Genomic DNA, 57,671 nt, shown 5'->3' with positions numbered 1-57,671 from the left:
TTGACCGCGATGAACCCCGCGCTTCACACCGGCCCCCGATCCCAGTTTTTTCATTGCAAGTTAGCAGTTCACGGTTAGAGTGACCGCATCGGGTGCGGGGGCCATGCATGCGCAATGTGAAAGCCGCGATCCATCTGTTTGCGTTCGCCGCGATGGCGTGCGCGGGCATGGTGCGCGCGGAACCGGCCGGCGAACGGCTTTTCGGCGGCGATGTCTTGCGCTGCGCATCGAATAACGAAGAAACCGTGCACTGTCCGGCCGACACGCGCGGCGGCGTGCGCTTGATCCGGCGTACCTCGGGCAAGCCCTGCGTGGAAGGCACCACCTGGGGCGCCGATCGCGGCGGCGTGTGGGTATCGCAAGGCTGTTCGGCCGACTTCGTGCTCGGCAAGGGCGGCAGCGGCGCCGGCAGCACCCGCGGCGCGCGGGTGATCAAGTGTGAGTCTCGCGGCGGGCGCTGGAACCATTGCCCGGCCCAGACCGAAGCCGGTGTCGCACTGGCCCAGCAATTGTCCAAACAACCTTGCCTGCGCAATCAAAGTTGGGGCACCGACGCCAGCGGCGTATGGGTCGCCAGCGGTTGCCGCGGCGAATTCCGCCTGCTCGGCGCCGAGCCGGAACCCGAAGCGGCCGCGCCGGCCACGGTGCTGCGCTGCGAATCGCGGGACCGCCGCGCGCGCCGTTGCGACGGCGAAACCGGCGCTGGCGTGCGCATGGTCAAGCAGCTGTCGAAGTCGGAATGCGTCGAAGGCCGCAATTGGGGTTTCGACGCGCACGGCGTGTGGGTGGAAGACGGTTGCCGGGCCGAATTCGAACTCGATTTCCGCCGCAGCGGCGGTTGATGCACTGCGCAAAAGTCGCGCTACCTTGCGCATGGATGGCGGCGCATAGGCCGAAGGTCATGCGACCAACGGCGGAGATTCGGCGCAAAACAAGGCGCAAAATTAGTGAGTCATGAATGTTTCGGGGCTGTTTCTGTCTGGGCCATCGAAGTACGGGAAATCTTGAGCTGGCGTTAAGCCCGCTCAGCTAGAGTCCTCGGCAAATCGACAACGACAAGGAGCACCTACATGTCCGCACGCATGCTTTCCGGGATGGGGCTGGTAATCGGCCTCGGCCTGTCCGCCGGCGCCGCCCAGGCCGCGCCGCAGTACGACGACTACGGCAACGGCGGCAATGTGATCCGTTGCGAATCCGACAGCGGCCGTCAGCGCCGTTGCGATGCCGACACGCGCGGTGGCGTGCGCATGTCGCGCCAGCTGTCCAAGTCTTCCTGCATCCAGGGCCGCAGCTGGGGTTACGACCGCGGCAGCGTGTGGGTGTCGGAAGGTTGCCGCGCCGAATTCGAACTGGGCCGCGGCGGCGGCGGTTGGAACGGCGGCAACAACGGCAGCGGCGATGTGGTGCGTTGCGAATCCGACAGCGGCCGTTATCGCACCTGTCCCATCAACGGCAATCGCGCGCGCCTGCAGCGTCAGCTGTCCAGCACCTCGTGCATCGAGGGCCAGAGCTGGGGCTCGCGTCAGGGCGAGGTGTGGGTGAACAAGGGTTGCCGCGGCGAATTCGTCGCCGGACGAGGCGGTGGCTGGGGCGGTGGCGGCGGCTGGAACGGCGGCGGCAACGGCGGTTGGAACGGCGGCGGCGGTCAGGAGATCAGCTGCGAGTCGAACAACAACCGGCAGAACCGCTGCAACATGAGCGTGCGCCGCGACGTGCGCCTGCTGCGCCAGAACTCGGGCTCGCCGTGCATCGAAGGCCAGACCTGGGGCTGGGATCGCGCCGGCGTGTGGGTGTCCGGCGGTTGCCGCGGGCGCTTCCAGGTCGATTGATCGCGTTTAGCTTGTACCGCGCTTGATTCGCGCAACGCCCCGGTCGCAGGATCGGGGCGTTGTCGTTTGCGCGGCAGGGGTTTGCTTGGGGTTGCTTCGCTTCGGAGCGAAGAGCATCGGGCCTGAAGGCCCTCCCACAAAAACCGTCCCACAACAGCTGCCGCGGTCGATTTCGGGACCGACCCATGCATCCGTTAAACTTGGGGCATGAACGACGCCATCGATTTCGACCGTTATGACCGCATTCGCCCGATCCGCTGGACCGGCGAGGCCCTGGAATTGCTCGACCAGCGCAAGCTGCCGTTCGCGGTGGACTACGTGCGCTGCGACGACAGCGACGCGGTCGCCGCCGCGATCCACGCGCTGACCGTGCGCGGCGCGCCGGCGATCGGCATCGCCGCGGCCTGGGGCGTGGTCCTGGCGGCGCGCGATATCGACGCCGCCGACGGCGCGCAGGCGTTGGCCGCAGTCGAATCGGCCATGCAGCGCCTCAACGCCGCCCGCCCGACCGCGGTCAATCTGGCCTGGGCGCTGGCGCGCATGCGCCGGGTGTTGGCCGCGGCCGGCGCCGACTGGCGCGAGGTCCTGAACCGCGAGGCGCAGGCCATCGCCGACGAGGACCTGGCCGCCAACCGTCGCATGGGCGCGCTGGGCGCGGCTTTGATCGTGCCGGGCAGTGGCGTGCTGACCCATTGCAATACCGGCTCGCTGGCCACCGCCGGCTTCGGCACCGCGTTGGGCGTGATCCGCGCCGGCGTCGCCCAGGGCCGCATCGCGCAGGTGTTCGCGGGCGAGACCCGGCCGTGGCTGCAGGGCGCGCGCCTGACGGTGTGGGAGCTCGAACAGGACGGCATCGCGCCGACCCTGATCGCCGACTCGGCCGCCGCCCATCTGATGAAGACCGGCAAGGTCGGCTGGGTGATCGTCGGCGCCGACCGCATCTGCGCCAACGGCGACACCGCGAACAAGATCGGCACCTATCAACTGGCGATTTCCGCGCGCCACCACGGCGTCAAGTTCATGGTCGCCGCGCCGTCGTCGACCGTGGACATGGCCACCGCGTCCGGCGATCTGATCGAGATCGAGGAACGCGACCCCGGCGAGCTGTTCTCGGTCGGCGGCGCCCGCACCGCGGCCGAGCGGGTCGGGGCCTGGAACCCGGTCTTCGACGTCACCCCGCACGAGCTGATCGACGCCATCGTGACCGAGCGCGGGGTGATCGAGCGGCCGGACGCGGTGGCGATGAAGGCGGCGTTCGGGGGGTGAGGCGAGGGTGCGGTGGGGTTGCGGCTTCGGCTTCGGTGAGGCGAGTTCGCTGGAACCTTCAAGGGCTTCAATCCCGCGAGATCTTCAAGGCCCTGACTCTGCGAAACCTACACGATCGTCATTCCCGCGAACGCGGGAATCCAGGGCTTTTCGTGCGAGAACGTTTGAAGTCGCTGGATGTTCGGCTCCGCCGAAGTAAAGCGGAGCCCGCGTTCGCGGGAATGACGTGCTGGAAGGGTGGCGCTGAAGTCTCTGGATTCCCGCCTTCGCGGGAATGACGGCCGTGGGGAATAGCGCTGCAAGCCCCCTCCGCAGCCATCGCAAAACCCCGGCGCGCCACCCCGGCAACCCAGCCCCGCCAGCGATGCTGCAGCGCAGCTGAAAATTCCCGCCAAGTGCTTGTTTCTGCGTGGGAATCGGGGCCCTGTGAAAGCGCGTTTCGTGATATGATTTCACGTCTCTTTGATGCCGCCCCGAGCGAGCTGCAGGACAGGCCCGCCGAGGGACTGTTTCCGGTGGTTTTACCGGCGTTCCGCACGGAATGCCTGCTCCGTTCGCCCGGGTCGTTCGAACCACCGCACGCAACGGAACCCTGATGGCCGAACTCGCCAAGGAAATCATCCAGGTCAATCTCGAAGACGAGATGCGCCGCAGCTATCTCGATTACGCCATGAGCGTGATCGTCGGCCGCGCGCTTCCCGACGTACGAGACGGACTCAAGCCGGTGCATCGCCGCGTCCTGTACGCGATGAGCGAGCTCGGCGCCCACAGCAACAAGCCTCACTTCAAGTCGGCGCGTATCGTCGGCGACGTGATCGGTAAGTACCATCCGCACGGCGATCAGTCGGTCTACGACACGCTGGTGCGCATGGCCCAGCCGTTCTCGCTGCGCTATCTGCTGGTCGACGGCCAAGGCAACTTCGGTTCGGTCGACGGCGACTCCGCCGCGGCGATGCGTTACACCGAATCGCGCATGGCCAAGCTCACCCATGAGCTGATGGCCGACATCGACAAGGAAACCGTCGATTTCCAGCCCAACTACGACGAAAAGGAACTCGAACCCACGGTCATGCCGACCCGGGTTCCGAACCTGCTCATCAACGGCTCGGCCGGTATCGCCGTGGGCATGGCGACCAACATCCCGCCGCACAACCTGTCGGAAGTGATCAACGCGACCATCGCGCTGATCAACGCGCCGGAACTGGACGTCGATGCGCTGATGGAATACATCCCCGGTCCGGACTTCCCGACCGCGGGCATCATCAACGGCACCGCCGGCATCATCAACGCCTACCGCACCGGCCGCGGCCGCGTGCGCATGCGCGCGCGCGCCGAGATCGAGGTCAACGAGGACACCGGCCGCGAAGCGATCGCGGTCACCGAGATCCCGTACCAGGTCAACAAGGCGCGGTTGATCGAGAAGATCGCCGAGCTGGTCAAGGAAAAGAAGCTCGAAGGCATCAGCGAGCTGCGCGATGAGTCCGACAAGGACGGCATGCGCATCTTCATCGAGGTCAAGCGCGGCGAATCGGCCGAAGTGGTGCTCAACAACCTCTATCAGCAGACGCAGATGGAATCGGTGTTCGGCATCAACATGGTGGCGCTGGTCGACGGCCGGCCGCAGTTGCTGAACCTCAAGCAGATCCTGGAAGCCTTCATCCGTCACCGCCGCGAAGTGGTGACCCGCCGCACCATCTTCGAACTGCGCAAGGCGCGCCAGCGCGCGCACATCCTGGAAGGCCTGACGGTCGCGCTCGCCAACATCGACGAGATGATCGAGCTGATCAAGACCTCGGCCAACCCCAACGAAGCGCGCGAGCGCATGTTGGAGAAAACCTGGGAACCGGGCCTGGTCGGCGCGCTGCTCGGCGCGGCCGGGGCCGAGGCTTCGCGTCCGGAAGACCTGGCGGCCGAGTTCGGCCTGCACGACGGCCGTTATCAGCTGACCGAGGTCCAGGCCACGCAGATCCTGGAAATGCGCCTGCACCGCCTAACCGGGTTGGAGCAGGAAAAGCTCACGGAAGAGTACAAGCTGCTGCTGGAAGCCATTCGCGGTTTGATCGAGATCCTCGAGAACCCGGAAGTGCTGCTGGAAGTGATCCGCACCGAACTGCTCAACCTGAAGGAAGAGTTCGGCGATGCGCGCCGCAGCGAAATCCGCGCCAGCGAGGAAGATCTCGACATCCTCGACCTGATCGCGCCGGAAGACGTGGTGGTGACCTTGTCGCATTCGGGTTACGCCAAGCGTCAGCCGGTCAGCGCCTATCGCGCGCAAAAGCGCGGCGGCAAGGGCCGCAACGCCGCCGCGACCAAGGACGAGGATTTCATCGACAAGCTGTGGCTGGTCAACACCCACGACACGCTGCTGACCTTCACCAGCACCGGCCGGGTGTTCTGGCTGCCGGTGCACCAGTTGCCGGAGGCCGGGCCGAACGCGCGCGGCCGTCCGATCATCAACTGGCTGGCGCTGGAAGCCGGCGAGCAGGTGCAGGCGGTGCTGCCGGTGCGCGAGTACGACGACAGCCACTTCGTGTTCTTCGCCACCCGCAACGGCATGGTCAAGAAGACGCCGCTGACCGAGTTCGCGTTCCGTCTGGCGCGCGGCAAGATCGCGATCAATCTCGACGACGGCGATGCGCTGGTCGACGTGGCGCTGACCAACGGCCAGCGCGAGGTCATGCTGTTCGCGAGCAACGGCAAGGCCGTGCGCTTCGCCGAGAGCGGACGCGAGGACGAAGCCGAGGTGGCCGAGGAATCGGCCGACGCGGATGCGTCCGACGAAGGCGTCGAGGCGGAGGCCGCGGGCGAAGGCGAGGGCGCGGACAAGTCCAGGCGCGGCAAGGGCGGCGTGCGTTCGACCGGCCGCAACAGCCGCGGCGTGCGCGGCATCAAGCTGGCGCCGGGCGAACTGGTGGTCAGCATGATCGTGATCGACGGCGATGGCGACATCCTCACCGCCAGCCAGCGCGGTTACGGCAAGCGCACTCCGGTCGATGAATACCCGTGCAAGGGCCGCGGCACCCAGGGCGTGATCGCGCTCAAGACCACCGAGCGCAACGGCGCGTTGGTCGGCGCGATCCAGCTCAGCGATCACCACGAAGTGCTGCTGATTTCCGACGGCGGCACCCTGGTGCGCACGCGCGCGGCGGAAATCTCCCAGGTCGGCCGCAACACCCAGGGCGTGACCCTGATGCGTCTGGCCGACGACGAGACGCTGCAGACCATCGAGCGCGTCGACGCCTCGCTGGATGAAGTCGAGGAAGGCGCCGAGGGCGAATTGCCGGCGACGCCGGTCGCCGCGGCTCCGGCCGAGGCGCAGGACCCTGCGTCGCCGGAATCCTGAGCAGTACGCTGAAGCAATCAGCAAAACGCCGCCTTCGGGCGGCGTTTTGTTTTTGGGCGATGCGGATCGCGGTGCGATCGGGATCAGCGATGCATGCCGGCGTGCGCCGCCGCTGCGCCATGCAAGGCCGAACGCCTGCGCACCGGCCGATGCTGCACTGCGTCGTAAACCCGGATCGTTTTCGCATACTCCAACGGTGGAGCGATCCCGCGCGCCGCCGCGATTGCGACTCGCGCTGGGCGGGTGGTAGCGTGCCCCGACTTTCGCCACGGGACCGCACCATGAACAAGCTCACGCTCTGCGCCATGACCTCGCTCGTCCTGTTCGCGGGCGCCGCCGCCGCCGCGCCGGTGACCTACAAGATCGATCCGTCCCACACTTATCCCAGCTTCGAAGCCGATCACATGGGCCTGTCCACCTGGCGCGGGAAGTTCAACAAGTCCGAAGGCTCGATCACCCTCGACAAGAAGGCCGGCAGCGGCACCGTCGATGTCACCGTCGATACCACCAGCCTGGATTTCGGCCTGGATGCGATGAACGAACACGCCAACAAGGAAGAACTGTTCAACACGGCCAAGTTCCCGAAGGCGACCTACAAGGGCAAGCTCGCTGGTTTCAAGGACGGCGTGCCGGGCAAGGTCGAAGGCGAACTGACGCTGCTCGGCGTGACCAAGCCGCTGACGCTGACGATCAACAAGTTCAAGTGCATGCCGCATCCGATGTTCAAGCGCGAAGTCTGCGGCGCCGACGCCCGCGGCACCTTCCAGCGCGATCAGTTCGGCATGGGCGCGGGCAAGGATTGGGGCTTCGACATGGCGGTGGAGCTGCGTATCCAGGTCGAGGCGATCGCGGCCGAATAAGCCCGGCGAATCGATTGCTCGCTCACGACACGCCGCCTTCGGGCGGCGTGTTGCGTTGTGCGCGCCCGCGAATCGATGCGCCGCCGGCTTGGCCGGACATGACAAACCACACTGTGGCGGCCGCGCACGAGTGGGGATATTGGACCGGCCCTATTTCGAACGCTGATCGCTCCGCCGCGGAGGCGATGCGCGATTTTCGCCCGCGACGATGCGTCGCGGCACCGCGCCCGCGCTCGATCCGCCGGCGCCGCCATCCGCCATCACGCGCGATACCAGGACTTGCCGATGACCACATCCGAACCCGTTTCCCCGTCCGCGCGCAGCGTCCACGACAACCGCTGGGTCGCGCTGGCGGTGCTGTGCATGGGCGCGTTGATGATCGTGCTCGACACCACCATCGTGAACGTGGCGCTGCCGTCGATCCGCACCGATCTGAAATTCACCGAGACCTCGCTGGCCTGGGTGGTCAACGCTTATCTGCTGACGTTCGGCGGTTTCCTGCTGTTGGGCGGGCGCCTGGGCGATCTGTTCGGACACCGGCGCGTGTTCCTGATCGGCATCGCGATCTTCACCCTGGCCTCGCTGGCCTGCGGCATGGCCGGCAGTCAGGTGTTCCTGGTCGCCGCGCGCGGCGTGCAGGGATTGGGCGGCGCCGTCGTCACCGCGGTGGCGTTGTCGCTGATCATGAATCTGTTTACCGAGCCGGCCGATCGCGCCAAAGCCATGGGCGTGTACAGCTTCGTCTGCGCCGGCGGCGGCAGCGTTGGCGTGCTGCTCGGCGGCCTGCTGACCGACGTGCTGAACTGGCACTGGATCTTCCTGGTCAACATTCCGCTCGGCGCGATCGTGCTCGCCGCCACCTTGAAGCTGCTGCCGGCCGCGCCCGGACAGGGCGAAGGGCATCTGGACGTGGCCGGTTCGGTGACCGTGACCGCCTCGTTGATGCTGGCGGTGTACGCCATCGTCAACGGCAACGAAGCCGGTTGGACCTCGCTGCGCACGCTGGGGCTGCTGGGCGCCGCGGCGGCGTTGCTGGCCGCGTTCTTGTGGATCGAATCGCGCGTGCGCGCGCCGCTGATGCCGTTGAGCCTGTTCCGCCTGCGCAATGTCGCGGTCGCCAACGTGGTCGGCGTGCTGTGGGCGGCGGCGATGTTCGCGTGGTTCTTCCTCTCGGCGTTGTACATGCAACTGGTGCTGCACTACACGCCGATGCAGGTGGGGCTGGCGTTTCTGCCGGCGAACCTGATCATGGCGGCGTTTTCGCTGGGCTTGTCGGCGAAGCTGGTGATGCGTTTCGGCGTCCGCTGGCCCCTGGCCTTCGGACTGGCGTTGGCGACCGTCGGCCTGCTGCTGTTCGCGCGCGCGCCGGTGAACGGCGAATTCCTGCGCGACGTGCTGCCGGGCATGCTGCTGCTCGGCCTGGGCGCCGGCATCGCCTTCAATCCGATGCTGCTGGCGGCGATGAGCGATGTCGCGCCGTCGGAATCGGGTCTGGCCTCGGGCATGGTCAACACCGCTTTCATGATGGGCGGCGCGCTCGGACTGGCGATTCTGGCCAGCCTGGCGGCCTCGCGCACCAGCGGCGCGCTCGCCGCCGGCGGCGAGCCGCTCGCGGCGCTGGCCAGCGGCTATCACATCGCGTTTCTGGTCGGCGCGGTATTCGGTTTCAGCGCGGCCTTGCTCGGCGGTTCGTTGTTGCGCGCGCCGGCGCGGGACACGGCGCACGAGGCCGCGCCCGCGCTGCACTGATCGCGCGGGCTTGTCCAACACAGGGGTCACTGTTCTATCGGAGGATGTATGAGCTACGTGGATGGTTTCGTACTGGCGGTGCCGAAGAAGGATCTCGCCGCGTATCGCGCGTTGGCGCGCAAGGCCGGAAAGATCTGGATGGAACATGGCGCCCTGGCGTATATGGAGACGGTCGAGGACGACGTCAAACCCGGCAAGACCACTTCGTTTCCGCAAGCGGTGAAGCTCAAGCCGGGGGAAGTCGTGGTGTTCTCGTGGATCGTGTACAAGACGCGGGTGCAGCGCGACAAGATCAACAAGCGGGTCCTCAACGATCCGCGGTTGGCGGATATGGATCCCAAGAAGACGCCGTTCGACCTCAAGCGGATGATCTACGGCGGGTTCAAGCCGATCGTGAGTTTCTGAGCGAACGCGCTGTTCCCTCCCCGTGCCGTTCCCTCCCATTCTGTTCCCTTCCGTGCAGTTCCCCCCTTTGAAAAAGGGGGGCAAGGGGGGATTTGCTTTTGGCGCTTTACCGGGAAAGCAACAGCAACAGCAAATCCCCCCTAACCCCCCTTTTTCAAAGGGGAGAACTGCAGCGCGTTGTCGTGCAGAGCATCGGGTGAAAAAAAGAAAACCCCGGCCGAAGCCGGGGTTTCCAAGGCGATCATGCGGGTCGCCGATGGATCAGAACGTGATGCTCCAGGTATCGATGCGGCCAACGTCGGCATTGGCGTTATCGTTCACGCGCAGCTTCCAGGTACCGTTGAGCGGTTCGCTGGAGAGGTTGAAGGTGAAGGTCCCGCTAAGGTTGTCGGCGCTGCCGCCGGCACGGTTGCTGATGTTGTACAGCGAGCCATCCGGCGCCACCAGGTCGACCTTCAGGTCGCCGCGGTAGGTGTGGATGATGTTGACCGACACTTGCGCATTGGTCGGGGCGTTGCCGGTACGGCCGGACACGGTGATCGGGCTGTCGACGGTGGAGTTGTCGTTGATCGCGAAATCGGTGTCGTTGGTGTACTTCGTGCCCGGACCCGGGCCCGGGCCGGTGGGACAGGTGACGCCCACGACCGAGAACGCGGCGGTGACGTCGGCCTTGGCGAAGCCCAGATCGGTCGCGGCGGTTTCCACGCCGCAAGCGCCGTTGTTGAAGTCGGTGCTCGGGGTCCAATAGTCCTTGTTCGCCTTGGCGAAGACCTTGAACGCCTTGACCGTGTCCCAGCCCGCCTTGGTGGCCAAGGTGTAGAAGGCCTTGTTGTAGACGCCCGAGGAGTAGTGGACGTCCATGCCCGAGGTGTAGTTGCTGGCGTGACCGATCGAACGGCCGTCCTGCGGCGGGTTGGCCATGTAGCGCAGCGCGCCGCTGGCCTTGAAGATCTGCGCACCGACGAGGAAGTCGTTGGTGTTGTTCATGAAGTACTCGGCCGCTTCGCCGGCGATGTCCGAATAGGCTTCGTTGATGCCGCCGGACTGGCCGGAATACACCAGGCCCGACTGCTGCTCGGTGAAGCCGTGCGAGACTTCGTGCGCCGACACGTCCAGGCTCACCAGCGGATAGAAGCGCGTCGCGCCGTCGCCGAAGGTCATGGCCGAGCCGTCCCAGAACGCGTTTTCGTAGCTGTTGCTGTAGTGCACGCGCATCGACAGCTGGAACGTCAGCGGCGCAGTGCCGACGTAGCTGTTGTACATGTCGAACACGACCTTGCCGAAGTAGTGCGCGTCGTTGAGCGGCGAGAACGCGCCGTTGATCGCCTTCACGGTGTTGCGCGGGCAGGTGTAGGAGAACGCCGTCGTGCCGCTGGTGCCGTGGTTGAGGTTCACCGTCTTGACGTTGGCGTTGTTCATCGTGCACGTGCTGCCGCTTTGGGTGACGTCGTTGAACCCGAAGTTGGTGCCGTATTCGTACTGGCCGGTCTTGGTGTTGCCGCCGGGGCCGGTGCCGACCAGAGCGTGCGCCAGGCCTTCCCACTGCTTGAGCACCTTGCCGCTGTTCGCATCGAGGATCACGAACGGACGGGTCGGCTCGCCGCCCTTGGGCGCGTCGGCGAAGTAGTTGACGACATAGGCCATGTGCGCGCGGCCGTTATCGTCGATGTAGATCATCTGCTTGCTGCTTTCGTTGCGCACCTGCAGCGCGCCCAGGCGCTTGCCGAGCGCGGCGCTCTTGGCCAGATCCAGCGCCTGCGCGCTGCTCAGCTTCGGCGCGGCGGCCGGCAGTTCGGCGGCCAGGCCGGCGACCGAGCGGCCGAACAGCGTGCGCACGTTGCCCTGGGCATCTTCGCTGACGACCACGTGCTCGCCGAACACCGGCACGCCGCGGAAGCTTTGCTGGTAGCGATAGTTGCGGGTGCCGTCGGCGTCCTGGCTGCTCTTGATCTGGGTCAGCGAGGAGTCGGCGTCGAGCGAGATCAGTTCTGCGTGGCGCACGTTGGCTTTGGCGGCGGCGCCGGACTTGGCGACGGCGGCCTTGTACTGCTGATTGAGCTTGGCGATGTCCTGGCCGTGCAGATCGACGCGCTGAGCGGCGCCGGCGGCACCGGAGGCGAGGACGAGCGACAAGGCGAAAGACAGGGCAGTCGGCGATACGTTGCGATTCACTGGAATTACCCCTAAACGAGTGTGGATGTTGGCCGCGTTCACGGCCGGCTCTCATTGCTCGTGCATCCGCTCCCCCGTAGCTCGCACGCGCGGCTTCCGGCGATCCGTGCCCGAGGCGGTGCGTGTCGTCGAACTTCGATGCGGATACCGCGCTGACGCGTAGCGCGGCGGAGGGACGCTATGGACGAGCCGAAAAAGCCGTCAACGGCGGGTACGGAGGTCACAAACCGAGTGCGACCTGTGCGTGTGCGTCCGCAACATGATTTCTTCTGAAAGCGTTCTGCCGCCTCACTCGCGGCGATTCGCGCCCGGAAGAGGAGGTTAAAAACCGCCGTAATAATATTTCACTTATGTTGCTGCACTGCAGCAGGATATTGCGAGCCCTGGGTAGGGTGCGGCCGCCTTCGTGCGTTGGATTAATGTGACTGCAGTCGTCGAAGTGCCATAAATCGCCGGGCGAGGCGCATATCGGCCGCGACGTGCGTTTTTGTCGAACTGCGCAATTCACCACCGGATCGATTATGTCCACCGGCTGACGTGACCTTTGCACGCATGGTTCTGCGGGCTGCTTTGCACTATTCGATTATTATGTTTATTCATAAGCCTAAATCGTTTTTCGAAAACCGGAACGGCGCCGCATATCGGCCCAGGTCATCAAAGCGCTCTATGGCGAACTCCTTGCGTCCGGCCCGCCACGACTGCGGGCTGGGGCGATTGCGGCGATGCCGTGTGCGGCCGATCCCGCCGACGGGGTTCGGGGGCTGAGAAGTGTCGCGAGATCGCACGGTGTCAGGGCACACCACTGGCGAACATTTTTGCGGCTCACGGGAACTTTTCTGGCGGGACATGGATAGTCGCGGGAGGCTGGCGCGCCAACGGATTCAGAGCCGCCCGAAGAACGTCGCGTCCCTGACCACTGGATCGACCTTGCACTGAATGGCTCTACGCGTCTTGCCACCTGCGCCTCGCAGGCGCTGTTCGTGATGCTGATGATGTCGAATACCGGCTGCGTGGACGCTGCACCGTTCATCCGGACGTAGGCGATCGATCGATACAGCATCCTGGTTCCCGGACACCTCCAAGGCGCAGCAGTTGATCCTGGCCGCCGACGCCGGCCAGGTCGATGAGTGCAGCGGCTGACCAAGGGCGCAGCCCCGACAAGATTTTCAGCCGGGAAGCGAAGCGCCCGTTGAGACCAACAAGGCTGGCGTTGGATACGCGATGACGCAGAGCCAAATCGTGCGGTGAAGTGACGGCGTATGCGTTCAATCGTGGGGATGCGTACAGGTATTGCGTATTACGCGCGGGCACTGGATATCCACTCTTCATCCGCCGCATTCGTGTCGGCGATTTTTCGCGGAAATTTCGTGTCGGCAAAGCATCGTTCGCGCCTTGCGTTCAAAGAATTTATCGCAAAATCTGTGCAAAAAATCATGATGAATACATGCGCCGCAAGCGAAACTTTTAGTTGCCGTTGTTTTTCGCGAATTTTTGTTCTCTCATGAGCTGCGTCGTTCGCAGCCAAGTCACCTCGTCATTCATCGTCGCCGACACGCGATCTGAAACCATGTCGCGAGTTGGCCGATGGCTCCCCCGCGTCCCGGAGAATTCAATGTCGTTGTTCAATATCCGCTTTCATCTGCTTGCCGCCATGGCGGTCGTGTTCGCGTTCGCTCCAAACGTTTTCGCCGAAACGAAGGCGACCGCGCCTACGGCCAAGGCCGATCCGCGCGGCGTCGAAGCGCCCAGTCCTCCTGTCACCACCGAAGCGGCAAAACGAGCCGTTCTCGACCAGCTGACCGATCGCGGCTCAGCCATGTTCCGCAATATTGAAATGAGCCCTCGATTGACCAAGGAAGGCCGTCCCTACGCCGTTTGCGGCGAGGTCAACATGAAGAATCGAGACGGCGCGTATGTCGGTTACACGAAGTTTTACGTTCCCGACGACCTGGAGCCTCTGATTGCAAGCAAGGGCGACCCGGGCATCGGCGCTTTCAAAGAGGCGCTGTGGCAGACCGTATGCGCGCGCGAGGAGAGTAAGAAATAGTCGCGGCCGTTCACGACCGCAAGCGGCATCGCGCACAGACTGCAGCGGCGTATGCATTGTACTGCGCACATCGGCACGGAATATCCGCAGCTTCGCGGTGAGCGGCGACACAGTTGCATCGAACGCTTAGAATCGCTTGCAACCCCACGTCGTACTGTCCAAGGATCGGGAGAATGAGCTTGCACGCAATCCCGCTGTCTCGATTCGCCGCTTACGCCATGCGCGCGCTGCTCGTTCTTGCACTGTTGGTCGGCACGGGCTGTCTCGACGCTCCGCCGTCCAACCGGGCGCTGGCGATCGATGCGGCGTCCTGGTTCCCCGACAACCCCAAGGCGCAGCAGTTGATCCTGGCCGCCGATGCCGGCCGGGTCGATGAAGTGCGGCGATTGATGAAGGACGAAGGCGTCAATCCCGACAAGATTTTTAGCCGGGAAGCGAAGTACCCGCTGATCGCGTTCTTGGTCATGTACAAGTACCCGAAGCCGTTGCAGGTGTTACTGGAGAACGGGGCCGATCCGAATGCGAGACATGCTTTGAAAACGCACGATCGCGGTATTCGCACTCAGGACAATGCCATGGTATGGGCAGCAAAGGCCGACGACACTATCTATCTCAAGCTTCTGCTTGATCATGGCGGCGACCCTAATACGCGGAACGCAAACAATGAAACCTTGCTTGTACAGGCCTTTCTTTGGGGCAAGCAGTGGCAGAACGTGAAGCTGCTAGTTGAGCGCGGCGCGGACGTGAACGCAAAGACCCGGAACCAACCATTCATCAGTGAATATGCGGGAGGAGGTGGCTTCGAGCCCACTTACTGGCTGCTACAGCATGGCGCCAATCCCGACAACGATGATGAAGACCCTGCCTATAAGACGACGATTAACGCGATCTTCTGGTACCCCAGCAAACCAGGTTACGTCGAATGGCAGCGCAAGTGCCAGCAATGGTTGCTCGAACGCGGCTATAAGCGCACACCGATGCCGTCGCATATCAAAGACATGCGCAAATCTTTCGGCTATCCGACCGAAGAAAAAGACATTCCTTTGCTGTAACCAACATTCCCAAACGACAAGGAGTCACCATGTTCCCCACCGCCGATGAACTCAAGGCTCGCCAAGACTTGCTGCGCCAAATGCGAGGTAGTGGCGATCCGACCGCCATCGCTCGTGCCAATGAGCTGCAACGTACCTATCACGACGACAATATGGCGGTGTTGGCCAAGGACACTTACTGGTCCGCGATGGGCGAGCATGCACCGGACGAAGGTAAGAAATCGCCTCCCGGTTGGATTCGCGCAAGCGAAAACCTCGATAAACTGCGGGAGGCGGCTCCGAAGCTCGCAGCGTTGAGCGATGAGCAATTACGTGACTACCTGAAGCCAGTGAACTCCGGCTTCCGCGCCGAGATTTACCTCCCAATCCAGGAAGTCCTGGGTCCGGGCTACAAACCGGTCATCGTCCCCAAGGGATCGGCTGGTGAAGTCGTCGGGGCAGACGGTGAACTCCATGCTACCGGTGCCGAAGACTTCGTCGCCAACAACTTCCCCCAGTCCATCGGTTTGAAGACCGATTACTATGACCGCACGATGCAGTTAGCGCTGTTCATGGAAAACAACGGCCTGATCGCCGAATACGCCGGCCACTCCCTCGGCGGCGGCATGTCCTCAGCCATGTCGGCGATCACCGGCCGCCCGGCGACCACATTCAATGCTGCGGGACTGCACCCGCAAACGGCCTTGCGCTTCGCCGCCGAAAAACCTGGCGTGCAGGTCCACGACACCGACCGCACCGTCACCTCCTACCAGATCCACGGCGAACTGCTCAACGAAGGCATCCAGCACAACATCGACCGTCTCGACGCGCTGCACCGCAAGCAACTGGCCGGCGTGCTCGGGGAAACCTGCGGGCTGCTGCACAAAGCCCCGGAAGGCCAGCAACTGCTGAGCGCGAAACTCAACGTCATGATGCCGGAGCATGCCCGCCCGGCCGTGCGCGAATTCGTGAAGCAGCTCGCCGAGGGCGACACCCGCCAGATGCTGCGCGACCTGCCGCTCGCCGCGGGTAAGGTCGTACCGCTGGATGATGTAAAAACCTGGGACGGCGCGGGCCGCCTGATCGATCGCGAGCAGCGTTTGACGCTGACCGAAATCTCCAACTTCGCCAAGCCGGTGCTGGAAACCGCGTACCTGACCTTGCAGGGAGCGCACATGGGCCACTCGGTGGGCCAGGTCGCGGCGGCGTCCGGACGGATCACCGCCCAGGGCATGGACGACGCCGGCGATGTAGTGCGTGGCGCGACGGTGAAGGCGGCCGATTTCGCCGACGTGGTTTCCGGCGTTTCGCACGCGACGGCGCAGGCCGGGGTGCGTGTGGGAGGCGAGACCACGGCGCAAGCGCGGCTGGCCGCGGGCCGCGCGGAGGCGGCGATCGACACGGTGCAGGGCGAAGTGCAGTTGCGTGGGGCGCAGGCGGGCGCGGGCGTGTTGCGCGGGATCAGCAGCCTGGATGTCTTGCCCGATGGTGTGCAACGTTGGGCGCACGACAAGGCCGACGACATCGAGCGCGGCGGGGTCGAGGCGCATGCGCGCAATCGCGGCGAGGCCGCGCAGGCGCGCGCCGGTGCGACGGCCGATGCGGCTTCGATCCGGGCGGCGACGTCGGCGCGGGTGGTCGAACTGGAGCGCGTGCAGGCCGTGGTCGAGGACACGCAGCGCACGGTGATCGCAGGCTCCGGTATCGCCTCGGATCGGGCCCTGGACGCGGGCGGTCGTACCCTGGATGCGGTGTCCGCGCGCATGCCCGCGGTCGGCGCCGGTGCCGGCGCGGCCGCCGGCGCCGCGGCCGGGCTCGCGGGCAATGCCAATGTATTCGACCTCACGCAGACCACGCGCTTCGCGCGGGGTGTGACGACGCAGGCGGGCGAGAGCATCGAACGCCATCTGATGACCGAGGCGGTGTTGCCGAGCATGGCCGCGCGGGTGCAGGCGCAGGAGCGCGCGGCGCACGCCCAGTTCCCGCGACTGACCGCGCCCGCGCCGGAGCAGGCACCGGCGGCCGCCCGGCCGGCGCAGACCGGTCCGGACAGCCCCGAGCACCGCGACCATTCGACGCTGCTGCAGATTCGCGACGGCATGCGCAAGCTCGACGCGCAGATCGGCAAGCCCTACGACGAAGGCAGCGAGCGGATCAGCCGTGCGTTGCTGGCCGAATCCAAGAGCCCTGTGGGCCGCTATCCCGGCACGGACGTCTCGGTGGCGGCCAATGTGCTCAAGCAGGTGGACCATGTCGTGCCGGGGGGCGCGGGCAACATTTTCGCGGTCGAAGGCAAGCTCGACGATCCCGCCCACAAACGCGTGTTCGTGTCGTCGGAGCAGGCGCTCAACACGCCGGTCGAACAATCCGACCAGAAGCTCGCGGCCGCCAATCGAGCGATCGACCAGGAGTTGGAGCGCCAGCGCACGCAGCAGCAAACGCAAACCCAGGGCCCCGACGAGCCGGGCAAGAAGCGCTGAGCCTGGCTGCATGGAAGTCCCCGCAGCGACCGAGGATGCCGCCGCTCCCTGGCTGGTGTACGTGCTGGCCCATCAGCGCGATCGTTCCTACATCGTCGGCGTGGGCCGCGATCTCGAGCAGATCGGCTACGATGCCTTCGAGCACGGCTCGCGCATCATGAAATCCGCGAATCGATATTCTCGCGATCCGTTCCTGCTGATGTGGTACGAAATCGCGTCCGGCCGCGAGCAGGCGTTGGCGCGGGCCGCCCAGATACGTCGCTGGCCGCATGCCTGGCAGCGGCGTCTGGTGGAAACCGGCAATCCGCAGTGGCTGGAGCAATGGAAGCGGGAAATCGGCGTGTCGCCGCTGTTTTGGGCGCAGGTTCCTGAAATCTCGCCCAGAGCGTCCCTCCCGCGCATTCCGGATTCCGCCCGGTCGTGCCGGCGACTGAGATCGTTACATTATCTTTGTCCCGTCCCGCGCCCATGCGCCGATCCGGAGCCGCCGCCTCCGTCCTGTCCGGAGCCGCGGGCGCAGCAGTCGTTGCCGAGCAGCCGCCACGCCCCAAGTGCGCTCGCTCGCGACATATTCGTTTCCTCGGTCGTGTGCGCATTGCTGATCATGGTCTGCGCTGCATGTTATTCGCCGGCGGCTTGATCGATGGGCGCAGCGATGCATCCGGTCAGTCCACTTTGTGGCAGCTTGCGCCCGTTATCGGCGGAAGCCTTGTCGGCGGCGGGAGGTGTACGAACCGTCCGCGCCCTGTCGTCGGCCCGGGGCCGAGCAGGCGCCCGGCGCGATTAACCCGGCGTGGCGCAGGTTGGCCCCTTGGCGGCACCTGGGGCTGGGCGGTGGTGGCCTTGACTGGCTGGTCGAGCCTGGCGATGGCGGCCCTGTTCAGATCCAAGCCGCGCGATTACCGCTTGCATGCGCTCGTTCTATACTCAGTCGCAGTTTCCTGAGAGATACGCATGATGCGCGCTAAGCCCCTGGATGGACTCGCGGATAAAACCGCTCTCTCGAACCTCTGCGCGGCGCGCGCCGCGAGCCGGCCCGGCGCCTGGGCGCGCACCGCGGCGGCGCTGCTGATCGCGGCGACCGCGCTGGTCGCCGGCTGCAAGCGCGACACCACCGGCCAGTTGCCCACGGTCAGCGGCGAAGCGATCCAGGCCAAGCGCGAAGCGGTCAAGGGCTTCGCCCTGGTCGCCGCCTATCCGGACCAGAAGCGCGGCGACGAACTGGCGATCGCGCTGGAATTCAGCCAGCCGCTGGTCGGCACGCAAAGCTTCGACGACCTGCTCGCGGTGACCGACAAGAACGGCGCGGCGGTGCAGGGCGGCTGGGTGCTCGACGACGGCGGCAAGATCCTGCGCTTCCCGCACGTGGAAGCGAGCAAGGACTACACCGTCACGATCAAGGCCGGCCTGACCGCCGCCGCCGGCGACCGCATCGGCCAGCCGATCAGCAAGCAGGTCTACACCGGCCCGTTGGACCCGGTGGTCGGTTTCGCCTCGCAGGGCAGCGTGCTGCCGGCGCGCGACAGCCGCGGCCTGCCGGTGGTGTCGATCAACGTGCCGGAGGTCGATGTCGAATTCCTGCGGGTCAAGGAAAAGGAACTGCCGAAGTTCTTCTCCGAATACCAGCGCGGCGGCCGCAAAGGCAGTTGGGAACTGGAACGCGACTGGGACGACAAGAAGCCGCTGTCCAAGCTGGCCGAACCGGTCTACGTCAATCGCTTCGTGCTCGGCGGCAAGCCCAACGAGCGCGTGCTGACGTATCTGCCGCTGCAGGACATCAAGGAACTGCAGGAGCCGGGCCTGTACTTCGCGGTGATGAAGCGCGCCGGCCAGTTCAAGGACGAGTTCGAGACCGCGTTCTTCACCGTCAGCGACCTGGGCCTGCATGCGCGCGCCTACAAGGACAAGCTGTTCGTGCACGTGGCTTCGCTGGAGAAGGGCGGCGCGGTCGGCGGCGTGACCTTGAAAGTGATCGACGCGCAAGGCGAGCCGGTGCTCAAGGGCGAGACCGACGGCAACGGCAACGCCATGCTCGGCTACAAGCTCGACGCCGGGCACGTGCTGATCGCGAGCAAGGCCAGCGACGTGTCGATGCTGCCGTTCAACCAGCCGGCGCTGGACCTGTCCGAATTCGCCGTCGCCGGCCGCGAGCAGGCCTGGTTCGACGTGTTCGCCTGGTCCGGCCGCGATCTGTATCGCCCCGGCGAGACCGTGCGCCTGTCGGCGCTGCTGCGCGATCAGGACGGCAAGCCGATCGACGCCAAGGGCAAGGCCTTGCAGCCGGTGTTCCTGCGCTACGTGCAGCCCGACGGCAAGACCTTCCTGGAAACGCGCCTGCAGCCCGATGCGCAAGGCTATGTGCGCCATTCGCAGCTGATTCCCGCCGATGCCGCCACCGGCCGCTGGCGGGTCGAGTTCCGCACCGATCCGAGCAGCAAGGAAGCGGTGCAGGGCATGACCCTGCGCATCGAGGAATTCCTGCCCGAGCGGCTGAAGATGGACCTGAGCGCGCAGCCGGTGCTCAAGCCCGGTCAGCCGTTCAAGCTCGGCGTGGACGCCGCCTATCTGTACGGCGCGCCGGCCGCGGGCAATCGTTTCACCGCGAAGATGACCGTCGCGGTCGAGCAGCATCCGCTGGAACAACTGCCGGGTTACTTCTTCGGCGATCCGACGCTGACGTTGCCGAAAGAAGCCAAGGACGTGATCGATACGACCCTGGACGAGCAAGGCAAGCTGACTCAGGACATCGCTTTGCCGGATGAAGCCAAGCCGGTCAGCACCATCGCCGCCATCGTCACCGGCAGCGTGTACGAAACCGGCGGCCGCAGCGTCAACCGCAGCGTCAAGCGGGTGCTGTGGCCGGCCGATGCGCTGGTCGGCGTGCGGCCCTTGTTCGACGACAAGGACGGCACCGACAGCAACGGCAATGCCGGCTTCGAGATCACCCGCGTCGGCAGCGACGGCAAGACGCGCCCGGCCACCGGCCTGCGCGTGACCCTGGTGCGCGAGCATCGCGACTACCACTGGAACTACGCCGACGACGGCGGCTGGGATTACGACTTCACCCGCCGCTATCAGGACGTGGAGGTGCGCAACGTCGATGTCGGCGCGTCGGTGGCCAAGCTCAGCTTCCCGGTGGAGTGGGGCGAGTACCGCCTGGACGTGTTCGATCCGGCGACCAAGCTCACCACCCGCTATCCGTTCCGCGCCGGCTGGAGCTGGGACGACCAGAACCGCGGCCTGGACGCGCGTCCGGACAAGGTCAAGCTGGCGCTGGACAAGACCTCGTACAAGGCCGGCGACACGCTGGAAGTGGCGATCACGCCGCCGCACGAGGGCCCCGGGCTGCTGATGGTCGAAGCCGACCGCATGCTGTACGTGCAGGCGATCGAAGCCAAGGCCGGCGGCAAGTTCAAGATTCCGGTCACCGCCGATTGGGAGCGTCACGACATCTACGTGACCGCGCTGGTGTTCCGCGGCGGCAGCGCGCCGAGCAAGATCACCCCGGCGCGCGCGGTCGGCGTGGTGCACGTGCCGATGGACCGGCGCGATCGCAAGATCGCCGTCGGCCTCAGCGTGCCCAAGCTGATGAAGCCCGAGCAGGATCTGCCGGTGATCGTCAGCGCGCCGCAATTGGCGGGTAAGGACGCTTACGTCACCGTGTCCGCGGTCGATGTCGGCATCCTCAACATCACCCGCTTCCCGGTGCCGGACGCGGCCGCGCATTTCTTCGCCCAGCGCCGCCTGGGCGTGGATGCCTACGACGTCTACGGGCGGGTGATCGAAAGCTACGAAGGCGACACCGCCAAGATCCGTTTCGGCGGCGACATGGCGCTGGAGGCCTTGCCGCAGGCGCGGCGTCCGACCGCGCGCGTGCAGACCGTGGACCTGTTCGCAGGACCGGTGAAGCTCGACGCGCAGGGCATCGCCCGGATCAAGCTCGCCGTGCCCGACTTCAACGGCACCGTGCGGGTGTCGGCGCTGGTCTACTCCGGCGGCAGCTACGGCAACAAGGACGCCGAAACCGTGGTGCGCGCGCCGGTGCTGGCCGAAGCCAGCACGCCGCGCGTGCTGGCGCCGGGCGACAAGAGCAACGTCACCCTCGACGTGCAGAACTTCACCGGCAAGCCGGGCGAGTTCGCGGTCAAGGTCGAAGGCGTGGGCCCGCTCTCGCTCAGCGACGGCGAGCACAAGCTCAGCCTGGGCGTGGAAGCCAAGAAGACCCTGACCTTCCCGATCGTTGCGCGCGAGGGCTACACCACCGCGCAAGTGCGGGTGCGGGTGGACGGCAACGGCTACAAGGTCGATCGCCGCTACGATCTGCCGGTGCGTCCGGCCTGGCCGTCGGTGCTGCGTTCGCGCACCCGCGTGCTCGATGAGCTCGGCGCGGTCCAGCTCGGCACCGATTTCGCCGACGGCCTGATGCCCGACTCGGTCAACGCGCGCATGGTGGTCAGCGCGTTGCCGCCGATTCCCTTCGCCAGCGCCTTGCAGGGCGCGCTGGAATATCCCTACGGCTGCGCCGAGCAGACCACCAGCAAGGGCTATGCCGCGCTGGAACTGGACGAGGCCACGGCGAAGATGCTCGGGGTCAAGGGCATCGACGCCAAGCAGCGGCGCGCGCGCATGGAAGGCGCGTTCGGCCGATTGGCGGCGATGCAGATCGCCTCGGGCCATTTCTCGATGTGGGGCGACGGCGATACCGTCAACCCGGCGCTGACGCCGTACGTGGTCGAGTTCCTGCTCGATGCGCGCGACGGCGGCTTCGCCGTGCCCGAGGCGATGCTGCAAAAAGCGCTGAAGGTGCTCAACGAGGATCTGCTCTCGGGCAATGCCTCGTTCTACGGCTACGACCGGCGCGAACATCTGAAGTTCGCCTATCAGACCCACGCCGGTTACGTGCTGGCCCGCGTCAACCGCGCGCCGCTGGGAACGCTGCGCGCGTTGTACGACAACGATCGCAAGCAGAGCCTGACCGGCCTGCCGCTGGTGCATCTGGGCCTGGCGCTGTCGCTGCAGGGCGACAAGGCGCGCGGCGGCAAGGCGATCAAGGAAGGCTTCGCGCGCGATCCGGCCCAGCGCCCGCCGTATCTGGGCGATTACGGCAGCCGCCTGCGCGACGACGCGCTGATGATCGCGCTGGTGCACGAGCACAAGCTGTCGCAGCCCGAATACGACGCGCGCACGGTGTCGATGGGCCGCGACCTGGATGCGCGCCGCAACAGCGGCTGGCTGTATCTGAGCACGCAGGAACAGGTCGCGCTGGCGCGCCTGGGCAAGGCCTTGATGGCCGACCAGGGCAAGCAGATCTCCGGCCGCTGGACCGTGGCCGGCGCCTCCACCGACGCCGATCCGGCCAAGCTGATCGGTCGCGTGTTCGACTACGCCACGCTCGCCTCCGGCGTGAGCTTCGCGCCCAGCGGCCAGCCGCCGCTGTACGCCAGCTTCGAAGTCGCCGGCGTGCCGCGCACCGCGCCGGCCGCCGACGATTCGCAGATCGAGGTCGCGCGCAAGTACTACACCACGCAGGGCAAGGACTGGAGCGGCGGCAGTCTGGTCGAGGGCGAGGCGTTGATCGTGCAGGTGAAGATCAAGGCCCACAGCGCCATGCCCGACGCGCTGCTCACCGATCTCCTGCCGGCGGGACTGGAGATCGAAAACTTCAACCTCGGCGACGGCAAGCAATGGGCCGGCGTGGTCGTGGACGGGATCGAGGTGTCCGAGCGCTCCAGCGCCGCCGACGTCAAGCACGAGGAGTTCCGCGACGACCGCTACATCGCCGCGCTGAAGCTCGACGCCAACCAGACCGCGCGCGTGTTCTATCTGGTGCGCGCGGTGACGCCGGGTACTTACACGGTGCCGCCATCGCTGGTCGAGGACATGTACCGTCCCGAGCTGCGCGGCGTCGGCAAGGCCAGCCCGGCCAGCTTGTCGGTGCGTCAGCCGTGAGTCCGGCGCGCAGGGCGGGACGCTTCGCGCTTCCCGCCGCGTCGCTGGCGGCGTTGCTGGCGCTGGCCGGTTGCGGCGGCGATGACGGCAACGGCGGCGCGGCCGCCGGCGCGGACAAAAAGGCGGCGCCCGCTGACGCCGCCGCTGCCTCCGCCGATCCGGCAACGGACCCGGCCTTGAACTGGGGCGGCACCTCGCCGCACGACACTCCGCCGCTGGACCCGCTGATCGAGCAGGCCGACGCGATCGTGCGCAAGGCCGATCCCGGGTTCGACCACTTCGATGTCGATCATTTCGTCGGCGATCTCGATCGCGACGGCCGCAACGATGTGGTGATCGAGTACGGCATCGGCGAAGAAGGCGCGATGCGCCACGTCGCCAAGCGCGTGCGCGTGTTGCTGGCGCGCAAGGACGGCCTGCAATTGCAGCCGGACCAGACCGATGTATTCGCCGACTGCCCGCAAGTGCGCGGAATCCGCGACGGCCGCCTGTGGGTCGACGGCCTGGAGGCGTGCATGCTGCCGTTTCCGAGGACGCTGGGTTACTACGCCTTCGAATGGGACGGCAAGGCGCTGCGCCGGGTCGTCGAAGAAACGCCCGAACAGCGCGTGATCGCGCAGTTGCAGGCCATGCGCTTGGCCTTGCAAGCCGGCCGCGACAGCGAGGTCGCCGCGCATCTGCGTCCGGCCCCCGCGGCCGCGGACAAGAACGCCGCCGAGCCCGAAGCCGTGTTCGCCGATGCGCAGCGGCGCCGCGCCTTCATCGATACCGTCGGCATGCTCAGCCACGCGCAGCTGAGCCGGATCGACGAGCACCGGCGCTTCGCCTCGGTCGCCCCGCGCGGCGGCGCCGTGCCGGGCGAGCGCGCCTTGCAGATCGATCTGGCGCCCGACGGCGCCACGGCCGAAGTCGCGGGCGGCAGCTATGTGATCGACGCCACCGCCATGCTGCAATGGCCGCAGAGCGGCGGAGTGGGGTATCACATGAACTTCCGTTTGATCGAAGGCGAGCTGTACCTGGCCGATCACGAAGAGCACGACCTGGGCGAGTGAGCGCGGCCGCCGCGGCCGCGATGCCTACGCCGGCCGGCCGCGTACCCTGCGCGCAAGCGCTTCACCTTCGTTGCACTGACCTCATCGCCTGCCGCTCTTGTCCACATCGCCCGCCGCCATCGAATCCCCTCGCGCCGCCGCACGCGGCCGCGCGCGCCGATTCGCGCTGAAAACCCTGCTGGCGCTGTTGTCGCTGACGATCGCGGCGATGCTGCTGGACCTGGCGTTCCCGCTGCCCTTGCCGAAACCGCGCGATGCCGGCGCGGTGGTGGTCGCGCGCGACGGCACGCCGCTGCGCGCCTTCGCCGACCGCGACGGCGTGTGGCGTTATCCGGTCACCGCCGGGCAAGTCTCGCCGCTGTACCTGCAGGCGCTGTTGAACTACGAAGACCGCTGGTTCTGGAAGCATCCGGGCATCAACCCGGTGGCGATGCTGCGCGCGGCCGGGCAGTGGCTGCGCAGCGGGCGGGTGGTGTCGGGCGGATCGACCCTGACCATGCAGGTCGCACGCATCCTCGACGCCGAACCCGGCGAACATCGCCGCAGCCTGTGGGCCAAGAGCCGGCAGATGCTGCGTGCGCTGCAACTGGAAACGCATCTGTCGAAGGCGCAGATTCTCGCCCTGTATCTCAACCGCGCGCCGTTCGGCGGCACGGTGGAGGGCGTGGAAGCGGCGAGCTGGGCCTATCTGGGCAAGCCGTCCTCACGCCTGTCGCATGCCGAGGCCGCGTTGTTGACGGTGCTGCCGCAATCGCCGAGCCGGCTGCGCCCGGATCGCGAACCCGAGCGCGCGCGCATCGCCCGCGACAAGGTGCTTGCGCGCATGGCCGCGCTGGGCGTGTGGTCGCGCGCGCAGGTCAATGATGCGCGCGTGGAGCCGGTGGTGGCGCGTTCGCTGCAGCCGCCGCGCTACGCACCCTTGCTCGCGCAGCGGCTGCGTTTCGAAAACCCCGATGCGGCGCGGGTGGTGTCGACCATCGATCCGCAGCTGCAGCGCACCTTGGAAGACCGGCTCAGCGCGTATTTCTCCAGCTTGCCCGAGCGCACCTCGGCGGCGTTGCTGGTGGTCGACAACGCCAGCCTGGAAGCGCGCGCCTACGTCGGCTCGGTGACCTTCGGCGATGCGGCGCGGTTGGGTCACGTCGATATGGTCCAGGCCTGGCGCTCGCCCGGCTCGACCTTGAAGCCGTTCCTGTACGGGCTGGCGATCGACGATGGGCTGATCCATTCCGAAAGCCTGTTCGTCGATGCGCCGCAATCGTTTCACGGCTACCGGCCGGGCAATTTCGACGCCGCCTTCAACGGGCCGGTCGGCGCGGCCACGGCGCTGCGCTTGTCGCTCAACGTGCCGGCGGTGGATCTGCTCGACCGGGTCGGCCCGGCGCGGTTCTCCGCGCGTCTGGCCCACGCCGGCATCGACCTGCAATGGCCGCGCGGGGCGCAGCCCAATCTGGCGATGATTCTCGGCGGCACCGGCGCGCGCCTGGAGGATCTGGTCGGCGCGTATTCGGCGTTCAATCGCGGCGGCATCGCCGGGCGCGTGCGTTATCAACTGGGTTCGCAGAAAACAGAACGCCGGTTGCTGTCGCCGGGCGCGGCCTGGATCGTGCGCGAGATTCTGGAAGCCAACCCGCGCCCGGGCAGCGTCGAACAGACCTTCGATTCCGCCGCGCGCCCGCGCGTGGCCTGGAAGACCGGCACCAGTTACGGCTTCCGCGACGCCTGGGCGCTGGGCAGCACGCGGCGTTATACGGTCGGCGTGTGGGTCGGACGGCCCGACGGCACGCCGCTGCCCGGCCAATATGGCGCGGTCACCGCGTTGCCGCTGTTGTTCGAAGTGATCGACAGCCTGCCGCGTTTGCGCGGCGATTCCGTACCGCGGCCGCCGCCGGCCAACGTGCGGCAGATCGAAGTGTGCTGGCCGCTGGGCGTGGCGCCGGACCCGCAGGCGCCGCAGCTATGTCATCGCCGCTTGCAGGCGTGGACGCTGGACGGCTCGGTGCCGCCGACCTTGGCCGAGCGCGATGCGCGGCTATGGAATGCGGGAGTCGAGCGGTATGAGGTCGATGCGCGCAGCGGTTTGCGTCTGTCGGGCGAGTGCTTGGCGCCGCACGAGCGCAAGGCGCTTGAGCTGGCGCGTTGGCCTGCCTTGGCGTCGCCTTGGTTGGCCGCCGACACGCGCAAGGCCTCGCGATTGCCGCCGCTGTCGCCGGACTGCATCGACGACGGCCGCGACGCGGTCGAAGAACTGCGGATCGAGGGCATCGACGATCTGGCCACGCTCGCCCGCGCTCCGGGCAGCGCGACGCCGCTGCGCTTGTCGGTGCGCGCGCTCGGCAGCGATGCGCGCGTGCGCTGGTTGCTCGACGGGCGTTTGATCGGCGAATCGCAGGGCCGCTCGCGCCTGGATCACGATTTCGGCGAAGCCGGCGAACACAGCCTGACCGCGTTGGCCGATACCGGCGCGTGGTCGCGGGTTCGGTTCAAGGTCTTGCGTTAGGCGAACGGCGGCGGTGCCCGGACGCGCCGCATTGCCGGCGCTCAGCGCGAGCGGATCGCGACTGAACAACAGCGCCAGCAGGGCGATCAGCAGCACCGTCCAATGCACCAACACCGGCGCGCCGAAAAGGCGGGACAAGGTCAGCTCGCTGCGGCGATGGGCCATGGGAGTTCGCGAACCCGATACGCAGAAGGGTGAGCCGGCATGGTAGCGCAAGGTGTCCGATCCGGCCGCGCGTGGCCGTCGCTGCGGTGCGCGCCGGGCAGGGCGGCTGCATCCGCATCGGCGCGGTGGTATACATCGCGGGTAACGGCCGCCGGCATCGACGCGCGGCCTGCGGCAGTGAGACGCGAGGCAGCGGTTTTGCGGCGTCGACCAGATTTCCCACCGGATCGGTTCGTGACCGATCCTGGCAGGCACAGGAGTTGCAATGATTCAGGACACCCCCACCCAGGCGGCATTCGCCCATATCGATGCGCAGCGTCTGCCCGAGTTGCTGCGGGCCATGCCCAAGGCCGAGCTGCACATGCATATCGAAGGCTCGCTGGAGCCGGAACTGATCTTCGCCCTGGCCCGGCGCAACGGCGTCAGCGTGCCCTACGCCGATGTCGAGGCGCTGCGCGAGGCCTACGCCTTCACCAATCTGCAAAGTTTCCTCGACATCTACTACGCCGGCGCCAGCGTGCTGCTCACCGAGCAGGATTTCTACGACATGGCCTGGGCCTATCTGCAGCGCGCCGCGGCCGACAACGTCGTCCACACCGAGATGTTCTTCGACCCGCAGACGCATACCGCGCGCGGCGTGGCGATGGAGACGGTCATCGACGGTCTGCATCGCGCCTGCGTGGATGCGCGCGCCCGGTTGGGCGTGAGCGCGTTGCTGATCCTGTGTTTCCTGCGCCACCTGAGCGAGCGCGAAGCCTTCGAGACCCTGGAGCAGGCCTTGCCGCTGCGCGACAAGTTCATCGGCGTGGGCCTGGATTCGAGCGAACTGGGCCATCCGCCGGAGAAATTCGCGCAGGTGTTCGCGCGTTGCCGCGAACTGGGCCTGCGCCTGGTCGCGCACGCGGGCGAGGAGGGGCCGCCGGCGTATGTGTGGAGCGCGCTCGACGTGCTCAAGGTCGAACGCATCGATCACGGCGTGCAGAGCGTGAAAGACCCGGCGCTGATGAAGCGGCTCGCGCACGATCGCATCCCGCTCACCGTATGCCCGTTGTCGAATCTGAAACTGTGCGTGTTCGAGCAGCTCAGCCAGCACAATCTGGGCGCGCTGCTCGATGCCGGTCTGGTGGCGACGGTGAACTCGGACGATCCGGCGTACTTCGGCGGCTACGTCAACCAGAACTTTACGCAGACCTTCGCCGCCACCGGCCTGGGCGCGCACCACGCCTGGCAACTGGCGGCCAACAGCTTCGAAGGCAGCTTCATCGATGCTTCGGCCAAGCGCGCGTACCTGGATCGGCTCAATCAGCTGTTCGCGACGTTCTGAGCCGCCGCCGCGGCGTCAGCGCGCGGCGTGCGCGGCGATCACATCGCCGATGGAGTTCGCGCCCGGTGCAGCCCGGCCATAAGCGCGACGCCCAGGAACGGCCGCGCGGTGCGGCGCAGCACTGTTTCAGGATTTTTGCTCATCATTCCCGCGAACGCGGGCTCCGCGTTACTTCGGCGGAGCCGAATATCCAGAGACTTCAGCGCCATCCTTCCAGGTCGTCATTCCCGCGAACGCGGGAATCCAGCGACTTCAAGCGTTCTCGCACGAAGAGCCCTGGATTCCCGCGTTCGCGGGAATGACGAGCAAAAATGACTTCAAAGGTTCTCGCACGAAAGGCCCCCGCGGCGTAGTCGCTGGAAGCCACAGAGCGCGGACCCGCCGCGCTCGCGGCAGACGACGAGGCTTACTTGCCGGTCCAGCCGTCGAGCATGTCGGCCAGTTCGTCGGCGTGTTCTTCTTCCTGCGCCAGGATGTCTTCCATCATGCGCTTGGTGGTGGTGTCCTTGTCGCCGATGTAGTTGATGATCTCGCGATAGCTGTCGATGGCGATGCGCTCGGCGACCAGGTCTTCCTTCACCATGTCGCGCAGGTCGTGGCCTTCCACGTATTCGGCATGCGAGCGCTTGGACAACACGTCGGGATTGAGGTCGGGTTCGCCGCCCAGCTGGACGATGCGCTCGGCGATGCGGTCGGCATGCGCCTGTTCTTCGTTGGCGTGTTCGAGGAATTCGGATTTGACCGCGTCGGCCATCAGGCCGCTGGCCATGAAGTAGTGGCGCTTGTAGCGCAGCACGCAGACGATTTCGGTGGCCAGGGCCTCGTTGAGCAGCTTGATCACCGCCTGGCGGTCCGCGGCGTAGCTGTCGGTGATCGCGCCGTCCTCGATGTGCTTGCGCGCGCGTGCGCGGATCGCGCCGATGTCGCTGACGAACGGCGAGGACTTCGGGGCGGGCTTGCGGCTTTCGATCTTGGTGACGGGCTTGGCGGACATGACGTCTCCTGGCGGTCGGGGATTGGGGCGGGGAACCTCGGCGATACGAAGTGGGCGGGAACGCCGGCCGGGCGGGGCCCGGACGGCGTCGTCGTGGAAGCGGCGCGGATCAGATCTGCTGCAGCATGTACTCGGCCGAGGACACGCGGTATTCGCCGGGCTCCTCGACATGCAGTTGCTTGACCACGCCGTCGTCGAGGTACAGCGCGAAGCGCTTGGCGCGCGTGCCCATGCCGTAGGAGCTGGCGTCCAGTTCCAGGCCGAGCGCACGGGTCAGATCGCCGTTGCCGTCGGCGAGCATCAGCATGCCTTCGGGAACGTGCTGGCTCTGCGCCCAGGCCTGCATCACGAACGGATCGTTGACGGCCAGGCAGGCCACTTCGATGCCTTTGTCGCGGAACTGCTGGAAGTGCTCGACGAAACCGGGCAGGTGCTTTTCCGAACAGGTCGGGGTGAACGCGCCGGGGACGGCGAACAGCACCGCCTTGCGGCCGTCGAACAGCGAACGGGTGTCTACCGTTTCGATGCCGTTGTTGATGCGCTTGAGTGCGACTTCGGGCAGGCGTTCGCCGACCTGGATGCTCATGGGGGTTCTCCTGATGTGGGGTGCAGTCTAGGCAGCCGGTTCTAAATACCGCGTCAAGGCGACTTGAAATCGCGGTCGTAATCGCCATGCTGTGAGCTTAATCATGCGTCAAGGCGGCGTGAGCGGACAGCGCCGCTCCTGCGTTTGCGCGATTGGAGCGATCGATCGATGCAGTTCAAGGACTATTACGAAACCCTGGGCCTGGAGCCCAGCGCGGGCGAGGCCGAGATCAAGACGGCGTATCGCCGCCTGGCTCGCAAGTACCATCCCGACGTCAGTAAAGAAGCGGGCGCGGAAGAGAAATTCAAGGCCGTCAACGAGGCCTACGAGGCCTTGCGCGATCCGCCCAAGCGCGCGGCCTACGACCAACTGCGCGCGCGCGGCTATCGCCCCGGCGACGAGGTGCAGCCGCCCGCGGGCGGTTTCGGCGGCGGCAATGCGGATTTCGAGGAAATCTTCGCCGGCGGCGGCGCGGGCGGCGGTTTCAGCGACTTCTTCGAGAACTTGTTCGGCCGCGGCCGTTCCTCCAACGGCGGCGGTTTCGGCGGCAATCCGCGCAGCGCGCAGCCGCCGCGCGGCGACACCCGGGCCCGCTTGGCGGTGTCGCTGGAAACCGTGTTCGAAGGCGGCAGCGTGCGCATTTCGGTCAACAACAAGACCCTGGACGTGCGCGTGCCCAAGGGCATCCGCCCGGGCCAGCTGATCCGCCTGGCCGGTCAGGGCGCGCACGGCGATCTGCTGCTGGAGATCGAATACGCCGCGCATCCGCAGTTCGAGGTCGATGGCCGCAACATCATCCACATGCTGCCGCTGGCGCCGTGGGAAGCGGCGCTGGGCGCGACGATCAGCGTGCCGACCCTGGGCGGGCCGGTGGAGCTGAAGATTCCGGTCAATTCCGAGGCCGGGCGCAAGCTGCGCCTGCGCGGCCGCGGCCTGCCGGGCACGCCGGCCGGCGATCAGATCGTCGAGCTGGAAGTGCTGGCGCCGCGCGCGCAGACGCCGGCGCAGCACGAGGCCTACGAGACCATGCGCGAGGCCTTCGGCGAGGACTGGCGCCGGCCCTGAAACGCGAAATCCCGGCTCGCGCCGGGATCGGATGAATGCGCCGCGCGGCGGCGCCGCGACGCGTGTTCAGCCCAGCGAGGGCAGCAGCTGGCCGATGATCTCGGACAGGTCGGTCTCGCTGAACGGCTTGGTGATGTAAGCCTTCGCGCCCTGGCGCATGCCCCAGACGCGGTCGGTGTCCTGGTCCTTGGTGGTGACCAGGACGATCGGTATGTGCTTGGTCGTGGCCTCGCGGCAGATCGAGCGGGTGGCCTGGAAACCGTTGAGGTTCGGCATGACCACGTCCATCAGGATCAGGTCGGGCAACTCCCGCTTGGCCGCTTCGACGCCAGCGGCGCCGTCTTCAGCGGTCAAGGCCTCATGCCCCAGTTTCTCGACGATGCGACGGATGCCCATCAACTGGGACGGCGAATCATCGACGATCAAAATACGCGCCATGTGTTTCCCCCAAGGATCTGCGGCCGATTGTAGCGACGCGCCGCGCGGCTGCAATGCCAACTAGATCACGACCAGGGTCCGGCCCAGCGAACCGCCGGCCAACATGGCCGGAAACACCTGCGTCAACTGTGCCAAACCGACCTCGCGGGTGCAGATCCGGTCCAGATGCGCGGGCTTCCATTCGCTGCCCAGACGCTGCCAGATTTCGTCGCGGATCGCGCGCGCGGTGCCGGCCGAGGCGATCCCGAGCAGGGACACGCCGCGAATAATGAAAGGCATTACCGTGGTTTCCAGCGCATGCGTGGCGGCCAGGCCGGCGGTGGCGACGTTGCCGTAGGGCGCGGTCTGCGCGAGCAGGCTGGCGAGCATCGGCCCGCCGACATTGTCCAGGCCGCCGCCGAAACGCGCCGATTCCATCGGCCGCTGCGTCTGCAGCGCGTCGCGGCCGAACACCTGATGAGCGCCGATGGATTTCAGATAATCGGTCTGCTCCGGCTTGCCGCTGATGGCGTGCACTTCGAAGCCTGCGCGGCTGAAGATGTCCAGCGCCAGCGATCCGACGCCGCCGGTGGCGCCGCTGACCGCCAGCGGCCCGTGTTCGGGCGTCTGCCGGTTGTCGAGCATGCGGTGCAGCGCCAGCGCGGCGGTGAAGCCGGCGGTGCCCAGCACCATGCTCTCGCGCAGGCTCAGCCCGGACGGCAGCGGCACCACCCACTGCGCCTGCAGGCGCGCGTACTCGCTATAGCCGCCGTCGCGGGTCTCGCTGAGGCCGCAGCCGGTGACCAGCACCGCGTCGCCTTCCTTGAACTTGCCGTCGCTGGAGGCGACCACGTGGCCGGCCACGTCGATGCCGCCGACCAGCGGGAATTTGCGCAGGATCTTGCCCTCGCCGGTGCCGGCCAGCGCGTCCTTGAAATTGACCGAGGAGTAGGCGGTCTTGATCACGACCTCGCCGGGGGCGAGATCGTCGATGCCGACCGCTTCGACGCCGGCGCGATAGCCGGTGGCGTCGTTATGAATGCGGAACGCGTTGAACGCGGCGGGGACGCTCATGGGACGGTCTCGTCGGGCGAGCTGAGGATCATAGCCGAGCGGCCGTGGATGCCGCCGGGTGGGGCTGCAACGCAGTGATCCGGGCAAAGTGGGGCAAAGTCGGGTGCAGGCGGGATGCGTTGCTTTTTTTGCTCGTCATTCCCGCGAACGCGGGAATCCAGGGCCTTTCGTGCGAGAACGTTTGAAGTCGCTGGATTCCCGCGTTCGCGGGAATGACGGCCTGGAGGGGTGACGCTGAAGTCACTGGATGTTCGGCTCCGCCGAAGCAAAGCGGAGCCCGTGTTCGCGGGAATGACGAACTGGATGGATGACGCTGAAGTCTTTGGATTCCCGCTTTCGCGGGAATGACGACCTGGAAAGATAGCGCTGAAGTCTCTTGGACTCCTGCCGTCGGAAGTCCAGCCTCAGCGCAGCGCCTTGCGCCGCTTCTCGTCCATCCACTTGGACGCCGAGGCCGGGGTGTAGTCGCGCATCCAGTTCAGCAGGACGTCGATGTCGTCCCCGTGCCACAGGTCCTGGCGCTGGTCGGCGTGGAGGAAGCGCTCGGCGACCATGCGATCGAGCATCGCCATCAGCGGCGCGTAGAAGCCGTCGATGTCGAGGAAGGCGCAGGGCTTGTCGCCGATGCCGAGTTGGCGCCAGGTCAGCATCTCGAACATCTCGTCCAGCGTGCCGAAGCCGCCGGGCAGGGCGACGAAGCCGTCGGCCAGGTCGAACATGCGCGCCTTGCGTTCGTGCATGGAGCCGACGATCTCCAGCTTGGTCAGGCCGCGATGGGCGACTTCCCAATTCACCAGTTGCTCGGGAATCACGCCGATCACTTCGCCGCCGGCATCGAGCACGGCATCGGCGACGGTGCCCATCAGGCCGACGTTGCCGCCGCCGTAGACCAGGGCGATGCCGTCGCGGGCCATGCGCGAACCCAGCGCGATCGCGCGCTCGGTGTAGATCGGCTTGGCGCCGGAGTTGGAACCGCAGTAGACGCAGAGGGTTTTCATGAGGACGGGAATCGGGAATCGAGAATGGGGAATCGGCAAGGCGAAGCGAAAGCGGCGATGCGGGTTTCGGAAGCCTGAAAAGCGAATCGGGAACCGGACGAGCGCATTGCGCTCTTTCCGATTCCCGATTCTCCATTCCCGATTCCCGGCAATTCCCGGCCTCAGTTGGCCTTGTGAATCGCCCGCTTGTCCACCGCCATCGCCGCATCGTGGATCGCTTCCGACAAGGTCGGGTGCGCGTGGCAGATGCGGGCGAGGTCGTCGGCGGAGCCGTTGAACTCCATGGTCAGCACGCCTTCGTGGACGAGCTCGGACACGCCGACGCCGACCAGATGCAGGCCCAGCACGCGATCGGTCTCGGCATGGGCGATGACCTTGACGAAGCCGGCCGGTTCGCCCATGGCCACCGCGCGGCCGATCGCCGCGAACGGGAAGCTGCCGGTCTTGTACGGGATGTTCTCGGCCTTGAGCTGCTGCTCGGTCTTGCCGACCCAGGCGATTTCCGGCTCGGTGTAGATCACCCACGGCACGGTGTCGAGGTTGACGTGGCCCGGCAGGCCGGCGATGAGTTCGGCGACCGCGATGCCTTCCTCGAAGCCCTTGTGAGCCAGCATCGGCCCGCGCACGCAGTCGCCGACCGCCCACACGCCATCGACGCCGGTGTGGCAATGCTCATCGACTTCGATCTGGCCGCGCTCGTTGATCTTGACGCCGGTGCCTTCGGCCAGCAGGCCCTTCGACGCGGCGCGGCGGCCGACGGCGACCAGCAGCTTGTCCACGACCAGTTCCTGATCGGACTTGCCGTCGTTGTAGGTCAGGTGCACGCCGTCTTTCTTGATCTCGGCCTTGCTGACCTTCGCGCCGAGCTTGATTTCCAGGCCCTGCTTCTTGAATTCCTTGGCCGCGGTCTTGGCGACCTCGGCATCGGCGGCGGCGAGGAAGTCGGGCAGGGCTTCGAGGATGGTGACTTCCGAGCCCAGGCGCTTCCACACGCTGCCCAGTTCCAGGCCGATCACGCCGGCGCCGATCACGCCCAGGCGCTTGGGCACTTCGGTGAAGTCCAGCGCGCCGACGTTGTCGACGATCTTGTCGCCGTCGAACTTGGCGAACGGCAGTTCGATCGAATCCGAACCCGAGGCGATGATGACGTTGGTGCCCTTGAGCTCGACCTCGGAACCGTCGTGCTGCTTGACCTTGACGACATTGCCCGGGTGCAGGGTGCCGAAGCCGTAGTACGGGGCGATCTTGTTCGCCTTGAACAGCATCGCGATGCCGCCGGTGAACTGCTTCACGATCTTGTCCTTGCGACCGACCATGGTGGCGACGTCGATCTTGGCGTTGTCGGCGCTGATGCCGTGTTCGCCGAACAGATGCTGCAGGTTCCAGAACTGGCGCGAGCTGTCGAGCAGCGCCTTGGACGGAATGCAGCCCACGCGCAGGCAGGTGCCGCCCAGCGCCGGCTTGCCGTCCTTGCCCAGCGCGGCGTCGATGCACGCGGTCTTCAGGCCGAGTTGGGCGGCGCGGATGGCGGCGTGGTAGCCGGCGGGGCCGGCGCCGATGACGACTACGTCGAATTGTTGTTGTTCGCTCATGCTTCGCTCACGGGAATGGGGAATGGGGAATAGGGAATCGGAAGAGCGGGAAGGGGGCGGGCTTTTACGACTCCCGATTCCCCATTCCCGATTCCCGGCTTCACATACCCAACAGCATGCGATGCGGATTTTCCAGTTGGTTCTTGATGTCGACCAGGAACAACACCGCGTCCTTGCCATCGATGATGCGGTGGTCGTAGCTCAGCGCGATGTACATCATCGGCGCGGCGACCACGGCGCCGTTCTCCACGATCGCGCGTTCCTTGATCGCGTGCATGCCGAGGATGGCCGACTGCGGCGGGTTGACGATCGGGGTCGACATCAGCGAGCCGAAGGTGCCGCCGTTGGTGATGGTGAAGGTGCCGCCCTGCAGGTCTTCCAGCGCCAGCTTGCCGTCGCGGGCCTTCTTGGCGTAATCGCCGATGGCCTTCTCGACGTCGGCGAAGCCCATGCGCTCGACATTGCGCAGCACCGGCGTGACCAGGCCCTTGTCGGTGGACACCGCGATCGAGATGTCGGCGTAGCCGTGATAGACGATGTCGTTGCCGTCGACGGAGGCGTTGACCACCGGATGGCGCTGCAGCGCGTTGGCCGCGGCCTTGGCGAAGAAGCTCATGAAGCCGAGCTTGACGCCGTTGGCCTTCTCGAAGGACTCGCCCAGCTCCTTGCGCATGGCCATGACCTTGCCGAGGTTGACTTCGTTGAACGAGGTCAGCATCGCGATCGAGTTCTTCGACTGCATCAGGCGCTCGGCGATGCGGGCGCGGATGCGGGTCATCGGCACGCGCTCTTCCGGACGCGCGCCGGCGGCGTTGCCGACGCCGCCGCTCTTGGCGTAATTGACGATGTCTTCCTTGGTCACCGCGCCCTTGCGGCCGGTGCCTTCGACCTGCGAAGCGTCGATGCCTTCCTTGTTGGCGGTGAAGCGCGCGCCCGGGGGCAGCTGGTCGTTGCCGGCCGGGGCCTTGGGCGCGTCGGCCTTCGGCGTGATCGGCTGGGCGCCGGCGGCCGGCAGCGCTTCGGCCTTGGCGGCGGCCGGAGCGGCCGCGGCGGCGGGCGCGCTGGCGACGGCGCCGGCCTCGACGATCGCGATCAGCTGCTGGCTGGTCACGGTCGCGCCTTCTTCGAACTTGATTTCCTTGAGCACGCCGTCGACCGGCGAGGGCACTTCCAGCACGACCTTGTCGGTTTCCAGATCGACCAGGTTCTCGTCGCGCTTGACCGCATCGCCCGGCTTCTTGTGCCACGTGGCGATCGTGGCGTCGGAGACCGACTCGGGAAGGACGGGGACTTTGATCTCGGTGCTCATGGGGCAGGCATCCTGGAGTGCTTGAATGTGGGTATGTAAGTTGTTTCGGGAAGAACCAGCGCCTTATTCGGCGCTGGACTCTCCGTGCAGCGAGTTGACCAGCGCGTCGGCGACCAGCTTGGTCTGCTCGGCGACGTGGTCGGCCAGATGCCCGGCCGCCGGCGAAGGCGAGCGCGCGCGTCCGGTGTAATGCAGCGCCTGCTTCGGAGCCAGGCACGCGCTGAGGTGGTGGCGGATCTGGTACCACGCGCCCTGGTTCTGCGGCTCTTCCTGGCACCACACCACATCCTTGGCCGCGCTGAAGCGCTTGAGCTCGGCGGCCAGGACTTCGCGCGGGAACGGATAGAGCTGCTCGATGCGGACGATGGCGACATCTTCCAGACCGTCCTTCTGCGCCTGTTCGAACAAGTCGTAATAGACCTTGCCCGAGCACAGCACCACGCGCTTGACCTTCTTCGGGTTGGCCGCGGCGTCCGGGATCAGGTGCTGGAATTCACCGTCGGCCAGCTCGTCCAGGCTCGACACCGCCAGCTTGTGGCGCAGCAGCGACTTGGGCGTCATCACCACCAGCGGCTTGCGCGTGCTCATGCACATCTGCCGGCGGATCATGTGGTACGCCTGCGCCGGGGTGGTCGGCACGCAGACCAGCATGTTCTCCAGCGCGCACAGCTGCAGGAAGCGCTCCAGGCGCGCGGAGCTGTGCTCCGGGCCCTGGCCTTCGTAGCCGTGCGGCAGCAGCAGAACCAGACCGCACAGGCGGCCCCACTTGGCTTCGCCCGAGGACAGGAACTGGTCGATGACGACTTGGGCACCGTTGGCGAAGTCGCCGAACTGCGCTTCCCAGATGTCGAGCGTCTGGGGATCGGCGGTGGAGTAGCCGTATTCGAACGCCATCACCGCTTCTTCGCTGAGCAAGGAGTCGATGATGGTGACGTCGGAGGGGTTGGTCACCAGCTCGCGCAGCGGCAGGATGTACTCGTCGCTGGTCTGCTCGTGCAGGATCGCGTGGCGGTGGAAGAAGGTGCCGCGGCCGCTGTCCTGGCCGACCAGGCGCAGCTTGTAGCCTTCGCTGACCAAGGTGGCGTAGGCCAGGTTCTCCGCGAAGCCCCAGTCGCCGGCTTGTTCGCCGGCGGCCATCTTGCGGCGGTCTTCGTAGATCTTCGCCACGCGCGGATGCAGCTTGACCGTGTCGGGCACGGCGTTGATCTGCGTGGCCAGCGCGTCGAGCTTGCTGCGCTGGACCGTGGTGTTGACCGGGTCGCTGAGCTTGCCCGACAGGTACTTGGACCAGTCGATGGTGAACTCGTCCGGCTTGACCTCGACCAGTTCGGTGGTGACCGCGCCGGCGTCGAGCTTGTCGCGGTACTGATCGACCAGCGCCTGCGCGTCCTCGGCCCTGAGCACGCCTTCGCCGACCAGTTGCTCGGCGTAAAGCTCGCGCGGGGTCTTGTGCTTGCGGATCACCTGATACATCAGCGGCTGGGTCGCCGCCGGCTCGTCGGCCTCGTTATGGCCGTGGCGGCGGTAGCAGACCAGATCGATGACCACGTCGCGGCCGAAGCGCTGGCGGAAGTCCAGCGCCAGTTCGGCGCAGAACACCACCGCTTCGGGGTGATCGGAGTTCACGTGCAGGATCGGCGCGCCGACCATCTTGGCGACGTCGGTGCAGTACAGCGTGGAACGCGCGTCCTGGCGCTCGCTGGTGGTGAAGCCGACCTGGTTGTTGATGACGATGTGGACGGTGCCGCCGACGGCGAAACCGCGCGCCTGCGACATCTGGAACAACTCCATGCCCACGCCCTGGCCGGCGAACGCGGCGTCGCCGTGCAGCAGCACCGGCAGCACCTGGGCGCGGCCCTTGTCGCCGCGGCGGGTTTGGCGCGAGCGAACGCTGCCGGCGACCACCGGGTTGACGATTTCAAGGTGCGAGGGATTGAACGCCAAGGCCAGATGGACCGGGCCGCCGGGCGTGGCGACGTCGGCGCTGAAGCCCATGTGGTACTTCACATCGCCGGTGTGGGCGTGCTCGTCGTGGTCGAACTTGCCTTCGAACTCGTCGAACAGCTTGCGCGGCGGCTTGCCCAGGGTGTTGACCAGGACGTTGAGGCGGCCGCGGTGGGCCATGCCGATCACCACGTCCTGCACGCCTTGCTCGCCCGAGCGGCGGATGGTCACGTCCATCAGCGGGATCAGCGCATCGCCGCCTTCCAGCGAGAAGCGCTTCTGGCCGACGTACTTGGTGCCCAGGTAGCGCTCCAGGCCGTCGGCGGCGGTGAGCCGCTCGAGGATGCGCTTCTTGTCTTCGACGCTGCGGCCGAACTTGCCGCCGGCGGTTTCCAGGCGCTCGTACATCCAGCGGCGCTGTTCGGCGTCGGCGATGTGCATGAACTCCGCGCCGATCGGGCCGGTGTAGGTGGCCTTGAGCAGGGCGAGCAGGTCGCCGAGCTTCATGCGCTCCTTGCCGGCCACCCCGCCGGTCGAGAACTCGACCGACTGGTCGCTCTCGGACAGGCGGTGGAAGCCCAGGGCCAGATCGGGCGCGTCGGGTTTCTGCAGCAGGCCCAGCGGATCGATGTCGGCGGCCAGATGCCCGCGCGAGCGGTAGGCCGTGATCACCTTGCCGACCGCGCGTTCGCGCTCGTCGCTGCCGGAGGACGCGCCGGCGCCGGCGACTACGCCGCGCGAGGCGGCCTTGCCGGCCTGGGTGATGCTTTCGATCGCGGCCGAATGCGGAATATCGCCCGCTTCACGGCCTTTGAAGCCGTCGAAATAGGCTTTCCATTTGGCCCCGACGCTGTCGGGATCGACCAGGTACTGCTCGTACAGGTCTTCGATGAAGGCGGCATTGGCGCCGAGTTGCGAGGATTGCGAAAACTGCTTGAGGAGGCTGTCCACGATGGCTATCGGGAAACTCTTGGTGGCGGAAGTGGCGTCGCGCACGCACGCGGGGTGCTGGGCGCGGACAAGGCTCGGAATTATAGCGGTAGTGTTAAGCCCAACGGCATAACTACTTACGTCTGAGCGACCGATTTGCTTCGATTTCGGGTCGGTCGGGGTCGCCGGAGGGGACCGGAACGTTGAGTGGACCGTTCCGGCAATGCTGGACAAAGTCTTGGGCCGTGGCGCGGCGTTTCAAGCAAGGCCGGGGTCGGCGGCGGGTCGGGACCGGCGCGCTTAGGGGCTCGCTTACGGTTGCGGTCACGGTTTAGCCGGCACTCAGATCCGCGGGTCGGGATGGGGCGCGGGGCAACGGGCGCGGTGCGCAGGTGGCTGGATGGCTCGCGACTGAGGTCGCTGCGGGCCATCGGGACTACCGAACCGGTCGGGGTATGGGGCAGTGGCTAGCAGGCCTGGCGGCATCGCTGAGGCTTACGTCGGTCGCCTGCGCTACCGCCGATGGCACGGCCGGGACCAAGTCCGGCCCCGTGCAGCGAATAAGAATGTGGCCGATCAGATTGGGCTCGGCCGACGCCGCCGCCGTACCGCCGCTCGCGCAGTCGCAGGTCTCCCCCACGCTTGGCAAGGGCCGCGCGAGCCAGCGCAGCCCGAGGACCGCTGGGACTTCGAATTGACGCTGCGGCCGTCGCCTCTGGCCGCGCCCGGGTCCATACCCAGACCGGCGAGCGCCGCTCAGATCCCCAGCGCGCGAAACTCGGTGCACGCCCGGGCGCGTTCCCACACCGGCTCGAAATGCGCGCGCAACTGGCGCGCGCGGGCGCCGCCGTCGATCCGGGTCTCGCCGTCGAAGCGATGGCCGAGCGGGCGGAAGTACCAGCCGTCGCGATCGTTGACGATGTAGGCGGCCGGGTAGTTCTGATCGACCGGCTCCTCGATCGCGCGAAATTCGAAGGCGCTGGGCAGGCGCTGCGCCAGACCGATCAGCGGCGCCAGCGCGCGTTGCGGTGCGGCCGGATCTTGCAGCAGCACGCGGGTGACGCCGCCGGCGGTGGCGAAGCGGCGCAGCAGGCTCACCGCGTCCGCGCGGTCGAGCAGGCCCGGGTCGAGTTCGCGGCTGTAGATCAGCAGGCCGCGGCGCGCGCCGGCGACGATCGCGCTCAGCGCCGCCAGCGCGGCTTCGCGGGTTTCCACTTGATCGCCGGCGGTCGAGGGTGAATTCATAGCGTCTGAATCCATTGCGAGTTAAGGCCGGACCCGCAACGAGCGAGCCGGGTCGGGCCGCGCCGAGGCTTATTCCTCCTCGGCGCCGACGTCCTCATCCAGCCCCAGCCGATAGTGGCCGCCGGCGATGAGTTCGAGCACACATTCGCGGCCGGCCTCCGACAGCGCGGAATAGCCGGCCAGATCGAGCTCGGCCGCGCCCGCGATCGCCTGCGCGTCGCGCGCGGGCAGGGCGAATTCCTGCCCGCTGACGTACAGGCTGGCGGCGCGGCCCTTGGCGTGCGCGCGGCGCCAGGCCATGCGCGACCACGGGTGCCGCCACAGCGCCGCGCCGCGCTGCAGGTCCCATTCGATCTCGATGCGCGAACGCGCCGGTTCATGGCCCGCGGACACTTCGCCGGCGGCGCGGTACACGGTGATGAAGCGGCCGAACCAGTCGCCGAGGCGGTCGGGATCGTTCATGCGCATCGCGTTCAAGGCCTCGACCACGCGGACCATGGCGGCGTCGTCGATCTCGTTCGGATCGCGCGGCGGGGCGAGGTCGGGATCGTGATAGCGCAGGCTTTCGTCGGCCTCGCCGGCCAGGGTGTCGATGTAGTCGCCCATCAGCTCGGCGGCCGAAGGCGCGCGCATGCCGATCGAGAAGGTCAGGCAGGCGTCTTGTGCGACGCCGTGATGCGGCACGCCCGGCGGCAGGTACAGCATGTCGCCCGGGCCGAGCACCCAGTCGTGGCTGGGATCGAATTCGCGCAGCAGCTTGAGGTCGGCATCGGGGCGGAAGTCCTGCGGCGCATCCGCGCGCGCGTCGATCTGCCAGCGCCGGTGGCCCTGGGCCTGCAGCAGGAACACGTCGTACTGATCCACGTGCGCGCCGACCGAACCGCCGGGCGCGGCGAACGACACCATGATGTCGTCGATGCGCCAGCGCGGCAGGAAGTCGAAGGCCGGCAGCAGCGCGGCGACATCGGCGTCCCACTTGTCCACGTCCTGCACCAGCAAGGTCCAGTCCTGATGCGGCATGCCCGGGAACTCGGCCTCGTCGAACGGCCCGTGCCGCAGCGTGTAGCGGTCGCTGGCGCGATCGTGCTGGATCAACCGCGCCAGCACGCCTTCCTCGCAGGCCAGGCCGGCGAGGTCCTCGGGCTGGATCGGCGATTGCAGCCCGGCGAACGCATTGCGGATCAGCAGCGGGCGTTTTTGCCAGTAATCGCGCAGGAACGCGGCTGGGGCGATGCCCAGGGGCGGTTTGCGGCTGGCGTCGATTTCGATCGGAAGCTCGGAGCTATTGGACTTGGTGGCCATGAGGCGAGACAGGCAGGCGGGCGTATTCGCGCCGATAACCCCATTGTCGCTCATGCGAGCCGCGCGTGTCGGGCCGTGCACACAAGGCCGCAGTTACAACCGCCCTTGCCGTTGCAGTTCCCCCCTTTGAAAAAGGGGGGCAGGGGGGATTCCGCCTTTGCCTCACCCCGCAATCTCATCATAGCCCCGCCCCAAAAACTGCAGCAGGCACCACCCATGCCCGAACGGATCGGCGATCCGCGCGAGCCGCCCCCAGTTCGCGCTGCGGACCTCGCCTTCCTGCACCGCCCCGGCCGCCAGCGCGCTGCGCAAGGCCGCGTCCAGATCCAGCACCACCACGTCCAGATGCAACGGCGACCAATGCCGCGCATAACGGCGCGTATCGGCGCCGGCCGCGAGCGAGCCCTCGGCCTTGAGCAACAGATAGATCGGCGCCTGCCCGCCGAGCAGTTCGATCACCTCGCCGCCGAGCCGGCGTCCGACATGCAGGCCGAAGGCGCGCGTGTAGAACGCCAGCGCCGCATCCAGATCGGGCACGTCGATATTGATCAACTGTTGCATCGCCATCCTCCGTCAACGCTGGTGGCGAGTCTGCGCGAGCCAGCGCTAAGGCCGCGTGGTCGCGGCCCGATCGATCGCTACGCCCCGATCACGGCTTGGCGTCGCCGCGTTCCTTGGCGATGCGCGCGTCCAGCTTGGCCGCGCCGGCGGCGGAGTAAGCGCGGCAGGCGCCGGCATCGACCAGCGGCCGGGTCGCGCCCGGTCCCAGGCGCGAGAACAACTCGCTGGCGCCCGGATGCGGAGTCAGCAGAATGTCGCAGGGCAGGTTCGCGACCGTGACCAGGCTTTGCCGGAACGCGGCGATGAAGCCCGGATGCGCGGCCTCGTCGGTATAGCGATACACGTCGTCGGAAAACGGCGTGAGGCTGTCGGCGTAGGCGGTCGCGCGGCACTGCCCGCCCTGATCGCAGGAGCGCCAGGTCCAGCTGGTGCTGCCCGGCGTATGCCCCGGCGTGGCGTGCGCGGTCAGCGCGATCGGTCCCAGCGTCAGCGTTTCGCCGGCCTCGATGCGGCGCACCGCGCGTACCGGCGCGAACGCCGGCGTGCTCAGGAACTGCGGATCGCCGCGATCGCCCTGGCCGCGCTCCAGCGACGCCGCTTGCGCCGGCAACGCGACCACGGTCGCGCCGCTGTCGCGCTGCAACCGGGCGATGCCGCCGGCGTGGTCGAGGTGTTCGTGCGAGCTGAGGATGTAGCGCACGTCCTCGACCTTGAAACCGAGCGCGCGGATATTGGCTTCCACCGACGCCGCGCCTTTCTCGGTGGTGCCGTCGATCAGGACATGGCCCTGGTCGGAGGTGATCAGGATCGAGCTGATGCCGCAGGTGCCGACGTACCAGGTATTGCCGTGGACGCGATGCGGCGCCGAGGGCGTGTCCCAGGTCGGATCGGCTGGACATACCGCCGCGGCCGCCGTCGCTTTCTGCCCGGACTTCAGAGCGGGCGCGGCGCAGCCGCCGAGCGCCAATACACCGATCGCAACCATCGCCAAACGCATCTTTGCCTCGCTCGCGGAAGTGAAAAACCTTCGCCCACTATCCGTCATGGCGCGGCATCGTGGAACCGCTATTCGTGTTGCGATTTGTGCGCGCGCGAACTCAGCGCAGGCCGATGGCGTCGGCGAAGGAACGGTAGAACTCGCCCTTGGGATCGCTCTCGTGGTCGATCTCGATCGGATAGGGCGTGGCTTCCTGCGGCATCGCGTTGAGCTCGCCGATGAAAGCATTCACGTCGCGGGTGTGGAACACGTACTCGCGATGGTCGGGCTCGGTGAACACGATCGCCAACACACTGTGGCCGGCGGCTTCGATGCGCTCGCAGACCCGGTCTTCGAAGCGTTCCATGGCCGCCATTTCCTCTGCCGAGGCGGTGCCGGCGCTGTGGTCGTCCTGGTAGGCCCAGATCAGGTTCAAGCGTTCTGGATAGCGGCGAAAGTCGAAGCCGCGTTCGAACTGCTTGATCCGGGTCAGGGACAGGCCATCGTCGGTGGCTTGCTCGGCCAGGGTCCAGGCGCGGGGGTCTTCCATCGCGGCGATGCTCCGGTGCGGGATCAGATTTCGCGCGCCAGGCGCTCGGCCAGGCCGGTGTAGCTGCCCGGCGTCATCGTCAGCAGGCGTTGCTTGTCGTCGGCCGGCAGGTCCAGCGAGGCGATGAACTCGCGCATCGAAGTCTCGTTGATGCCGTGGCCGCGGGTCAGCGCCTTGAGTTGCTCGTACGGATTCGGCAGGCCGTGACGGCGCATCACCGTCTGCACCGCTTCGGCCAGCACTTCCCAGGCCGCGTCGAGGTCGGCGGCCAAACGCTCGGGATTGACGCTGAGCTTGTTCAAGCCGCGCAGCAGCGCATCGATGCCGATCAGCGCGTGGCCGAAGGCGGTGCCGAGCGCGCGCAGCACGGTCGAGTCGGTCAGGTCGCGCTGCCAGCGGCTGATCGGCAGCTTGGCGGCGAAATGTTCGAACAAGACGTTGGCGATGCCGAAATTGCCTTCGGCGTTTTCGAAGTCGATCGGGTTGACCTTGTGCGGCATGGTCGAGCTGCCGACTTCGCCGGCCTTCACCGCCTGCTTGAAATAGCCCAGCGAGATGTAGCCCCAGACGTCGCGGCACAGGTCGATGCAGATGGTGTCGATGCGGCGCTGCGCGTCGCAGACCTCGGCGATGCCGTCGTGCGGTTCGATCTGGGTGGTGTAGGGCTGCCAGTCCAGGCCCAAGGACGCGACGAAGCGCTGCGAGAACGCGGCCCAGTCGATGTCCGGGTAGGAGGCGAGGTGGGCGTTGTAGTTGCCGACCGCGCCGTTGATCTTGCCTGGCATCTGCGCGCCGGCCAGGGTCTCGCCCTGGCGCAGCAGGCGCGCGACCACGTTGGCGATTTCCTTGCCGACCGTGGTCGGCGAGGCGGTCTGGCCGTGGGTGCGCGACAGCATCGGCAGCGCGGCGTGTTCGTGGGCCATCGCGCGCAGCTTCTGGATCAGATCGTCCAGGCGCGGCAGCAGCACCTGCTGGCGCGCCTGATTGAGCATCAGCGCGTAGCTGAGGTTGTTGATGTCTTCGCTGGTGCAGGCGAAATGCACGAATTCCAGGGCCGGACCCAGCTCGGCGTCGTCCTTGAGGCGTTCCTTGATCAGGTACTCGACCGCCTTGACGTCGTGGTTGGTGGTGCGCTCGATCTCCTTGACCCGGGCGGCGTCCTCGATCGACAACTCCTCGGCGAGCTTGCGCAGGCGCGCGGCGGCGGCGGCGGAGAACGGCTTGAGCTCGACGATGCCGGGCTCATCGGCCAGCGCCAGTAGCCATTCCACCTCGACCTTGACCCGTGCCTTGATCAGGCCGAATTCGGAAAAGATCGGCCTCAGCGCATCGACTTTGCCGGCGTAGCGGCCATCGAGCGGAGACAGGGCGAGCAGGGTGGTCTGGGAATCGGCGGACATGGCACGCGGTGGGGAGTAAACAGTCCGCCATTCTACCCCAGCGCCCGCGCCGTGCCGGGCGCCGCCGACCCGGCCGGATCGGGCGGAAAGCCGCCGCGCACTCGACGCGCGCCACGCCCGCGGCGATCATGACGGCCGCCAGCGAAATAACGATGCCAGCACGGCGCGCGCCCTTGCGATAGCACGGCTCGCCCCAGACCTGATTGATACGGCGCGCGGCGCGATCCGCGGCGCGTCTCCCCCACGACTCAATGGAGTTGGCAATGGCGAGCAAACGCAAGACCCCGGCCCGGACCTCCGGCCCGCCCGCGAAACCGGCGGCCAAATCCGCCGCCGCCGGGTTCCGCCTCGAACACGACAGCATGGGCGAACTCAACGTTCCCGCCGATGCCTTGTGGGGCGCGCAGACCCAGCGCGCGGTGCAGAATTTCCCGATTTCCGGCCAGCCGATGCCGCGCGAATTCATCCGCGCGCTGGCCCTGGTCAAGGCCGCCGCGGCGCAGGTCAACGGCGGGCTGGGCCTGCTCGACGCCGGCGCGGCCAAGACCATCGGCGCGGCCGCGGGCGAAGTCGCCGCCGGCCGCTTCGACGCGCATTTCCCGATCGACGTCTATCAGACCGGCTCGGGCACCTCCAGCAACATGAATGCCAACGAGGTCATCGCCACGCTGGCCTCGCGCGCGGGCAAGCACAAGATCCATCCGAACGATCACGTCAACCTGGGCCAGAGCTCCAACGACGTGATCCCGACCGCGATCCGGGTGTCGGCGCAGTTGGCGGTGGTGGAATCGTTGTTGCCGGCGCTCAAGCACCTGCGCAAGAGCATCGAGAAACGCGCGAAGGAACTGGCCAAGGTCACCAAGACCGGTCGCACCCACCTCATGGACGCCATGCCGCTGACCTTTGGGCAGGAGTTCGGTGCATGGGCCGCGCAACTCGATTCGGCGCAGCAGCGCATCGAGGACAGCCTCAAGCGCCTGCGCCGGCTGCCGATCGGCGGCACCGCGATCGGCACCGGCATCAACGCCGATCCGCGCTTCGGCAAGGCGATGGCCAAGGCGCTGTCGGCGGCGACCGGCACGCGCTTCGAATCGGCCGCGGACAAATTCGAGGGACTGGCCGCGCAGGACGACGCGGTCGAACTGTCCGGCCAGCTGAGCACGCTGGCGGTGGCGCTGATGAAGATCGCCAACGACCTGCGCTGGATGAACTCCGGGCCGCTGGCCGGCCTGGGCGAGATCGAATTGCCGGCGCTGCAGCCGGGTAGTTCGATCATGCCGGGCAAGGTCAATCCGGTGATTCCCGAAGCGCTGGCGATGGTCTGCGCGCAGGTGATCGGCCACCACGGCGCGATCACCGTGGCCGGGCAGAGCGGCAATTTCCAGCTCAACGTGATGCTGCCGCTGATCGCCTTCGACCTGCTCGATTCGATCCGCCTGCTCGCCCGCAGCATGCCGCTGCTGGCCGACAGCGCGATCGCCCGGCTCAAGGTGCGTCAGGCGCACGTGCGCGAGGCGCTGGACCGCAATCCGATCCTCGTCACCGCGCTCAATCCGATCATCGGCTACGAAAAAGCCGCGGCGATCGCCAAACAGGCTTATAAGGAAGGACGGCCGGTGCTGGAGGTAGCGGTGGAGACCAGTGGTCTGTCGGAGAAGCAACTGCGCCGGCTGCTCGATCCCGGCGCGCTGACCCGCGGCGGCATCCAGGCCGGCGGCGCGGGCGGGGGAGGTTGAGCGAAACCGCGGCTTGGCGCAAAATCCTCGCGCGTCGCGTCAAGGCCAGGTGAAGGTTTTAGCGCGTAAATGTTCCAGGATTTTGTTTCGCGACCGAATTGGGGGTTCCGCTGTTGGCCCTTGGATATCCTCGGCGCGCACAGGGGGATTAACCGGCATCGCGCCGGATAATCTTTCCGCGTGCCGGACAGGGGGCCGCGCCGGGCTGCGACCAGGGGCCATGCGGATTGGGCCGTAACGGTCCCAAGGCTATCTTTATCCGCGTACAGATTCCCTGGCGCGCCGTCCTCGCGGCGGCGCGCCGTGGATCCGGCGGCCTCGGCCGCCGGGCGCACCCGCCGATACCCGGCGAGGGCGCACGGTTATTGAGCGGTAATCGTGGCGCCATGACGGGTTTCATATTGGCGGTTTATGTAGTTCGTTCCGCGCGGCGCCGGATGCTCCGCGCGGAGGAGTTTCTCCCCCAGAAATCACTGGTCCGATCCGGCCAGCCATAACGATGGAGCATCGCTCATGAAGTCCAGGCATTTTCTTCGGTACGCCGCTGTCCTCTCGCTGCTGGTTTGTGCTGCCTGCAAACCGCAACTGTTTCCGTTCGGCGAGGGCATCAAGGTCGATCTGACCGCGAAGGCCGCGCCCGCGGCGGCGCAAGCCGCGCAGGCCACGGTCGCTCAAGCCGCACCGAAGCACTGACCGGTCGCCCCGGGCCGGGACTGGTTCCGGCCCGGGCATCGGCAAAGCACGGGCAAGGTGAGCGACGGCTTCGCCGTCGCGCGCCGGCGCAGGCGTTCAAGTCCGCGCGCCGGCTCACGCAGGTTCGCGGTTTCTCTTCGAGTCTCAACGCGGCGCCGCCGCCGCGGGCCGCGAACCGAAGCACCCACGCTATGCATCATGCGGGCCGATCCGGCCGGCGTGCTGAGTTCGCGTGCGCGATGGTGGATGACAGCGCCGCGGGCGCTTGGCATAGTGAGCGCGCGGGCTGGGAGCGCCCGCACGGCAACCCGTCTCGCGACGGCGACTTTGGCATTTGCCCGCCGCTACCAACGCTCAAGGATGCGATATGAACCGTGCCATTTCCGGCAAGCCCTCGGCGGCTTTCGTCGGCGCTTCGTGGACCGCGCTCATGCTCGGCGCACTGGCCTATCTGATCGGCCTGTGGAACGCGAGCATGCAACTCAACGAAAAAGGTTACTACCTGACCCTGCTGCTCTACGGCTTGTTCGCCGCCGTGTCGGTGCAAAAGGCGGTGCGCGACCGGATGGAAGGCATCCCGGTCACGAACATCTACTACGGCCTGGCCTGGGTGTCGGTGGTCAGCGCGCTGCTGCTGTTGTTCATCGGCCTGTGGAACGCGCAGATCAGCTTCAGCGAGAAAGGCTTCTACGGCATGGCGTATGCGTTGAGCCTGTTCGCGGCGATCGCGGTGCAGAAGAACACCCGTGACGGCGCTGGCGCGGGTTCGGGCGAAGAACTGGAATAAGCCGGCGTCCCGGTCCGGATATCGGCCACCGGCCTTGCTCGCGCAAGGCCTGGTGGCGAACGGCGGGCCGCGGCCCGCCGTCGGTTTGAACTAGCGGCGGCAATCCTTCGCCACGTCGGCGTCGATCTTGGCGAACGGCGCGAACGCCGGCAGCGAGGCGCGCAGTTCGTCCTGCGCGGTGCGCAGGCTGGCGACGCGGTCGCACATCTTCATCGCCTGCGCCTGCAGCTTGGAGGCTTCGGCTTCGACCTTCTTGCCGATTTCCTCCGGCTTGCCCTTGCTCAGTTCCTCGAACGCGGTGCTCACCGCCTGGCCGGCCATCGCCGCGCCGGCCTTGCCCATCGCGGCGCCGTCCTGGCCGATGCCGACGACCTGTTCGTAGTAACGCCGGCTGATCGCCTGCTGCGCCGCGCTCAGGGTCTGCGCCTTGCCGTCGATGCTCAGCGCGCCGTCGGCGGCGATGTCGGCGCGATGCTCGCCGTCGCCTTTCACCCGCACGTCGTCGCCGACCACGCTGATGTGATCGATCACCGAGACGTGGAGCGAGCGTTCGGGCGACTTCGAGCAGCCCGCGTTCGACACGGTCAGCGCCAGGACGGCGAGCAAGGTGGCGGGATGCAACAGCGAAAGCGGGGCTTTCATGGCGGAGTCCTGAGCGCGCGGAGCGCCGGCGGTAGGAGGGAAGCGGCGGCGCGTGCGCGCACGCGCCGTCGCGGTCAGTCTTCCTGCGGAATGTCGACGCGGCCGACGACGCCGCGGTGATGCACCGAGCCGCTGCCGACGCTGCTCACGCGCAGATTGCCGCGCACGTCGCTGACGTCGAGATCGCCCGAGCCCAGGCGCTTGAGCTCGACCGAGCCGCCGACCTGGTTGAGTTCGACATCGCCCGAGCCGACCGAGCCGATGCTGACGTCGTGGGCGATGCCGCGCGCCTTCAGATCGCCCGAACCCAGGCGCAGCAATTGCAGCGAACCGATCTTGTCCAGGTCGATGTCGCCCGAGCCCACCTGGGCGGTGACCAGGCCGCGCACGCGGCTGATGTTGATGTCGCCGGAGTTCACGTCCGCGCTCAGCGCCGACACGTTCTCGACCGAGGCGTCGCCGGAGCCGACCTTGAGCTGCACCATCAGGTTGTCGGGCACCGTGGCGTGCAGCTTCATGTGGCGCTGGCCGTTGAAATTCAGGCTGATCTTGTCGGCGTGCGCGGCGGTGACCACCAGCTTGTCGCCGACGCGTTGCTGGGTCAGGGTCAGGCCGGACAGGTCGGCGGCGTTGGAGGCGCAGGCATAGCCTTCGACCGCGCCCTTGGCGCCGGCGGCGCCCTTGACGCTCAGATCGTCGGAGCCGATCGCGAACACCACGGCTTTGACCCCGGCCAGATCGAGTTGCAGGTTGCGCGGCTGGGCGTTGTCGCAGCGGTCGGCGGCCTGGGAGGCCAGCGGCAGCGCCATGGCGGCGGAGAGAAGGACGATGGGCAGGCGCATTGGGCGCTCCGGATAAGGGTGGAATCTTAGAGATGCGGCGAAGGCGCAAACGGTTGAGACCGTTCGGCGGCGCGGGGGCCGCCGATACCGCCCGCGGCTTGCGCGGGCGGCAGACGCGGACTCAGCCCTCGTCGCGCCAGCGGCGCAGGCGGATCGCGGCGTACACCATCGCCGCGCCGAGAACCGCGCCGATCCACAGGTCGATCGTGGTCAGGGCGTGCAGGCTGCTGGTGATGTTGACCGACTGGGCCAGCGCTTCGGGACCATGCGTGGCCGCGTTCTGGGCGTTGGCGGCGACGTGTTCGTTGAGGAACCAGGTGCCCGGCACCACGCTGAGCAGACCGCGCAGTCCGACCGTGTACCAGATCGCGCCGTGCGGGATTTCGATGCCCGGCATGATGTCGAGGAAGCTGACGAACACGCACGCCAGCAGCGGGATCACCACCGCCCAGACGAAGGGCACGCTGCGCGCCCACGCCGAGCACAGCATCAGCCAGCCGATCGTCGGCAGCGCCCACAGCGCGTAGACCGGGATCGCCACTGCGATCTGCGCGATCAACTGCAGCGGATGGGCCTGGGTGAAGATCGCCGAGGCGCCGTCCAGGCCGTTGAGCACCGCCGCGAGCCAGGCCAGCACCCACATCACCAGTCCCACCCCCAGCCCGATCACCGCCGCCAGCAGCGGCGCCAGCACCAGCGCCCACAACAGCTTGGACAACACCGCCTGCGTGTCGGAGACCGGCAGCGACTTCCAGAACAGGATGCTGCGGTCCTTGCGCTCGTCGTAGATCGAGCCCAGAGCGTAGAAGAACACCACGAACACGAACACCGTGAACACCATGCCCAGGCCGCCGGCCAGGGCGATGTCGCCGACCCCGCCGAGGTTGTCGCCGCCGCTCATGTGGACGTTGACGCCGTCGCCGCTGTTGGCGGCGACCTTATGGAACAGCACGGAACCGGCGAGGATGCCGAGCACGGCGAAGGCGATCGCGATCAGTCCGGCGATCAGCGGTCCCCACAGGAAACCGCCGCGGTGTTCCCAGAACTCGCGCTTGAGCAGCATCTTGAACACTTGCTGCGGCGGGAAGGCGGCCACTGCGCGCGGTGCGGCCGGGGTGGTCAGGTCTTGGGCGGCGGCATTCATGCGTAGGTCCCCTTCATGGTGGCGACGAACAGGTCGGCCAGGCCCGGCGTGCGGGTTTCGCCCAGGCCGGTGAGCTGGGCGGCGTTGACGCCGTCGAACAGCATCACCGTCTTGCCGAACGGCAGGGCGCGTTCGTCCAGCGGTCCCAGGCTGCGCGCATGCTCGGCCTTGTCGTGGTCGATCAGCACTTCGGTGAAGCGCTCGCCGAGGTTTTCCATCGGGCAGTCCAGGACGATCTTGCCGTCGCGGATGAACATCACGTCGGTGAGGATGTGTTCGATCTCCTCGACCTGGTGGGTGGTGATGACGATGGTCTTGTTCTCGTCGAAGTAATCCTCCAGCAGGCGCTGGTAGAACTGCTTGCGATACAGGATGTCCAGGCCCAGGGTCGGTTCGTCCAGCACCAGCAGGCGCGCGTCGATGGCCATCACCAGGGCCAGGTGCAGTTGCACGATCATGCCCTTGGACATTTCGCGAACGCGCAGGTCCGGCTTGAGCAATGTGCCGTGCAGGAAACGCTCGCACTTGGCGCGGTCGAAGCGCGGATGCACGCCGGCGACGAAGTCGATCGCCTCGCGCACTTTCAGCCAGCGCGGCAGCACCGCGACGTCGGCGATGAAGCACACATCGCGCATCAGTTCGTCGCGCTGGGTGCGCGGGTCGCGGCCCAGCACCGATAGTTCGCCGTCGAACGCGATCAGGCCGAGGATGGCCTTGAGCGCGGTGGTCTTGCCGGCGCCGTTGGGGCCGATCAGGCCGACGATGCGGCCGGCGGGGATGTCGAAGGTGGTGTCGTTGAGCGCGAGCTTGCTGCGGTACGCCTTGCGCAAGCCGCGCGCGGTGACGATGTGGCCCGGATCGATATGGATGGCATTGGTCATGGTGCGTCCGCCTTGTGGTTGCCGGCGTTGTCGGCCGCCGCGCCGCCGAGCAGTTCCTGCGCGCTCAGGCCCAGTCGGGTAATGCGCTCGATGACCAGCGGCCATTCCTCGCGCAAGAAGCGTTCGCGCTCGTTGATGAGCAGTTTCCTCGCGGCTTCTTCGGTCACGTACATGCCCAGGCCTCGGCGTTTTTCGACCAGCGACTCGTCGGCCAACTCCTGGTAGGCGCGCGAGACGGTGATGGGGTTGAGTTGGTATTCGGCTGCGACCTGCCGCACGGAGGGCAGGGCATCGCCGGGCTTGAGCACGCCGTCGAGCATCATCGCGACGACGCGCTCCTTGAGCTGGCGATAGATCGGAGCGCCGTCGCTCCATTGGATTGCGGTCATGGCTCAGCCCCGCGTCAGGAAGGAGAAATAGGGCATGACGAGATTGCTTCGGTTGCGGCGCGAGGCGGTCCCGGCTTTGCGCTTGGGTTCGGTGCGTGCCGGCTCCGCGGCTGCAATGGGTTCGATGGCGTTGGCCATCGCACTGAGGTCGGCGACATCGCCGGCGAGCACGCCGGCGAATTGCGCCAGTTCGCTGGCGCTGGCGGCGTTTTCCAGACGCGCGGCGCTGGCTTCGATCCTGCGGGCGGCGCCGCCGATGTCGCCGGAGCGGCTGCGGGCGCGTTCGACGAAGGCGCGGTCGAAACTGATCCGCGCCTTGACCGCGCCCAGATCGAGTTCGATCGGGCGGGTGGCCGGCAGGTCGCCGGCGAACTGGGTCAGGCCCTGCGCCGGCGTGGCGACCGGGCCGGGCAGCGGAAGCATGACCACCAGGCCCAGGACCAGGGCGCCGCCGGCGGCCATCAGGGCCGATATGGAGTTATGCAGCTTGCGGTTCATGGGGACGTCCTGCTCGTTAGTAGGTCGGTGTTGTATTCAACTATAACACCTAAACACGCCGAGTCAACCGGTGCGGACCCAACTGAAGACATAGGCGTCATACTTGGGCCCAGCCTCCTCCCATGCGGCCCTCGCCCCCGCGGCGGCGGCCCCTCCCACCGTCCATCCGAGCCCGCCCCCGATGACTTTCCTGTCTCAATCGAGTCCGCGCCGCGCCCGCGCCGCCGGTTCCGTCGTGCTGCTGTCCCTGGCCCTGACCGCCGGCGTCGCCGCCGCGGCCGGCACCGGTCTGCTGGACCGCAGCTTCCGTCCGCTGGCCGGCAAGGTGCCGGTCGATCTGGCCAAGGCCTACGGCGGCGACGTCGTGCTGGTGGTCAACACCGCGAGCAAATGCGGTTTCACCCCGCAGTTCGAGGCCCTGGAAGGCCTGCACGCCAAGTACAAGGCGAAGGGCTTCGCCGTGCTCGGCTTCCCCTCGGGCGATTTCAAGGCGCAGGAATTCGAGGACGAGAAACAGATCCAGGAGTTCTGCACGCTGACCTACGGCGTCAAGTTCCCGATGTTCGAGAAAGTGCACGTAATCGGCGATCAGGCCACGCCGCTGTACAAGGACCTGACCAAGGTCTCCGGCGAAGCGCCGAAGTGGAATTTCCACAAGTACCTGATCGGCCGCGACGGCAAGCTGATCGCCAGCTACGGCAGCAAGGTCACCCCGGACGATCCGGCCGTGGTCGCGGCGATCGAGCGCGCGCTGGCCGCGCCCTCGGCCAAGGCGGCCAAGCCCGCCGGCAAGACGGCCGCGGCGGCGGCCGGCAAATAAACCGCGGAGGCGAAATCCAGGCCGATCGCGCGCGGATTTGCGCGCGTGGTCCGGTTTCGCGGCGGCGCCCTCGGGCGAGCCGCGGAACTTCGCCGCTTGTCCGCCGTCACACTGGAACATTGCCGCATCAGGCTGGGCCCGCGACAATGCCGGGCTGGCGCCGGATCGCGGCGCACACATTACGTAATCAGGACAAGCAACCAGGAGCTGGACCCCGATGAAGGCTTTCGTGCGCGGCGCTGCCGTGTTGATCACCACCGCAGCGCTGTTCGGCGGCGCCGCTTCTGCTCAGGACAAGACCGTGCTCGCCAACGACCGAGAAAAAATCAGCTACGCCATCGGCATGGACGTGGCGTCCTCGCTCAAGCCGGTCGGCCCGGATCTGGATGCGGCCGCGTTCGAACGCGCGGTCAAGAACGTATTCGACGGCGGCAAGCCGCTGATCACCCAGGACGAGGCGCGCACCGTCGATACCGCCCTGCGCGCGCGCATCGCCTCGCGCGAAGGCAAGCCGGCCGCCGGCGCCGCGCCCGGCGCCACGCCGCCTGCGGTGGACAAGAGCAAGGTCGGCCTGCTGATCGGCACCTTCATGGTCGGCCCGGCGCTGCAGCAGATCAAAAGCGAAATCGAGCTGCCGATCCTGGTGCAGGCCGTGCGCACGTCGCTCAGCGGCGGCAAGACCCTGCTGGCCGACGGCGACGCGCGCACCGTGCTGACCAATTTCAGCGAGAAGATGCAGGCCAAGATCAAGGCCGACGCCGCCGCCGCGGGCGACAAGAACCTGCAGCAGGGCACCGCCTTCCTGGCCGAGAACAAGAAGGTCAAGGGCGTGTTCGTGACCGGCTCGGGCCTGCAGTACATGATCCTGCGCCAGGGCTCGGGCGAGCGTCCCAAGCCGACCGACAAGGTCAGCGTGAACTACAAGGGCACGCTGCTCGACGGCAAGACCTTCGACAGCTCCTACGATCGCGGCCAGCCGGCCGAATTCCCGGTCAACGGCGTGATCCAGGGCTGGCAGGAAGGCCTGGCGATGATGCCGGTCGGCAGCAAGTTCAAGTTCTGGATTCCGGCCGAGCTGGCCTACGGCCCCAACGGCGCGCCGCCGAGCATCGGCCCCAACGCGACCTTGACCTTCGAAGTCGAGTTGCTCGACATCCTGTGATTGCGCTCCGCGTGCGGCGACGCATGCGGCCGTAGCGTAGCGTTCGACCGCCGGCCGGCAACGCGTTGCCCGGCCGGCCCGGTTTCCCACCTATCCGGTTATCAGTCTCCTAGGAGTGCAGTTTGATGAAGCCTTTCATGCGTAACACCGCCCTCGCGTTCGCCGTGGCCTCGATGGCGTTGTTCGCCTCCGGTTGCGACAAGACCGGCAAGCCGGCCGGCGACAAGGCCGCCGAGGCAAAGCCCGGCGACAAGGCGGCCGACGGTAAGGAGGTCAAGGTGCTCGGCGGCATGAAGACCGAAAAAGAACAGGAAAGCTATCTGATCGGCATGGACATGGGCCGCTCGCTGGAACTGCTCAAGGACGATCTGGACCTGGCCGTGCTGCAGAAGGCCATGCAGGCCAACATGAAGGGCGACAAGCCGTTGCTGACCGATGAGGAAGCGCAGCAGATCCGCCAGCGCCTGCAGGAAAAGGTGCGCAACAAGCAGGTCGAGAAGATGGTCGCGATGGCCAAGAAGAACCAGGAAGACGGCGTCAAGTTCCTGGCCGACAACGGCAAGAAGGCCGGCGTGGTGACCACTCCTTCGGGCCTGCAGTACCAGATCCTGACCGAAGGCAAGGGCGTCAAGCCCAAGGTCACCGACACCGTGCGCGTGCATTACAAGGGCACGCTGCTCGACGGCAAGACCTTCGACAGCTCCTACGATCGCAACGAACCGGCGGTGTTCCCGCTCGGCGCGGTGGTCCCGGGCTGGCAGGAAGGCATCGCGCTGATGCCGGTCGGCAGCAAGTTCAAGCTGTGGATTCCGAGCAAGCTCGGCTACGGCGAGCAAGGCACCCCGGGCGGCCCGATCGGCCCGAACGCGACCTTGGTGTTCGACGTGGAACTGCTCGACATCGTCAAGCCCGACGCACCGGTCGGCGGCCCGGGTTCGGCGGCCATGGGCACCGGTCCGAAGCACTGATCGATTGAGGAATAAGGCGGGAGTGGCGTAGCGGTACCCGAACGCAGGGCAGGGGCTGCAGTTTCCGTCGCGGTTGATACGCGACGCGGCTACAGTCTTCATTCCGGCGTTCGCGGTCCGCGCGCCACTCCCGTTTTCGTTTCCACCTGAAAGAGAACAACGAATGCGCGTCACCATCTTCGGCACCGGTTACGTGGGCCTGGTTACCGGCACCTGCCTGGCCGATGTCGGGCACGACGTGGTCTGCGTCGATATCGACCAGGCCAAGGTCGAGGGCCTCAACCGCGGCGTGATCCCGATCTACGAGCCCGGCCTGGAGCCGATGGTCAAGGCCAATCACGCCGCCGGCCGTCTGCACTTCACCACCGACGCCGCCGCCGGCATCGTTCACGGCGACCTGATCTTCATCGCCGTCGGCACGCCGCCCGACGAGGACGGCAGCGCCGACCTGCGCTACGTGCTCGCGGTGGCTTCGACCATCGGCCGGCACATCGAGCGCCCGGTGGTGGTGGTCAACAAGTCCACCGTGCCGGTGGGCACCGCCGACAAGGTCCAGGCGACGATCGCGCGCGAGCTGGAAAACCGCGGCGTGCAGGTCGCGTTCGACGTCGCGTCCAATCCCGAATTCCTCAAGGAAGGCGATGCGGTCAACGACTGCATGCGTCCGGACCGCATCGTGATCGGCGCGTCCAATCAGGTCGCGGTGGAAAAACTCAAGCGCCTGTATGCGCCGTTCAACCGCAATCACGAACGCATCGTGGTCATGGACCTGCGTTCGGCGGAACTGACCAAGTACGCGGCAAACGCCATGCTCGCGACCAAGATCAGTTTCATGAACGAGATCGCCAACATCGCGGAGAAAGTCGGCGCCGACGTGGAGATGGTCCGCCACGGCATCGGTTCGGACCCGCGCATCGGCTGGCACTTCATCTATCCCGGCGCCGGCTACGGCGGCTCGTGCTTTCCCAAGGACGTGCAGGCGCTGTCGCGCACGGCGCAGCAGCACGGCTACAGCGCGCGCCTGCTCGACGCGGTGGAAGAGGTCAACGACAGCCAGAAGGGCCATCTGTTCGAACTGATCCAGCGCCATTACGGCGGCGACATCCGGGGCAAGACCTTCGCCGTGTGGGGATTGGCGTTCAAGCCCAACACCGACGACATGCGCGAAGCGCCCAGCCGCAAGCTGCTCGCCCAGCTGTGGGCCGCCGGCGCGCGCGTGCGCGCCTACGACCCGGAAGCCGGCGAGGAAGCGCAGCGCATCTTCGGCGAGCGCGAAGACCTGGCGCTGTGCGATTCGGCGCGCGCCGCGCTGGCCGACGCCGACGCGCTGGTGGTGGTGACCGAGTGGAAGCAATTCCGCAGCCCGGATTTCATCCGCGTCCGCCAAGCGTTGGCCGACGGCGTGATCTTCGACGGACGCAACCTGTACCATCCCGACGAAGTCGAAGCCGCGGACCTGGCCTATTACGGCATCGGTCGCGGCCGCTCGATCCTGATCGACGGCGCCTGAGCCGTCGCCCGGATTTTACCTGTAGCCCCACCGGATTGATTGTTTTGGCCGATACCGAACTCCAGCAGCGTCTGATCGACCTGGAAACGCGCGTGGCGTTCCAGGAGCACGCGCTGAGCGAACTCAGCGACGCGCTCGCCGCCGCGCGCAGCGAAGAGGCGCGCAATTCGTTGCTGCTGTTTCGCGCGCTCGAAGAGATCAAACACATGCGCGCCGCCTTGGCGACGAGCCCGCTGACCGGCGAAGCCGCCAGCGAACCACCCCCGCCGCATTACTGATCCGACTACCGAGCAATGAGCGACACTCTCCGCGACCAATTGCTGGGTCTGGGCTTCAAGCCCGCGCCCAAGCCCGAACGTACCGAGCGCAAGCCCGACGACCGCCGGGGCGGCAAGCCCGGCGCCGGCCGCGGCGACGGCAAGCCGCCGCATCGCGCCGACGGCGCCCACCGCGGCGACGCGCGCAAGCCCGGCGAGCAGCGCCC

General features: G+C 66.9%; 48 protein-coding genes and 1 pseudogene (1 of these 49 running past the window's edge). 26 read left to right on the top strand and 23 right to left on the bottom strand.

The genetic code is table 11. From position 1 onward, the window contains the following. From epmA to J7J50_RS16610, 8 genes are all read left to right on the top strand, one after another. Positions 1-4 carry the 3' portion of an EF-P lysine aminoacylase EpmA gene (gene epmA / locus J7J50_RS16645; protein ID WP_215060037.1) on the top strand. It extends 986 nt beyond the left edge of the window, so 4 of the gene's 990 nt are visible here — the last part of the coding sequence; its start codon lies beyond the left edge, outside the window; it ends in the stop codon at positions 2-4. 103 nt (positions 5-107) lie between these two features. Beyond that, positions 108-842 carry a DUF3011 domain-containing protein gene (locus tag J7J50_RS16640; RefSeq protein ID WP_215060035.1) on the top strand — a complete coding sequence of 245 codons (735 nt, stop codon included), beginning with the start codon at positions 108-110 and terminating at the stop codon, positions 840-842. Positions 843-1,070: 228 nt separating this feature from the next. Further along, positions 1,071-1,829, top strand: a complete 759-nt coding sequence (locus J7J50_RS16635; RefSeq protein WP_215060033.1) for a DUF3011 domain-containing protein — start codon at positions 1,071-1,073, stop codon at positions 1,827-1,829. A 207-nt stretch (positions 1,830-2,036) separates the two neighbouring features. After that, a complete protein-coding gene (mtnA, locus tag J7J50_RS16630; protein WP_215060031.1) occupies positions 2,037-3,095 on the top strand; it encodes an S-methyl-5-thioribose-1-phosphate isomerase in 1,059 nt (352 codons plus the stop codon). A 595-nt stretch (positions 3,096-3,690) separates the two neighbouring features. Continuing rightward, positions 3,691-6,438 (top strand): DNA gyrase subunit A, encoded by a 2,748-nt coding sequence (gene gyrA / locus J7J50_RS16625; protein WP_215060029.1) that lies wholly within the window; start codon positions 3,691-3,693, stop codon positions 6,436-6,438. A 305-nt stretch (positions 6,439-6,743) separates the two neighbouring features. After that, entirely contained in the window at positions 6,744-7,298 is a 555-nt protein-coding gene (locus tag J7J50_RS16620; protein ID WP_251044367.1) for a YceI family protein, read from the top strand. A gap of 285 nt (positions 7,299-7,583) precedes the next feature. Then, positions 7,584-9,047, top strand: a complete 1,464-nt coding sequence (locus J7J50_RS16615) for an MFS transporter (RefSeq protein ID WP_215060025.1) — start codon at positions 7,584-7,586, stop codon at positions 9,045-9,047. A gap of 48 nt (positions 9,048-9,095) precedes the next feature. After that, positions 9,096-9,452 carry a DUF1428 domain-containing protein gene (locus J7J50_RS16610; protein WP_215060023.1) on the top strand — a complete coding sequence of 119 codons (357 nt, stop codon included), beginning with the start codon at positions 9,096-9,098 and terminating at the stop codon, positions 9,450-9,452. Positions 9,453-9,713: 261 nt separating this feature from the next. Here J7J50_RS16610 and J7J50_RS16605 read toward each other — a convergent pair whose 3' ends face one another. Both J7J50_RS16605 and J7J50_RS16600 read right to left on the bottom strand, forming a co-directional pair. After that, complete coding sequence (locus J7J50_RS16605; RefSeq protein WP_215060021.1) at positions 9,714-11,624, bottom strand: M4 family metallopeptidase; 1,911 nt, start codon at positions 11,622-11,624, stop codon at positions 9,714-9,716. A 1,297-nt stretch (positions 11,625-12,921) separates the two neighbouring features. Beyond that, positions 12,922-13,149 (bottom strand): hypothetical protein, encoded by a 228-nt coding sequence (locus J7J50_RS16600; protein WP_215060019.1) that lies wholly within the window; start codon positions 13,147-13,149, stop codon positions 12,922-12,924. A gap of 87 nt (positions 13,150-13,236) precedes the next feature. On the opposite strand from J7J50_RS16600, the gene J7J50_RS16595 reads away from it, so the two are divergent. The 8 genes from J7J50_RS16595 (at position 13,237) to J7J50_RS16560 (ending at position 28,172) form a co-directional block, all read left to right on the top strand. After that, the gene (locus tag J7J50_RS16595) at positions 13,237-13,671 is read left to right on the top strand and encodes a hypothetical protein (RefSeq protein ID WP_215060017.1); all 435 of its coding nucleotides are present in this window, start codon (positions 13,237-13,239) and stop codon (positions 13,669-13,671) included. 173 nt (positions 13,672-13,844) lie between these two features. Next, positions 13,845-14,723: an ankyrin repeat domain-containing protein gene (locus J7J50_RS16590; protein WP_251044366.1), complete on the top strand. Its 879-nt coding sequence runs from the start codon at positions 13,845-13,847 to the stop codon at positions 14,721-14,723. Between the two features lie 29 nt (positions 14,724-14,752). Then, positions 14,753-17,182: an XVIPCD domain-containing protein gene (locus tag J7J50_RS16585; protein ID WP_215060014.1), complete on the top strand. Its 2,430-nt coding sequence runs from the start codon at positions 14,753-14,755 to the stop codon at positions 17,180-17,182. Positions 17,183-17,192: 10 nt separating this feature from the next. Then, complete coding sequence (locus tag J7J50_RS16580) at positions 17,193-17,822, top strand: hypothetical protein (protein ID WP_215060012.1); 630 nt, start codon at positions 17,193-17,195, stop codon at positions 17,820-17,822. A gap of 317 nt (positions 17,823-18,139) precedes the next feature. Continuing rightward, positions 18,140-23,131: an alpha-2-macroglobulin gene (locus J7J50_RS16575; protein ID WP_215060010.1), complete on the top strand. Its 4,992-nt coding sequence runs from the start codon at positions 18,140-18,142 to the stop codon at positions 23,129-23,131. Further along, on the top strand, positions 23,128-24,183 hold the full coding sequence (locus tag J7J50_RS16570; RefSeq protein WP_215060008.1) for a hypothetical protein: 1,056 nt from the start codon (positions 23,128-23,130) through the stop codon (positions 24,181-24,183). Before J7J50_RS16575 ends, J7J50_RS16570 begins: the two co-directional genes overlap by 4 nt. A gap of 166 nt (positions 24,184-24,349) precedes the next feature. Continuing rightward, positions 24,350-26,683 (top strand): penicillin-binding protein 1C, encoded by a 2,334-nt coding sequence (gene pbpC, locus J7J50_RS16565; protein ID WP_251044370.1) that lies wholly within the window; start codon positions 24,350-24,352, stop codon positions 26,681-26,683. Between the two features lie 430 nt (positions 26,684-27,113). Then, positions 27,114-28,172: an adenosine deaminase gene (locus J7J50_RS16560; RefSeq protein WP_215060006.1), complete on the top strand. Its 1,059-nt coding sequence runs from the start codon at positions 27,114-27,116 to the stop codon at positions 28,170-28,172. 38 nt (positions 28,173-28,210) lie between these two features. Here J7J50_RS16560 and J7J50_RS16555 read toward each other — a convergent pair whose 3' ends face one another. The 3 genes from J7J50_RS16555 to J7J50_RS16545 form a co-directional block, all read right to left on the bottom strand. Next, positions 28,211-28,381, bottom strand: coding sequence for a hypothetical protein (locus J7J50_RS16555; RefSeq protein WP_215060004.1), 171 nt, complete (start codon positions 28,379-28,381; stop codon positions 28,211-28,213). Between the two features lie 197 nt (positions 28,382-28,578). After that, entirely contained in the window at positions 28,579-29,166 is a 588-nt protein-coding gene (locus tag J7J50_RS16550; RefSeq protein WP_215060002.1) for a ferritin-like domain-containing protein, read from the bottom strand. A gap of 109 nt (positions 29,167-29,275) precedes the next feature. After that, positions 29,276-29,752 (bottom strand): peroxiredoxin, encoded by a 477-nt coding sequence (locus tag J7J50_RS16545; RefSeq protein ID WP_215060000.1) that lies wholly within the window; start codon positions 29,750-29,752, stop codon positions 29,276-29,278. A 168-nt stretch (positions 29,753-29,920) separates the two neighbouring features. On the opposite strand from J7J50_RS16545, the gene J7J50_RS16540 reads away from it, so the two are divergent. Continuing rightward, on the top strand, positions 29,921-30,817 hold the full coding sequence (locus tag J7J50_RS16540) for a DnaJ C-terminal domain-containing protein (protein WP_215059998.1): 897 nt from the start codon (positions 29,921-29,923) through the stop codon (positions 30,815-30,817). A 66-nt stretch (positions 30,818-30,883) separates the two neighbouring features. On the opposite strand, the gene J7J50_RS16535 is transcribed toward J7J50_RS16540, so the two are convergent. The 12 genes from J7J50_RS16535 to purB all read right to left on the bottom strand — a co-directional run bounded on the left by J7J50_RS16535 (position 30,884) and on the right by purB (position 45,115). Further along, the gene (locus tag J7J50_RS16535) at positions 30,884-31,255 is read right to left on the bottom strand and encodes a response regulator (RefSeq protein ID WP_215059996.1); all 372 of its coding nucleotides are present in this window, start codon (positions 31,253-31,255) and stop codon (positions 30,884-30,886) included. Positions 31,256-31,315: 60 nt separating this feature from the next. Beyond that, positions 31,316-32,308 carry a YhdH/YhfP family quinone oxidoreductase gene (locus tag J7J50_RS16530; RefSeq protein WP_215059995.1) on the bottom strand — a complete coding sequence of 331 codons (993 nt, stop codon included), beginning with the start codon at positions 32,306-32,308 and terminating at the stop codon, positions 31,316-31,318. Positions 32,309-32,712: 404 nt separating this feature from the next. Further along, a complete protein-coding gene (locus J7J50_RS16525) occupies positions 32,713-33,306 on the bottom strand; it encodes a TIGR00730 family Rossman fold protein (protein ID WP_215059993.1) in 594 nt (197 codons plus the stop codon). A gap of 161 nt (positions 33,307-33,467) precedes the next feature. Beyond that, positions 33,468-34,898: a dihydrolipoyl dehydrogenase gene (gene lpdA / locus J7J50_RS16520; protein ID WP_215059991.1), complete on the bottom strand. Its 1,431-nt coding sequence runs from the start codon at positions 34,896-34,898 to the stop codon at positions 33,468-33,470. Positions 34,899-34,998: 100 nt separating this feature from the next. Then, positions 34,999-36,207, bottom strand: coding sequence for a dihydrolipoyllysine-residue succinyltransferase (gene sucB / locus J7J50_RS16515; protein ID WP_215059989.1), 1,209 nt, complete (start codon positions 36,205-36,207; stop codon positions 34,999-35,001). A 63-nt stretch (positions 36,208-36,270) separates the two neighbouring features. Next, positions 36,271-39,102: a 2-oxoglutarate dehydrogenase E1 component gene (locus J7J50_RS16510; RefSeq protein ID WP_215059987.1), complete on the bottom strand. Its 2,832-nt coding sequence runs from the start codon at positions 39,100-39,102 to the stop codon at positions 36,271-36,273. A gap of 735 nt (positions 39,103-39,837) precedes the next feature. Further along, positions 39,838-40,326 (bottom strand): hypothetical protein, encoded by a 489-nt coding sequence (locus J7J50_RS16505; RefSeq protein ID WP_215059985.1) that lies wholly within the window; start codon positions 40,324-40,326, stop codon positions 39,838-39,840. Between the two features lie 69 nt (positions 40,327-40,395). Further along, complete coding sequence (locus J7J50_RS16500) at positions 40,396-41,628, bottom strand: cupin domain-containing protein (RefSeq protein WP_215059983.1); 1,233 nt, start codon at positions 41,626-41,628, stop codon at positions 40,396-40,398. A 162-nt stretch (positions 41,629-41,790) separates the two neighbouring features. Further along, positions 41,791-42,189, bottom strand: coding sequence for a VOC family protein (locus tag J7J50_RS16495; protein ID WP_215059981.1), 399 nt, complete (start codon positions 42,187-42,189; stop codon positions 41,791-41,793). An 88-nt stretch (positions 42,190-42,277) separates the two neighbouring features. Continuing rightward, positions 42,278-43,186 carry a subclass B3 metallo-beta-lactamase gene (gene bla / locus J7J50_RS16490; protein ID WP_215059974.1) on the bottom strand — a complete coding sequence of 303 codons (909 nt, stop codon included), beginning with the start codon at positions 43,184-43,186 and terminating at the stop codon, positions 42,278-42,280. A 100-nt stretch (positions 43,187-43,286) separates the two neighbouring features. Continuing rightward, the gene (locus J7J50_RS16485; RefSeq protein WP_215059971.1) at positions 43,287-43,715 is read right to left on the bottom strand and encodes a DUF695 domain-containing protein; all 429 of its coding nucleotides are present in this window, start codon (positions 43,713-43,715) and stop codon (positions 43,287-43,289) included. 23 nt (positions 43,716-43,738) lie between these two features. After that, entirely contained in the window at positions 43,739-45,115 is a 1,377-nt protein-coding gene (purB, locus tag J7J50_RS16480) for an adenylosuccinate lyase (protein ID WP_215059969.1), read from the bottom strand. Positions 45,116-45,378: 263 nt separating this feature from the next. On the opposite strand from purB, the gene J7J50_RS16475 reads away from it, so the two are divergent. The 3 genes from J7J50_RS16475 (at position 45,379) to yiaA (ending at position 48,331) form a co-directional block, all read left to right on the top strand. Next, positions 45,379-46,851 carry a class II fumarate hydratase gene (locus J7J50_RS16475; protein WP_215059967.1) on the top strand — a complete coding sequence of 491 codons (1,473 nt, stop codon included), beginning with the start codon at positions 45,379-45,381 and terminating at the stop codon, positions 46,849-46,851. Between the two features lie 513 nt (positions 46,852-47,364). Next, positions 47,365-47,544: a hypothetical protein gene (locus J7J50_RS16470; protein ID WP_215059965.1), complete on the top strand. Its 180-nt coding sequence runs from the start codon at positions 47,365-47,367 to the stop codon at positions 47,542-47,544. A gap of 367 nt (positions 47,545-47,911) precedes the next feature. Then, positions 47,912-48,331, top strand: a complete 420-nt coding sequence (yiaA, locus tag J7J50_RS16465) for an inner membrane protein YiaA (RefSeq protein ID WP_215059963.1) — start codon at positions 47,912-47,914, stop codon at positions 48,329-48,331. 90 nt (positions 48,332-48,421) lie between these two features. Here yiaA and J7J50_RS16460 read toward each other — a convergent pair whose 3' ends face one another. The 6 genes from J7J50_RS16460 to J7J50_RS16435 form a co-directional block, all read right to left on the bottom strand. Next, complete coding sequence (locus tag J7J50_RS16460) at positions 48,422-48,973, bottom strand: DUF2884 family protein (RefSeq protein WP_215059961.1); 552 nt, start codon at positions 48,971-48,973, stop codon at positions 48,422-48,424. Positions 48,974-49,047: 74 nt separating this feature from the next. Continuing rightward, positions 49,048-49,815 carry a DUF4097 family beta strand repeat-containing protein gene (locus J7J50_RS16455; RefSeq protein WP_215059959.1) on the bottom strand — a complete coding sequence of 256 codons (768 nt, stop codon included), beginning with the start codon at positions 49,813-49,815 and terminating at the stop codon, positions 49,048-49,050. Between the two features lie 121 nt (positions 49,816-49,936). Further along, positions 49,937-50,878 (bottom strand): ABC transporter permease, encoded by a 942-nt coding sequence (locus tag J7J50_RS16450; protein WP_215060091.1) that lies wholly within the window; start codon positions 50,876-50,878, stop codon positions 49,937-49,939. A 77-nt stretch (positions 50,879-50,955) separates the two neighbouring features. After that, positions 50,956-51,840: an ABC transporter ATP-binding protein gene (locus tag J7J50_RS16445; RefSeq protein ID WP_215059957.1), complete on the bottom strand. Its 885-nt coding sequence runs from the start codon at positions 51,838-51,840 to the stop codon at positions 50,956-50,958. Beyond that, positions 51,837-52,229, bottom strand: a complete 393-nt coding sequence (locus tag J7J50_RS16440) for a GntR family transcriptional regulator (RefSeq protein WP_215059955.1) — start codon at positions 52,227-52,229, stop codon at positions 51,837-51,839. Before J7J50_RS16440 ends, J7J50_RS16445 begins: the two co-directional genes overlap by 4 nt. Positions 52,230-52,232: 3 nt before the next feature. Then, positions 52,233-52,727, bottom strand: coding sequence for a hypothetical protein (locus J7J50_RS16435; protein ID WP_215059953.1), 495 nt, complete (start codon positions 52,725-52,727; stop codon positions 52,233-52,235). A 181-nt stretch (positions 52,728-52,908) separates the two neighbouring features. Here J7J50_RS16435 and J7J50_RS16430 point away from each other — a divergent pair, with 181 nt between their 5' ends. The 6 genes and pseudogenes from J7J50_RS16430 to J7J50_RS24860 all read left to right on the top strand — a co-directional run. Further along, entirely contained in the window at positions 52,909-53,547 is a 639-nt protein-coding gene (locus J7J50_RS16430) for a glutathione peroxidase (protein WP_215059951.1), read from the top strand. Between the two features lie 217 nt (positions 53,548-53,764). Next, positions 53,765-54,709, top strand: a complete 945-nt coding sequence (locus J7J50_RS16425; RefSeq protein WP_215059949.1) for an FKBP-type peptidyl-prolyl cis-trans isomerase — start codon at positions 53,765-53,767, stop codon at positions 54,707-54,709. Positions 54,710-54,846: 137 nt separating this feature from the next. Next, on the top strand, positions 54,847-55,677 hold the full coding sequence (locus J7J50_RS16420; RefSeq protein WP_215059948.1) for an FKBP-type peptidyl-prolyl cis-trans isomerase: 831 nt from the start codon (positions 54,847-54,849) through the stop codon (positions 55,675-55,677). Positions 55,678-55,840: 163 nt separating this feature from the next. Further along, positions 55,841-57,187, top strand: coding sequence for a UDP-glucose/GDP-mannose dehydrogenase family protein (locus J7J50_RS16415; protein WP_215059946.1), 1,347 nt, complete (start codon positions 55,841-55,843; stop codon positions 57,185-57,187). A 44-nt stretch (positions 57,188-57,231) separates the two neighbouring features. Further along, positions 57,232-57,465, top strand: coding sequence for a SlyX family protein (locus J7J50_RS16410; RefSeq protein WP_251047346.1), 234 nt, complete (start codon positions 57,232-57,234; stop codon positions 57,463-57,465). 15 nt (positions 57,466-57,480) lie between these two features. Next, positions 57,481-57,671, top strand: a pseudogene (locus J7J50_RS24860) (DUF2058 domain-containing protein); the annotation flags it as partial.

Origin of the sequence: Lysobacter sp. ISL-50 (genome assembly GCF_018612875.1) — a bacterium.
Lineage (GTDB): Bacteria > Pseudomonadota > Gammaproteobacteria > Xanthomonadales > Xanthomonadaceae > Lysobacter.
The sequence above is the reverse complement of the archived record's forward strand: the minus strand, read 5'-3'. Positions and strand labels throughout refer to the sequence as shown.

What these genes read in the sequence shown, in the direction of transcription:
- J7J50_RS16640 (WP_215060035.1), top strand. Translation starts at nt 108, where the DNA reads ATGCGCAATGTGAAAGCCGCGATCCATCTGTTTGCGTTCGCCGCGATG.
- J7J50_RS16635 (WP_215060033.1), top strand. Translation starts at nt 1,071, where the DNA reads ATGTCCGCACGCATGCTTTCCGGGATGGGGCTGGTAATCGGCCTCGGC.
- mtnA (WP_215060031.1), top strand. Translation starts at nt 2,037, where the DNA reads ATGAACGACGCCATCGATTTCGACCGTTATGACCGCATTCGCCCGATC.
- gyrA (WP_215060029.1), top strand. Translation starts at nt 3,691, where the DNA reads ATGGCCGAACTCGCCAAGGAAATCATCCAGGTCAATCTCGAAGACGAG.
- J7J50_RS16620 (WP_251044367.1), top strand. Translation starts at nt 6,744, where the DNA reads ATGACCTCGCTCGTCCTGTTCGCGGGCGCCGCCGCCGCCGCGCCGGTG.
- J7J50_RS16615 (WP_215060025.1), top strand. Translation starts at nt 7,584, where the DNA reads ATGACCACATCCGAACCCGTTTCCCCGTCCGCGCGCAGCGTCCACGAC.
- J7J50_RS16610 (WP_215060023.1), top strand. Translation starts at nt 9,096, where the DNA reads ATGAGCTACGTGGATGGTTTCGTACTGGCGGTGCCGAAGAAGGATCTC.
- J7J50_RS16595 (WP_215060017.1), top strand. Translation starts at nt 13,237, where the DNA reads ATGTCGTTGTTCAATATCCGCTTTCATCTGCTTGCCGCCATGGCGGTC.
- J7J50_RS16590 (WP_251044366.1), top strand. Translation starts at nt 13,845, where the DNA reads ATGAGCTTGCACGCAATCCCGCTGTCTCGATTCGCCGCTTACGCCATG.
- J7J50_RS16585 (WP_215060014.1), top strand. Translation starts at nt 14,753, where the DNA reads ATGTTCCCCACCGCCGATGAACTCAAGGCTCGCCAAGACTTGCTGCGC.
- J7J50_RS16580 (WP_215060012.1), top strand. Translation starts at nt 17,193, where the DNA reads ATGGAAGTCCCCGCAGCGACCGAGGATGCCGCCGCTCCCTGGCTGGTG.
- J7J50_RS16575 (WP_215060010.1), top strand. Translation starts at nt 18,140, where the DNA reads ATGCGCGCTAAGCCCCTGGATGGACTCGCGGATAAAACCGCTCTCTCG.
- J7J50_RS16560 (WP_215060006.1), top strand. Translation starts at nt 27,114, where the DNA reads ATGATTCAGGACACCCCCACCCAGGCGGCATTCGCCCATATCGATGCG.
- J7J50_RS16555 (WP_215060004.1), bottom strand. Translation starts at nt 28,381, where the DNA reads ATGGCGCTGAAGTCTCTGGATATTCGGCTCCGCCGAAGTAACGCGGAG.
- J7J50_RS16550 (WP_215060002.1), bottom strand. Translation starts at nt 29,166, where the DNA reads ATGTCCGCCAAGCCCGTCACCAAGATCGAAAGCCGCAAGCCCGCCCCG.
- J7J50_RS16545 (WP_215060000.1), bottom strand. Translation starts at nt 29,752, where the DNA reads ATGAGCATCCAGGTCGGCGAACGCCTGCCCGAAGTCGCACTCAAGCGC.
- J7J50_RS16540 (WP_215059998.1), top strand. Translation starts at nt 29,921, where the DNA reads ATGCAGTTCAAGGACTATTACGAAACCCTGGGCCTGGAGCCCAGCGCG.
- J7J50_RS16535 (WP_215059996.1), bottom strand. Translation starts at nt 31,255, where the DNA reads ATGGCGCGTATTTTGATCGTCGATGATTCGCCGTCCCAGTTGATGGGC.
- J7J50_RS16530 (WP_215059995.1), bottom strand. Translation starts at nt 32,308, where the DNA reads ATGAGCGTCCCCGCCGCGTTCAACGCGTTCCGCATTCATAACGACGCC.
- J7J50_RS16525 (WP_215059993.1), bottom strand. Translation starts at nt 33,306, where the DNA reads ATGAAAACCCTCTGCGTCTACTGCGGTTCCAACTCCGGCGCCAAGCCG.
- lpdA (WP_215059991.1), bottom strand. Translation starts at nt 34,898, where the DNA reads ATGAGCGAACAACAACAATTCGACGTAGTCGTCATCGGCGCCGGCCCC.
- sucB (WP_215059989.1), bottom strand. Translation starts at nt 36,207, where the DNA reads ATGAGCACCGAGATCAAAGTCCCCGTCCTTCCCGAGTCGGTCTCCGAC.
- J7J50_RS16505 (WP_215059985.1), bottom strand. Translation starts at nt 40,326, where the DNA reads ATGAATTCACCCTCGACCGCCGGCGATCAAGTGGAAACCCGCGAAGCC.
- J7J50_RS16500 (WP_215059983.1), bottom strand. Translation starts at nt 41,628, where the DNA reads ATGGCCACCAAGTCCAATAGCTCCGAGCTTCCGATCGAAATCGACGCC.
- J7J50_RS16495 (WP_215059981.1), bottom strand. Translation starts at nt 42,189, where the DNA reads ATGCAACAGTTGATCAATATCGACGTGCCCGATCTGGATGCGGCGCTG.
- bla (WP_215059974.1), bottom strand. Translation starts at nt 43,186, where the DNA reads ATGCGTTTGGCGATGGTTGCGATCGGTGTATTGGCGCTCGGCGGCTGC.
- J7J50_RS16485 (WP_215059971.1), bottom strand. Translation starts at nt 43,715, where the DNA reads ATGGAAGACCCCCGCGCCTGGACCCTGGCCGAGCAAGCCACCGACGAT.
- purB (WP_215059969.1), bottom strand. Translation starts at nt 45,115, where the DNA reads ATGTCCGCCGATTCCCAGACCACCCTGCTCGCCCTGTCTCCGCTCGAT.
- J7J50_RS16475 (WP_215059967.1), top strand. Translation starts at nt 45,379, where the DNA reads ATGGCGAGCAAACGCAAGACCCCGGCCCGGACCTCCGGCCCGCCCGCG.
- J7J50_RS16470 (WP_215059965.1), top strand. Translation starts at nt 47,365, where the DNA reads ATGAAGTCCAGGCATTTTCTTCGGTACGCCGCTGTCCTCTCGCTGCTG.
- yiaA (WP_215059963.1), top strand. Translation starts at nt 47,912, where the DNA reads ATGAACCGTGCCATTTCCGGCAAGCCCTCGGCGGCTTTCGTCGGCGCT.
- J7J50_RS16460 (WP_215059961.1), bottom strand. Translation starts at nt 48,973, where the DNA reads ATGAAAGCCCCGCTTTCGCTGTTGCATCCCGCCACCTTGCTCGCCGTC.
- J7J50_RS16455 (WP_215059959.1), bottom strand. Translation starts at nt 49,815, where the DNA reads ATGCGCCTGCCCATCGTCCTTCTCTCCGCCGCCATGGCGCTGCCGCTG.
- J7J50_RS16450 (WP_215060091.1), bottom strand. Translation starts at nt 50,878, where the DNA reads ATGCTGCTCAAGCGCGAGTTCTGGGAACACCGCGGCGGTTTCCTGTGG.
- J7J50_RS16445 (WP_215059957.1), bottom strand. Translation starts at nt 51,840, where the DNA reads ATGACCAATGCCATCCATATCGATCCGGGCCACATCGTCACCGCGCGC.
- J7J50_RS16440 (WP_215059955.1), bottom strand. Translation starts at nt 52,229, where the DNA reads ATGACCGCAATCCAATGGAGCGACGGCGCTCCGATCTATCGCCAGCTC.
- J7J50_RS16435 (WP_215059953.1), bottom strand. Translation starts at nt 52,727, where the DNA reads ATGAACCGCAAGCTGCATAACTCCATATCGGCCCTGATGGCCGCCGGC.
- J7J50_RS16430 (WP_215059951.1), top strand. Translation starts at nt 52,909, where the DNA reads ATGACTTTCCTGTCTCAATCGAGTCCGCGCCGCGCCCGCGCCGCCGGT.
- J7J50_RS16425 (WP_215059949.1), top strand. Translation starts at nt 53,765, where the DNA reads ATGAAGGCTTTCGTGCGCGGCGCTGCCGTGTTGATCACCACCGCAGCG.
- J7J50_RS16420 (WP_215059948.1), top strand. Translation starts at nt 54,847, where the DNA reads ATGCGTAACACCGCCCTCGCGTTCGCCGTGGCCTCGATGGCGTTGTTC.
- J7J50_RS16415 (WP_215059946.1), top strand. Translation starts at nt 55,841, where the DNA reads ATGCGCGTCACCATCTTCGGCACCGGTTACGTGGGCCTGGTTACCGGC.